This is a genomic window from Sphingobacterium sp. UBA7038, from assembly GCF_002494055.1.
In the GTDB taxonomy this organism is placed as follows: Bacteria; Bacteroidota; Bacteroidia; order Sphingobacteriales; family Sphingobacteriaceae; genus Sphingobacterium; species Sphingobacterium multivorum.
In genome coordinates this window covers 173,015-222,074 of the sequence record NZ_DLAV01000019.1, presented here as the reverse complement: position 1 = coordinate 222,074, position 49,060 = coordinate 173,015, and the positions used below count along the sequence as shown (strand labels likewise).

Below are 49,060 nucleotides of genomic sequence, written 5' to 3'. Positions count from 1 at the left end.
ACATTATTTTGCAACGGTCTTCTAACTATTAAAAATGAAAACACGATGATTTTAGAAGTTGCTATTTTAAATGTGAAACCGGGCTTAGAAGAAAAGTTTGTTAATGATTTTCAATTAGCTAGCCAGTATATCTCGTCGATCGAAGGATATATAACACACTCTTTAAAAAAATGTATAGAAGTAGACCGCCAGTACATTTTATTAGTGGAGTGGGTTTCTGTCGAAGCGCATGAAGTAGGATTTCGTCAGTCGTCACAATACCAGAAATGGAAAGCTTTGCTACACAACTACTACGATCCTTTTCCTCAGGTTTTACATTATGAAGATTTAAAGATAGAATAATGATAGACTACAATAACAGATTTTTTAGAGCTGTAAAAAATAGTGACAACGGGGAAACATCATCCGAAACCATATTTCACTACAAGCAGAAAGACTCTATTCTAACGGCAGATTATAAAGGAGGTAAGATTATTTCTGGTCATTTGATCGGTATTATCAAAGAAGACGGAGTAATTGATATGCGTTACCACCAAATAAACCTAGATGGGAAGATAATGACCGGAGAATGTGTTTCCCGACCAGAAATTCTTCCAAATGGAAATGTAAGACTACATGAGGAATGGCGGTGGACTTCTGGAGATCTTTCCTCAGGAAAGTCCATTATAGAAGAATTTAAACCATACTATGAAAGTAATGATTTTACATAAGGCACTAATTCCCCTCATGCATATATCTTTGTCAGATCAGAACGGCAAAAATATTGAATAAATCTGAAAAGGAAGCTGCATAAAGGCAGCTTCCTTTTCAGATTACGGTTGTAGATCCTTTTTATATATAAAAGTAATTTTACTTGTCTGGATGACATCTTCCTTGAAATTTAATAGGGAAACGCAATATTCCATTCTTTCTCCTTCTTTAAATGTCAAGATACGATCGATGTCCTTAGGTAAGAGTACTTGCTTGATTTGGATAACCCCTTGATTGGCATAAACTAGGTCCCGGATTTTTTGATCATCTGTTTTAATCTTCCAGGAAAGTGGACTATTCACTGTCTTATTGCGGTTATCAAACTTTCCTTCACAGGTAAATAATGCAAATGTAGTGCTAAATTCATCCGTGTATGTCAACTTTATTGGCTTTTTCTCATATATGATGTATAAGCCTGTCGGATTCACAAAAAAAGTATCCGGATAGATTTTATAAATATCGTCTGCCTTTGGACAAGCGTATTCTATAAAGGGTTCCGGTTCTGGCTGGGGTTTTGGGTAAAATGGTTCATCACGGCTACAAGATGCAACTATTAAAAACAACACACTAAAAAGAGGAATAGTTAGTTTTCTGCTCATTATTGAGATTACTAGTAGAGTTTATAAAATTCATATAAAGGGACGAAAAAAAATATTCGTCTTGCTACAGTTTAAACTGTAAAATTTCAGTTATATCTTTTCTTTCCATACTTGCCCATGTTCTATTCTCATTGTTGAACGACAGTGTGTTTTCCACCACTAGGAACAGAGAATTTATCAATGGGGATTTTTAAATAGATTCTGTTGCGAAAAATCTATCTCATAAGCTTAAGTAATCGAGTGTATTAAATGCTTGAACATGGTCAAATGGCAGTTGGTCGAATAAATTTGGAATTATTATACAAGTTGGCCTAATTTGAATGTTGATTTTTGAATGGGACAAAGGTCGGAACAGATAGCCATTAATACCATAACCAAATAGTCCGAAGCCATGAAAGAACACGAAATTGATATCTATCTGGATGGTGTCAAAACGAGGGTCGACCTTCGAAGGATGGATTATACCTCGCTTCGGAACCTTTCCATGAAACTGCAGCGGATCCTGGGGGACAATAGTTTTATCCATGAGATGATCCTTGAAAGCGATCTTTACTATTTCCGACAGGAGATCAGTGCCAAGACCGTGGGGGTTCTCCAGAAGCATGGGATAATGACAGTTGCTGAACTGACAGCCTGTTCGTATGAGAAGCTTGCAGAAATGGATGGACTGGGAAGCAAATCCCTTTCCGAAATTGTAGGCTTCATCAAGGAGCTGGGAAAATAGAAAGCTTTTAATTCCGAGTTTTGACAACTTCCTTGAAACGCGTAATTTGATATTGTTTTTCAAACAATCCCCATAAACTAATCCTTAAGCGGCCGCCCCCAAAAGGGCGGCCGTTTTACTATGGCGATTCCTCAGTGGACAGTTCATCGGAGATAAAGATAATAGTATGGGGCAAAACTTTTATAGGCCTGAATTTTCTTCCCCTTTATCTCTTCTCCATTTTTTCTCGGTATAGGAGTTGAAATTTGATTTTTCCCATTTGGTCAGGTGGTACCCCCTGCAATATGTACAGTAATATGCCCGCCGTTGTATGGGGCGTCCCTGTCGGTGCTTGATGCGGCGGCCTGTTTCGTCCCTTTTGAAAAGGTAGTTCCACTTCAGGTCGAGCATGACAAGCCGGGCCTCAATCCAGGAAGCAAATATCACCTTTCCGGTTTCCCTGCATTTCTTATTGGTCCCCATAGAGATTGTTTTTTGTCTATCAATAGTATGGAGGTTCAGGTTATGAGCCCATATACTTGCCTCTATAATATTTGCCTATTTACAAGTATTTGAATGACACGTCATCGTACTAATTGGTACTTACAACTTTCTAAAGCTAGCCAATTTGCTGCTGAAAACGAAGCGGGTAGTTATTAGGTCAGCAGAAAGGCTGTATGAAAAAGTCAGATATCGAGGAAATCGTACAACTTATATTGGTCAAATGTCTGTTTATCGAAAAAATTTGCAAATGTGAAATGTAACATCCTACATTTAATGTATTTCACGCTCCTAAATCAGCCCAAATAAAACAGGAAACAATTATTTTTTTGCGTTTATGACGGACCATTTTGATATCATATTTCCCAGTATCCCCCTTTCTGTACATGATCTGGATACGTATCCGGCAGACTGGACCGACAATGTTTTAAAGTCAGCAACATTGTCCTTAAGGTATTCTTTTCCAAAGGCAGAAGTCCTCCGTGGGAAACTGCTTCTAAAAAAATACCATATTGAACTGATCCAGCTCCGTACGGAAGAACCTTTCAGCCTCCGGTTTAAGGTCGACAGGGACAGACTGTTCCTTTTATTTACGATACAGGGAAATCTCAGATTTTTGACCGGTGAAGGTACCGAAGTTATCACGGCCACCGAGAACAGCTTTTACCCTTCACATAGCAGGCCAGAGGTGTATGGAGCGGATATCATGAAAGGATCTGTGGTAAAAGCACTGGTGATTTCCTTTGATCCCCAGTGGGCAAAAAAAATTGTCCGGCCCTACAGGATATTATGGGAAGCGTTAAGTGAAATTGCACGTTCCGACAGGCAGTTCAGTATTCTACCGCGACTGAGGATCGAGAGAATGCTGGGAAAAGAACTCGGTGAAATACTGGACTTCAATGATCCGAACATCGAGATCGTTAAACTCAAAATGCGCAAAAAGATTGCAATGGTCTTAAAATGCTACCATGAAATGCTGGTCAGCTCGGGACTGGACAGGATCTATCTGGCAGGATTATATATATTGAAAAATTTTACAGATCCAGAAATTGATATCCAGTCACAGCTACGTGATCTACCGATGAGCGAGAAAACTTTTCGCAGAAAGTTCAGGGTCATATTTGGAACAACACCCTATGACTATTGTGTCAGGCTCCGAATGGAAAAAGCCCGGAAGCTCATCAATGAACAGGGGCTGGCCAAAAAAGAAGTATGTTCCATGGTCGGTTATACGGATCTGGGCAGCTTTTCACGTAGCTATCGCAGCTATTACAAAAATGAAGGACACCGCTAAACTCATCTAAATCATTATTAATGTATCTCTTTTGTTACCAAAAAAGGGAATAAACGGACATTTTTGATAAAAATCGGCCAAAAGTTGTCGGTTTTTTCCTTTTCTGGCCATTTCCGAAGCCTGAACTTTGTATTAAAGGTTTTTACCAGCTATTTTCTAGGAGAACATATCTCAGGAGATGCAAAAATAAAAGTATAAAAGATATACTATGAACAGGACTACAATAATAGCGAGAAGTAAGACAACAGATCTCTCAATGAGGATCGCAGAGCTGTTCCGTATGATACCGATATGGCAGGGGATTCGCACCACTGCGATATTTGGAGTGGTTCCGCCCAAAGTTCATGTTCGGAGAATATGGTACGCCAATAAATTTGCGCTGTTCACGGTTTATACGGCCCATTGATTTCAAGGAGACCGGTAGGCCAATAAAGAGGATCCCTCAACCGCATAACTGTGAGGCAAAACTGGAGTGCACAAAAAATAACAGTATTATAAACTAAAGTTCGCACTCATCTTCAAGTGCATAAATTGCCTTATGGGTACATTAAAAAATAACGGGCTACGTGCCTGTCTAGCGTTAATGATTTTATTATTTGGTGTTTTCATGGTAGTAAAAGCAATGGGACACAAAAGTGAAGCTTCCCAAGCAAAAGCAGTTGTAAATACCGAATTTCGTTATAAAGGGAGCGATACCAGCATCGGCAGTATTACCAATGCTGGAAATTGGGAGATCAGTGACGGAACAGAAAGCTGTGAGCTTGGTGAACTACCTTGTGTGGTGGCACCCAATATGTCATCGATCACAAATGAATCTCAGCTTGTTTCTTATCTGAACAGTCTAACACCGGCAAATGCAATATCATTTGTTGAAGACAATGCAACAAAGCACAGAGATTAATCTATATGTGTTTTATTATTGTACTAACGGGGATTCTGAGGCATTCCCGTTAGTGCTATTATATCTTCTGGAATAGGCAGTGCAAACCTTTGATCACCCGGATGAAGTGTATAGGTCTGTCCATTTAGCTTCCTTTGCAACGTTATGCCTGCTCCTTCTTTATTGAGCCGTTTGATGTCCATCCACCTAAGCCCTCTCATAAGAAGTTCCTTCCTTCTTTCTAAAAGAATTATTTCCAGAGCCTTTTTCTGTGAATCTGTTTCGACAGGGATAAACGTTTTCCTGTTGTTCCAACGATTGAGCATAAGATGATTTAAATCTGATAGTGCAAGTTCGACCTTTCCCGATCGTGCATAACATTCTGAACGGATAAGTAAGATTTCGGCTGTCGTAATTCCGTCAAATAGAGATGCGCTGCCTTCATAGCTGCCTTTAAATCCATAAGTCCCATTGTTGTTGCTTTTGAAAAAAGCAACTTTTCTTAAGTCATCGGAATGATACAGACCGTATAGGATTGAATCTACTTTTGCCCTGGTATTGCTCATATATGAAGGGGTAAGCATTCTGGTGGAAAGAATTACCTCACTATTGAATTGCTTTATGGGATAAGTCGCCGCAGTATTTAATGTATTATAATCCAAAAGTACATCATATAACAGAGGCAGGAATCTGCATAAAGAAAAGCTTCATTATATTTTCTCATGGAAAGATAGGTTCTCGCCAATAAAGCATAGGCCGCAGCTTTGCTGGTTCGGAGTACATGAACCTGTGTATTGCTCAAAAGGGGAATAGCATCTTTAAGGTCCGTAATGATCCGGCTGTATGTTTCCCTTAGTGTGGACCTGGTTGAAGGAAGATTAAAATCGGAATTGAGCCTCAAAGGAATCCCCAGATCGGTATCTGCCGATTCTTCATCATAAGCAAGTGACCAGATGCCTGCGACCTTCAAAAAGCTTCTTGCTCTCAATGCTAAAGCCTGACCTTTTAAATTGTCCAACAGCTTCTTTTCATTGGTACCCACAGTTATTTTGTCCATATTCTCCAGTACGGTATTGGCCCTGAAAACATTGTCATAACAATAAGACCATTCTCCTGTTCCCGCCTCAAACAGATTATTTTCTTCCCATATATACATCCTTCTATAAACTTCCCGTGCCAGTCCTGACCAGTCTGCATCAGAGAGATAATAATTGTCAGAGCTGACCTCCGAAGCACTTGGTTCGTATTGGTTTACCCTGAGATATGAATCGAGGATACCCTGTAAGTCCTGGATTGTTGACGGCACGACCAGTTTTTGATCAGGTTTGGCGTCCAGGAATTTTTTACAGCCTGTGAGTGACCAACATATTATTATAAAAACTATAATTCTCAAAATATTGTTATTTTTCATTTTCATACTGCTTTTTTGTTAGTGTCAAAGGCCTATGTTCATTCCAAGGGAAAAAGTCGGTGAAGGGGGAACAGCCGTATTTGGATAATCAGGATCTGCCCCTTTGCCGTTTGCTCTCCATATAATACCCAGGTTGCTGGCTGTGCAGAATATTTTAAGATTTGAGAGCCTTAAACGTTTACGATATGCTTCCGGTAGATCATAGGACAAGTTTATATATTGAAGTCGGATATTGTCACCTTTGAGTGTCAGCACTTCGGAATAGCTATAAAAAGCATCCCTATTATTATCTACCGGATAGATCCACGATGGAATATTTGTTTTGGCCTCATCACCGGGGTTCTGCCATCGTGTCCCGTAATCCGCGTGACCGGTCCCATTGGAAAGAAGATTTGAATAATTGATTGATTCATTACGGAAATAGTGCCCAAAAGCATAGGACACACGTAGTGTAAGTGACAGATCTTTCCATCGGAATGTGTTTCCGATAGAGCCGTAGAGTGTCGGTATAAGTGACCCTTTATAGACAAGATCGGACAATTGTGTACTGTCACCTGTTATTGATAAATAATCTTCACTCCGATGTCCATTTATGTAACCGACCGGATTTCCGCTTGAAGGGCTGAGCCCAAGCCACTTATAGGCAAAAAGGGAATACAGCGGTTTTCCTTCCACTGCAAACATTCCCCCTCCCACAAAGTTGCTTCCTATATAACTTCCGGTGTAATTTTTTAAAACTTCATCCTTGTAGAGAGATAGATTTAGATTGGTTGCCCATTGAAGCCGGCCCTTTAAGTTCTCACTGTTCAATTCAATGTCCACGCCATTACCTCTTATTTCAGCTATGTTCTTGGTTATGGTAGCAGTTCGTAGTCCAACGGTCAGGTCCAGCGGAACAGATCCATAAAGGTCTGTTGCCTTCTTCCTAAAATATTCGATACTGCCAGAAACCCTATTCCCCCTTAGCCTGAAATCCATGCCGAAATTCGTCATTCTCACCTTTTCCCACCTCAATTCCGGATTATAGAACCGCTCAACATCAGTAATTGGGCTTTGTGTGTATGGAGATGTTGAACCATATTTTATGGTCGTGAGTGCCGTTTTGGACGGGTCAACATTGCCGCTGTAACCATAAGTGGCCCGGAGCTTAAGATAGGGCATAAAATCAACTTTATAAAACTGTTCTTCCGATAGATTCCATCCTAATCCGGCAGACCACAGCGGATTCCATTTGTCATTTGTTGCTACGCCAAAGGAATTTGATGCGTCCCTTCTCACGCTGCCTGATAATATATATCTAGATCTGTAATTATAGGAAAGATTACCAAAGAGTGATACATAACGAATTTTCGTTCCTTCCAGATTGGCTGTATTCGGTATGAATGAACTGAATCCTGTGGTGTACTGCGGGTAGGCGTTAGCATAATCAACAGGAACGCTTGTTAGAATTTCCCTGTTGAGGCCATAGGTTCGATAAGTATCGATATCGTTTTTGATTTCCCTTATTTCGGCTCCTGCAAGAAAGGATATCTCATGGTCATTAACCTTGCGGTTATAATTGAGCTGCCCCCGTAAATTGTAGGATGTCATCATATTGTTCGTTCTGTCCAGAATATCACCTTTGGGAACCTTATAAATAACTGTACCATTAGCAGGGTCAATCTGTGTGAAATTATTTATCAGATCCCTTGAATAATAACTATCCTCCGTATTCAGAATTTCTGTTTTGAGGTTCTGTCTCTCGTACTGATATTTGACACCCAGAGTAAGCCCCTGTAATATAGAATAGCGTAATCCAAAATTGGCCAGTAGATCCTGAACACTGGTCGATGTTGTACTCTGACGATAATCATCCAATGGATAGTAATTCCAGTGCAATAGCTTACCGTCACCAGCAGTCTCGACATAAATCTGGCGGCGTTTGTATATAGGCAGGGGATTCCCCTCTTCATCAGCGAGCCTACTGTATGGAGGAATAGCAATTGTTCCTGTGGAAATCGAATTGTAGGCCGGTCTCCCGGAAATATTATGGCTCTGTGTGTAGTGAAATCCAGCAGTTAGCTCAGTTTTCCGGTTAAGTTTATACGAATTTTCGGTTCTTAAGTTCAGCCTATCATATTTTTCATCCAATCGGCCAACATTCTTATCGTAACCACCGGAGATCAGCCAGGTTAAATTTTCGGTTCCCCCTCTGGCACCAAGCGAATATTGCTGGTTGATGCCTGTCCGGTAAACATATTTCATATAATCATCCCGAACATCAAAATTCTTGAGCGCATTGATCTGTCTGCTGCCTTCCTCAGTGGATAATGTTCCGTTTTCCATCTTAAATAGTATTTCATATACCGGAGTGAAGGACGGACGGCTAACATTGGAAGTATCGGAAAACCGATATTTATTTTCAAAAAGAACCATTTCCATGTCAATATAATCACTGCTGGAGATTGTACTTATCTTATGAAGGTCGGGTTTCTCAAGTATAGAAATATTTGAATTGAACTCCAGTTTAACCGGCTGGTTATGCCGTCCTTTCTTGGTCGTGATAACAATGACACCGTTCCCCGCTCTGGTCCCCCATATCGATGCTGCGGCAGCATCCTTCAAGAATGTTATGTTCTCTACCTCATTGGGATTTATATTGTTGATATCTCCCTCGTAAGGAAAGTCGTCAACAACAATTAATGGATTCCTCGGTCCAGTTAGGGTACTGAATCCACGTATTGTAATATAGTTGTTCGCATTGGTTCTTTTTGAGGTTACTCCGTATGAATTAGCGATAGCCGGTAATCTGTCCATTATATTGGTGCCGACCTGTTCATTGAGGCGCTTATTGTCTATCTGTGAAAATGAGCCCGTTGCTCTTTCTTTCGGGATCTTTTCATAGCCGGTGCTGACCACAACCTCTTCAAGCATTGAGCTGCTTTCCTGCATATAGACTATATTCTGACTACCCGATAATTGGGAAAGGCTTAACGTATTGGTTTCATAACCCACTGACGATATGACCACTGATTGATCTTTACTGCTAGCGGGTATCTCAAAGCCCCCTTTGTCATTGGTTGCTACCTTGATCTGGGTGCCTTTGAGATGAACGGTCGCGTTTCCTATTGGTATGCTATCTTTTTTGGATACTACTGTCCCTTTTATTGTTTTTTGAGCAAAAGCTGATGTACTAAAAAAGATCAGCGCAGCAGTTAATATTATGTTTTCTTTCATATAGGTTCTGTTTTAATAATTGGATCGGAATCGAGATTTCGGAGCCGCTTACTGCTTTTGGGATATTACAAACACAGGGATATCCGCTAACACATCGATTAAGTCCAGCCCCTGTTTATTCAATTGTTTTCTGATGTCTTCAAGGTTCTCAAACTTTGAGGTTATCGTGACATTGACCTTTTTGGGGGAGTTAATTCCGTTTATTACCGGAAATGGTATCTGTGACGAATCATCTAAGTAAGAAACAAGATTTTCTACAGGTATATCTTCAAAGTTTTTTTGTTGACCGTTCATCATTCCTGCATCTTTCCCATAACTGCTGGACTTCTTTCTAAATACCAGTTGTATGCAGCGTCTTTTTCTTGTGGTAAGTATTCCGCTAAACTGTGTGTGGTTATTTAGGTCATTGAGCATATGGTTAAATATGTCGTTCGATTTTTCATTCTTCACCAACACTTCATAGCTGTATAGATTTTTCTTATACCATTCCTGTTTTGATGATATAGTATTATGAACCGGATAGAAAAACTTTGTACTGTCCCCTGATTCAAATAGGAACCGCTTATCATTTAGATCTGGGTACAGTTTGCGGAATACAGCTTTGAAAAGTTTTGCCAAAGCCATGTTTGTATAAGTTACGCCAACCACATCGCCATATTCACGCTGGTCTACACTTGAAGGAAAGCCATCCAGTCGCCCTTCGAATAATACTGAATGATGGGACAAACGGTCTAGAGGGAGGTTGGATGTAGTTAATAAAGGAGACTTTGTATCCCTATCGATTTTGACCGTGACCTCAGCCGTTCTATCGTCAAGGATTCTCCTGATATTATCTGTGGTAATCTGATCAGAAGACGTTATTGCCTGAATGGTTCCTTGTTTATTGATAATTGAATAATGAGGAATGGCTAGATGTGTAAATAGCCTGTTGAATGTTTCATCGTTTACAACAGAAATAAGTGAAAATGGATTTCTTTTAAAGAATTGATCTACTTTTGGCAGTTTCTCTTTGGTAATTAGAAGCACCTGTACCTCATCGCCCAATTCCTCTTGTAATTTGGATATTTTTGGCATGTTGGCGATACAACTTCCACACCATGTCGCCCAAAAATCAAGTATGATCAGTTTTCCCCGATAATCATTCAAGGTCGTTGTACCCTTTCTATCTGGGTGATTTACAATCTGCAGAGGAAGATGCCACAGTTCCTCAGGGATGTTGTCGCCGATCTGCAGCGACTTTATGTGGGTTAGCCCGGCATCAGCCCCAAGTGTATCTTGGGACTGCGCACGGGCATTACTAAACATCATGAAACAAAATACTGGTAATAAAAATACCTGCCGGACATATGCCAGTTTATGTCTTAATATGGCAGGCGTTATAGATAGACATAGGGATATATAGTATATTATATAGACGCACAGGCGCTCCATGTAGCTGTAAAATAGCTTCATTTGTAAATAGGTTTATAACGTTCATAATTTGTTTATAAAAAACCTAGACACAGGGGCGCCTCCGTAGTGTAGGAAAGTGGAAGCCGTTAAACGGCTAATTGCTTACTCAGGGGCGGAAATTATGTTTTTGAAGAATTGCTTTTTCATTAACCGCTGGCTTATTTATAATTATAATTTGCCAAACGGGGTTCCTCCTGTTAAACGACTAAGGGAGTGAACATCCCACTTGACCGTTCACGGGGCACCGACTAAAGGCCCGAACACGAATCAAGATAGGACGCCACCCCCTTAGCCATAAAAAATATGGTGAGGGACAGCGCTTTCCTATCCTTCTCTCGTGTTCTATGAAGTTAGTCGGTTTCGTGAACGAGATTATTTGTAGGAAAACTCTGTCTAAATCTAGACATTAAGTTTTCAAATTTACTAAATTCCTATAATACAACCCACAAAATTAAACTGTATTAAAAATCATTAATCAAAATTACTCATAAGTATCGGTTAATTATATTCGAAAATATTATATAACAATTCATTTTATTTATATATATTTGATATGGTTATAAACTTTTGAAAATCATGTCGGGACACATAAAGTTGAAAATTATAAGAGATGAAAATAATTGGAGTCAGGATTTTGTTGCTGAAAAGCTTGGCATGAGCCAAGCCGCTTATAGCAAACTCGAATCTGGTCAGACAAAACTGACATTTGACCGTGCTATTCAACTTTCTAAAGTTTATGATATAGAGCCCGAATATTTCTTTTCAGACGATTCAAAATTTATTCATTATGGCAAAGACAATAGCTTCGGTCCAATAAATAAAAACACGAATTATTATAGAGATGACACTTTCAAAGATATTTTCGAAAAGTTATTGGCGGAAAAGGATCTTCGAATAGAGGAGTATAGCCAAACCATCAAAGATCTAAAACAGGAATTAGAAGTTGCGAATAAAAGGGTTGAAGATTTTTTCTCGAAACTCAAAGATAAGTTATAAATTTACTGATTAGTAAACTATAATTAGTATATGACAAAGACAGAATTGATTGAACTTGAAGAATTACAGGGGAGAGTGATTGAGGAAATTCTAAAAGAAACAGGAATAGAAAAAAAAGTCTACTTAGGTTATCGTGAAGGCAAATCAGATGTAACCGAGGATGATGCAAAAAAGCTATCCGATTTTTTTAAAGTACCTAAATCCTTTTTCTTAAAACAGCCTACTTTAATCCATCACGGAAAAGACAACAGTTTTGGTCCGATATATCATAATTCTAATTTCTATTTTGCAAAACCAGAAACGGAAGAAGATATTAAAAGACTTTTAAATAAATAGCATAGCGAAGCCACCTAAAAGGTGGCTTTTATCGAAATATGTATCTTCTCTGGTAGGGCAACAAATGTTTTTTGCATGGTATGTCTATCCAATTTTTTAATCCTAAAAACTTATCGAATTTAAGCTAAATGTCATGAGGTTTAGACAGAGTTGTGCCAGAATATTGAGTTTTACAACTTCATATTGTTGTGTGGCACTCTTAAAAGCAATTCATATAATGTTATTTTTTGTTATCTTGTCTGGAGCTGGCGTTAGCTAAAGAAGGTACGCCGGATAATCAATCTAGGTAAGGTTGGTACAATGGAACTAATCAGATGATGTATGCCAATTATATTTTTGTTGATCTGGGGGAAAAAGCCGTGCAGCCTCCCTATGCTCTCGGGCCTTGGGAGATGGCCGCATTTGAGCGGTATCAGGTCGCCGATTCCAAACAGGTATCCGACAGCTGTATTATTGAGACATTCTCCGCCTACGACTCATCCTGTCATTTCCGCTTTTCCAGATACACCGTAAAAAAGAATGTCAGCCTCCTTTCAATTCCCAATAGGCCTGTATTGACACTGAATATCCAACTTGAAGGAAACATTGACTTCCAATTCGGCGAACATTTTACTGGAGAGAGTCTGTCGGGTGAATGTAAGCTCTTCTGGCAGGGCAAGCAAACCCTTGTACAGAACCTCATCCCCGGCGAATATGTCAGTCTGGACATCTTCTTTGAAGATACTATGGTGCCCGGCCTGAAAATCGATGGTAAAAAATTCCATTTCTGGGAAGCCGACCTACCGGACACTCCGCTATCCACAACTTACTATATCGCAGAACTTGCTGAGGAAACTTCGGCCCACATAAGGGACATGGTCGAGCGGATCCAAACCCGGTCCTTTTCTGGTATGGATTTTTTTTCATTCTGTGTCAATCTGCTGACCTATTATTTCAAAGGCAAGAGAAAACGGAGCAGGAACTCGCTCGAAAAGATCCTTTATTATTTTCCTTTTAAAAACCTTGAAAAAAACTGGGACCAATATAACAAGGACAGATATTATAAAGAGACACTCGAACGGATGAGAAACATGGACCGGGCAAGGCTTGAGGAGAGGTTTCTCTACCTGCGGGAAAAGGTTATTTCCAGACTCGATCATATTGACTGGATAGACTCGATTGCTCGCAGTGTGCTGGATCCTTATCTTTTACTCCCGGAACCTGAACCTAGGGATGCATTGCTCAATTTTTATTATGGTACGGCAAAACTGTTGGCAGACAGACTCGAGACTGAGCATTTTTCTTCGAAAGATCGGGATTGGGTACGTATATGCATCTTCACAATGTTTTCAGCCGCTTGTGACGTGGCCACGCCAACTGAATCTCAGATCGGATTTATTCGGTCTTTAGGATCTTCTGAACACGGAGGGGGTATTTCTGACATGGCCTATCAGGAACTGATTAAAAAGTTTGCAAAAGATCCTGAATTTCTAAAATATTCGAAACCGAACATCCTTGCCCATGTAACTTCCTCCAAGGCGGATCGGATATCTGAGGCGAAAGTCTGTCCCGTCAGGCCGCCGGATACGGTCAGGATCTATGCCCGTCTACGTAAGGGGCTGGAAAAATATTCCATATTGTTCAGACGAGAGTGGCACAAGATCGAACAGCAGATGAACCAGGCCTATATGGAGGATGACACGAATGAACTCCTTTTATTGGAAATACGTTACCTTACCAAGCTCCCCGGATATCTGCAAAAGGTCGATACCGACACACTCTGCTGGTATCAGATCGTGCTGAAGACGGAGCTCAACGAACTACGAAATGCCAGCCCACGTCTTACGCAGCGCCCGGGTTTTCCGGTGATCGATCTGCACGTAATGCTCGAACAATGGAAAGTGTCAACTTTTTTTGGATTTCGTCCAAGGGCCACGACAATGTATCAGGTACTGGACAATTTACAGCGAGTATGTACCCAGGTCCTTCTGTCAGGAAACCGTGATATTCTGTATTCTTTCTGCGGAATGGTGAGCAGGTCCTATTGGAAATGAGAAAAACTGGATCTCTTCTGTTTTGAATACTTTTTTAACATAATATATCCGAGTGGAAAAGTCAATTAATGACGGTATAAATCTACCTTTTTCTCCAAAATCTAATTTAAATTAGATTTAAGAAATGCTATTAAGTCTTCATAATGTTTTGGCTTTTTTGTGACACCGACATCATCATTATAAACTCCGTCGTTATTCACGCTAACAGAACGAATTTTTTGTTTAAGGTTGGCCTGAATATATATCCGTGTACCTTTATCTTGGTTTTCTCGTATCAGGAGATTGTATTCGAGAATATCAACTTTTAGACTTGAAAAAACTTTGCGGTCGTCCTTAACGATTTTACATTGTATAAGCCCCGAGCCTTTATCCGCTGAAACGACAAAATAATCGCTCGAAAGAAAAAGCTGCAATACGTTCTCAAAAGTCATTTTCGGATCGGTTGAAGGCAGGTCGATAAAGTGCCTTTTGTTGGTTTGGGCATTACAGATTCCCAGTCCAATCAATAAAATAAATACTAATGATTTTAATTTTTTCATGCTTTAAGTTATTAATAAGTTGGTAGCACCAACTTAATCAGTGAAATGGAGCAAATAAACCTAATATACGATTTATTTGGTCTATATGACATTTTTATATGTTGAGGCGTCTATCTTTTTTATTACATTCTCTCTATCTGTCTTGACCATGAGTAGCTTTATAAAAATAACACCCCTATTCACCCATTTTCGATTGTTTTTTTGAGAACAGTTTATTACTATTCTAATAAATAGGTATTTACTCCCCCCTCCCTTGTTGCCGGATGGTCGGGACACACCATTCCATCCTCACCGCTTAGGCCACCAAAAGGTAGGATGGCACAATTGGGTCAAGGGCGCAATCTAGGAGATTATGCGTAGGGGCGTTTAGTATACCCTTGACCTTTGTGTCATCGTGGGTGAATTTGCGAAGGCGGTAACGATGGACATCCATATCAGTAGCTATATATATCAATAGATATATAGCCTACCTTTTACCGAAAAAATTAGGTGTGATAGCTTGGGGAAAGCCGATACAATGATCCGGCAGATAATTTTTATCTCATGCTGGATTATTGTTCTATACCACTTTCATAATTAATTGAATAGCTTTTTACCTTCGCAGGCCTCGTTTTTTCTTCTTTCGTTTTCTTCTCCTTTCTTCCTCATCAGTGACCGTTCCCTGACCGCCTAACTCCTGAACAGGATCAAGAAGGATATCCAGGAGTCCAAGTCCATTTGTGGCAAATGAGGAAAATATATCACCAAGTACGGTAGACCTGTCCTGAGCAGGGCTAGAAAGTAGCCTATCTGTCCAGCCTTCTTTCATTTTTGGGATGGCCCCTCTTTCCAGAAGCCTGTCAAAGGAGTGAAGCCTTGCCTTCTGTTCAGCATCACCATTCTTCATGATATTCGCATACTGCAAAGTTTCTTTCAGTTTTCGGTCAAAACCGAACATCCTGTCAAAGACAGTTTCGCCGCACTGCTTAAAGGCCATCTGGTCAAACTGCCCGAGCTTTTTGGAATGTTCCACATTCCTGCCCCGGGACCTGTTCTGTGGGCTTAGTTTGATACGGTTGGTGATGTCCTTTCGGCTTACAACGACCTGAATGTGCATCTGTGGGCCTTCTTTTCGTTGCCCCACTTTTCTCGTGCCATTCTTGACTTCCTTGTCCTTGTAGCTATAGTAACGGTAGTTTTCCAGTTTGGCGAACCATAACAAGTCTTTATTATTTTCTATTCCGGGACGTTTAAAATTACGCGCATATTCATCCATGATCCGTGCAGCATATTCCTTTAATTTTTTCTTTGCGCCGTCCTCACCATAAGTAGCGAGCAGGAAATCGATCTCTTTTTTGCTGGGACTAATATTGAGCAGGAAGAATTTACTGTCCTCCCTGCCCAGTTTGGCAATATTGCCATCAATCCCGATACGTACTTCATGGGGTTTAATGTCATTCCGCCCGCCATTGAACCAGTGTTCCTGTTTTTTATTATCGGGTAGGCGGTTTTCTTTTTCCAGATAGGCGACAAGATCACCACAACTTCCTTTGTTATTCCCTGTTTCAGAATCCGTGATATTGATATACATAGCACCTAAAGTTTATCCAGTGACTCCCTGACCTGTTTGGCGAGTTCCTCTTTTTTTGCGGCGGATGCGGGCCATCCCAGTGTTTCCCGCTGGACGATGTAATGTTCAAGGATCCTTCTGAAACCATCCTTTAATTCCTGCCTCTGAGTAATTCCCAAAAATATTTTTTTAAGAACTTTATCCAGACTCCCGAGATATTCCGTATTTGCCTTTAGAAATTCTGATGCCTGCTGCTGTTCGTCGGAAATCAGGTCAATTATACTGGATTGCTGTTTGGTGACAGCACCAAGCTCGTCCAGCATGGAATACAGGGGAACCAATAGGTCGGTCTCCTGTTTTCGGATAAAGGAAAGTATACGGCTTACCCCACTGGAGAGTTCTTTTTTCAGTACCTCATCATTCAGGTCAGCAGGGTCTTTTTTGCTCCTGTAAAAATAATCGACCATCTCCATCACCAATTGCCGCTTGGTCCTGCCCAGTTTACGCGAAAGCAGTGAAAGTCGGCCATCCACTTCCTCCGGGAAGCGGACTGACCGTGTATTTTCATCTGATCTAGCCATTACTACGGGAATTATTGTCGATGATAAACCGAAACTTGCTGGCCTTTGTCGGATGCCAGGAGGGAATGTAATCCACATATCCATAAAGTACCAGATCGGAAAGGCATTTGTGATAGGTCGCAATGGACTTTATACGAGAAAAATGCATCAGCTTCTTACGGCTGGAATGAAAGAAATCCCCGGGACGCTCTTTCTGGTGATAATAGAACATTGCCAGGAGCAGTCCGATATGTGATGGAAGCAGCCTGCTATCTTTTGCGGTTTGCTCTAAATATGAGTTAAAGTAATGGTCCTGCATGCTGTTATCCATTGCCATTTCCTCCTTCCATCATTTTATCGACATCGCTGCTGCGATAGTACATACTGCCCCCGATCTTTTTAAAGGGGAGTGTTCCTGTGATCCGTAGGTTCTGCAAGGTTCCGGGAGATATGTCCAGTTTCTTTCTGACCTCCCTACTGCGGAGCCATTCCTTATCTCCGCTGTTCCCTAAGTTTTCTCTTCTTAAGACTTGTTTGATCTCTTCGAACAGTTCTTTCTTGAACTGCTGTAAGTCTTCTTTTGTCAGGATGTCAAATACCATAGCATATCAAATTTTGTGAACAATATAGGCCCGGCTTCTGTGCCTTGCCACGGTTACAAAATTGGATGCTGGGAGAACAGTCTGGATGACCATCGGACTCCGTTGGTCATGTTCAACATTCGAACAGGATCGCTATTATCCCTGTTTTACGGGTACTATCTGGAACAGTTTTTTGTCGTTGGGGATTTTGACGCCTTTCATGGAATCTTTTGGATCTTTCTGTACGAAATAATTCCGGACGGTATTGACCGGTATATCTTTGCCATTGTAGACGAAATATTTCGAGACCATTTTGTAATAAGGGCTTTCGTGGTCGCTGACCAGTAGCTTCCTTCCATTCGGAAGGGATAGGTTTCTCATCTGTTGGAGCAGGTCGATAAAAGTGGGAAGATGCTCGTCCTGGACCATTGGTTTGACAGACACCTCGTATTTTTCAAGATCGGCCAGTTTCTTCTGCAGGACTTCCAATTCTGACTGCAATCCCGAGATCTGTTCATCCTTTTCCTTAATCAGCATATCATTTGGCCGCATGTTCCATTTATCCAGTGGTGCAAGAAAATTAAGGAATTCATTCAGCTTTTTGATATTTGAAACATAGAGTGGATGTTTGGAGGAATAGGGGCTCTGGCCTTTAAAATAATCGATCCTATCGGAAACGATATGCCACACATGGGAAAAGAACTCTTTTTCTGAACGGTCTCCGCCGGAAAGATAATATTCCAGATGGTACTGATAGTAGTCGCCCAATACCTCCCGTTTTAAGCCATAGATCTTTAAAAGAAAATGATTGTCTTCATATCCACTAGGAACTCCTTTTATAGTTCCGATTGAGAAAGGATGTGGCTTGAAATCTAATATTTTTCTTGCCTTAAAGTAATGTGCTGACATATCATAAATATAATAAAAAAGCTATTTATCCCTTTATAGTCTAGAAGTATCTGACTATAGCAGGTTTTCATCCTGAAGTTTTTTAGTCCTGATTGTTCTGTAACTTTTCATACGTTGAATGCCTGATGAACATTAGGTACGACGCAATCAGTGTGATAAATAATACAAAGAAATGAAGTTCATAAAGAATAAAGATCAGCGCTAGGAAGTAATATGTGCTGATAGATTTTATAACGGATAATGGACTGTTTCCAACAAGAAAAATTAAGCTCCTGACAGAGAGAAGAAAGATAATGGCTGAACAAATAGCAATAGCCGATAAATGAAAATTAAATGCCGAAATTATAAAAATGATTTCGGGTAGAATAAGCAGGACAAAATAAGGCATGGAGGAGATGAAACGACGGATTTTACTGACCGGAAAATTGAGCAAAAATATAAGTTTCGTCCCTTCAAAGATAAAGTCTTTGTATAGCAAAACAGCATTGAAACAGGCTAATGTCAGGGTAAGATAAATGACAAATCTTGTATTATTTTCTGTTTCTTTAATATCAAAGAGATTGGTCAGTGTATATATAGTCAGTAAGCTGATCAGTTTTGTAACAATCAAAGACGTACGGTTATTGATGATATGGTTGTATATATTGAATAGATTCAGTTGCCTCCTATTAAATTTCTTGGAATAAGATAGTAATATATTTCGGCCCTCATTTATAGAAATCAATCGAAATTGATCCGTGTAAATTGCAGTTGCTATTACTAGAATCAGGAGATACAGCACTGTTAATCCCCCTCTGTAGTTTTTAGCTATATAATAACCGATACCCAGACTATAGCAGGCGTATAAAAGCAGAGGGATATATCCAATTAAGGTAACGACAGCCCAATGTCTGAGTCGAGATCGTACATTAATCCCATTGAGTGTATATTGCAGGAATGTATTTTTTCCCTCCCTCAGCTGCATCCTTATATATTTTGAAAACAATATCGCGTAGAATAGGGAAAATAACCAAAATAAGGCGATAAAAAAGGGATCTGTTGCTACTTTGAGTGAGATGAACATGGTCCAGAAATCGCTCGATTCCGTTAACCATTCTCCAGCAGTCTGTATAAATATACAATAGCTGAAAAACATGCAGAATCCTAACATAAATGCTTTCGCATATTTTTTGTAAAAACCTTTCGCAAAAATCTTGATGAGGGTTAATTGCATTGATATTAATTTGTTAGGATACCTTTTTGTAGTTCAATTTCTTCCGATGGAAACGGGAGGCTGTCCAGATGTGAGGTCATAATTATCGTACAATGTTTTTCTTTGAATCTACAGATCCATTCGCTTAAAAATGCGGAAGCCTCAAGGTCTAGTGTAATGAATGGTTCGTCTAATAAGATTAATCTGGGATTGCCTACAAAAGCCAGGAGTAAGGACAGCTTTTTGAGCATCCCACTGGAATATTGAGATATAGGCTGGCTGCTGATATAATCTTGCATTCCAAAACATTCGATCATGGAATCTATATGGTTGCTGTTTTCTCCCTTACATTTGAAAAAAAGATCGAGCAGATGTGTTCCGAACAAAAAATCCGGGTAAACGGGTTCCGTAGCAGAATAATTGACAAATCTAAGGTACTTTTCTGGGGCCTTTCTTAAAGAAAAACCCTCATATGAAATCTCACCATTGAATGATAGGATGCCCGCCAAGCATTTGAGCAATGTACTTTTTCCCGAACCATTATGTCCTTTGATCCAGTATATTCCCTCTCCGAATTCTAGGTCCCCTATCTGTAAGGCTAGGTGACTGCCATAAAATTTCTTTAAATTATTTATTTTAAGCATCTGTCTTTTCAAGCTTTTCGCAATACGGTTTACATTCAAATATAATTATTGTCATCCTATCTCTCAAAAACTACAGTTTTTACTGCAAAAAAACGATAAATATGTTACATTCAGATTATTAGGAAAGCTTTAAATAGTCCAAAAGAATGAACATTATATAAAAAGTAGTTGAGAAACTGAAATGAAGATTACGTTAGGTCAGGTGAACAAAGATCTATTTGGATACGGGGTTAGCTGATAAGTTATTTATATAAATATATAGCCTATTCGATATACAATCTATTATTTTCATGTTGGAATGGATTAAAAAGTATACTGTCCAGTATACTGAAAAGAGGCTTAATGCTATCATTAAGCGAATAGAGTATCCCCGGAGGATACTCTAAACCTCATTTGCAGAGCATAGGGCAAGAAAAGTAGGGCTCTGCCCAACTTCTGCTTGCTACATAATGACTAGAAGCCCGTGTTCACCCAATAGTTCAAATAATGCATTCCTTCCAACCTATATCGTTCTAATAACCTGAGTTCGATTAATAATTTGGTATAATAAGTTGTAATATAGGGGGAATAGTTTTATATTTAAGTATCTTAAAACCAAATATTTAACTATTTGTTCCCGCTATGATTGACATCAATAAAGTTAACGATATTTTCTGTCTTGTCGACGAGTTCTGTAAAGATTTTGACAAATCCACTTCCCGCTTCCTTCTTGGCAGGGCTGCCAAGCGTCCGCCGGTCATGTCCAAAAGCGAAGTCATCTCCATTTGCCTGTTGTTTCACCTGAGCGGTTTCCGGTGCTTCAAGCACTTCTATATCTTCTACTTACAGAAGCACATGAAGTCCGAATTCCCCAGGACCGTCTCATACAACAGATTTGTTGAACTCAGCCAGAGCGTACTGATGCCTATGACTATCTTCCTGAAAACATGCTGTCTGGGAAGATGCTCTGGAATATCCTTTGTTGACTCCACACCTATACGGGTATGTAACAATAAGCGCATCAAACGCAATAGGGTATTTAAGGGGATTGCCGAAGTCGGCAAGTCCACTATGGGGTGGTTCTATGGCTTTAAGCTTCACATTGTGATCAATGATCAGGGCGAGATTTTGAATTTCGCCATTACCCAGGCAAATGTCGATGACAGGGAACCGCTTAAAAACGAAGGCTTTCTCAAAGCAGTGTTCGGAAAGCTGTTTGCAGACAAGGGATACATCTCCCAAAAGCTTACCGATATCCTGTTCGTCAACGACATCCATCTTGTCACAAGCATCCGAAACAACATGAAAAAGAGCTTAATGACCATGACAGACAAGATTCTGCTCAGAAAGAGATCGGTCATAGAAACTGTCAATGATGAACTCAAGAACATATGCCAGATTGAACATTCAAGACATAGATCTTTTGCCAACTTTGTGTCAAACATAGTCGCCGCACTCACCGCATATGCATTCTTCCCTAAAAAACCTGCTATAAAATACCAGACAGTAAAAACTAGCCAACTGACTGCATTTTAACAATCGAACTCAGGTTAATATGAGTTAAATGAAATAGGTTGTATAAAGCTTCGCGATCTGAATTTGGGTAAAATCGGCAAGAATTATCTTCATTTCATTTTGAAAATATCTCTATCAAATTGGGAGCCTCTATTGCTTACTTTTTTTAATAAAAAATATAATAATAGTCTGATTTACAGGTGTATATAGTTTGTTTTTTTGATTTGGAATACTTTTGGCATATCACAAAATAAATATTTAACAAAGCTATGGATGAAACCAAACGATGGGATACTGTTCAGTCAACAGAATTTGTTGTATCTGTAATACCAGAACTATATCTGAAATTAAAACGCCCAGAATTAAAAAACAAAATCACACAAATCCTCCAAGTGATCATTGAATTTACACAGGGAATGGTGTATGCGAAAGAATGGCATCGGCTGCACTGGACAATGCAGGTTATGGGTTATACATATAATCGAGGAAACCTGGAGGTAAAATCCAAAATCAAAAAGATTTTTATTGCAGCATTTAAAGATTTTAAAAATATCTGTAGTCCAAATGAATGGATTCTTATCGAAAAGAAACTTCCCTTCGTTTTGCTTAAGGAACATAAGTCAATGCAGATAAATTGAGCACATTCAACTTAAGATCGAATTTTAATATGAAAAATATTTGTGAACCAATCATTGATAGTTGGTCTGCTGACCGGATTGGAATTATAAATTCGGAGTGCATACAATTGTTAAAAGAATTAATAAAAACCCCTTCCTTTAGTCAAGAAGAAGAAGATACGGCCAAAGTTCTGTCTTCTTTTTTTTCAAGACACGGAATGGAGTTTAACCGCATTGGAAATAACCTATGGTTGTACAACCTCTATTACCAGAAAGATAAACCTACTATATTGCTGAATTCGCATCATGACACTGTCAGGCCCAACCACGGATATGGTCGTGATCCCTTCGAACCAAAAGTAGAAAATGGAAGAATCTTCGGGCTGGGATCTAACGATGCCGGTGGTAGCCTTGTTTCCTTGATAGGTGCATTCCGTTATTTCTACTCAAGAAACGATTTACCGTTTAATTTATGCCTTGCAGCGACCGCCGAGGAAGAAATATCCGGTACTGGAGGACTAGCGATGGTGCTTCCTCAAGTTGAGGATATTTCTGTTGCTATTGTGGGGGAACCCACCATGATGCAGATGGCAATAGCTGAAAAGGGAAACATGACATTGGAATTTATCTGCTATGGCAAAGCTGAACATGCTGCACGTAATGAAGGCAGCAATGCGATAATAATGGCCATTTCAGGAATCCAAAATATCGGATCCTGCCAATTCCAGCTCGATAAGACTTTTGATGATGTAATAAAACTAACGATAACTGAGATCCATGCCGGTATTCAATCCAATGTAATACCTGACGAGTGTAGATTTACTGTCGATGTACGAATTACCCCCAATTATACGCCTGAAGAAATTATGGATATCTTAAGGGAAAAAGTAAGTGGATCGATAAAACTAATCGGAAATCCTATGCGGGCCTCCTCAATCAGTGAAGAACACCCGCTTATACATGCAGGAAAGACTCTCGGCTGGTCAACTTATATTTCTCCTACCTGTTCCGACAGAGGTTGGCTGAAAGTACCTTCTTTAAAGCTAGGCCCGGGGGACTCATCCAGATCCCATACAGCAGATGAATTTATATTCTTAGAAGAAATAGGACAGGGACTGAACGGATACATTGAACTATTGGAAAGACTTTCACAAGGTTGGGGCACCAATTGCATTAAATAAATATATGATATGGAAACTGACAGTATAATTGTGCGTACAGCTACAGTAGCTGATCTCAAATATGCTATTGAAATTTCCGATGAAACTAAATCATCGGCCAGGGCACGCGGAACAGGAATAGGAACACGAACTCCGCAATCAATCTGCAATAAAATACTTGAAGGCAATGCAGTCATCGCAGTAACAGAGAGCGGAGAGTGGGTCGGTTACATTTATCTGGAAGTCTATGCCCAAGGAGAATTTATTTCCCACTGCGGACTTATAGTCTCCCCGTTATGGCGACGGAAAGGTATTGCAACCCTTATTAAAAGGCAGATATTTGAACTTTCAAAAATGAAATATCCGCATGCAAAGATTTTTGGCATCACTACTTCGCTAGCCACAATGAAAATAAATGCAAAACTAGGTTTACTGCCTGTTACTTTTTCAGAAATAACCCAAGACGCAAATTTCTGGAACAAGTGTCAGAGCTGTGTGAATTATGCTGATCTTAAGAAAAAGGAATTTAAAATCTGCTATTGTACTGCAATGCTTTTTGACCCGGCTACAATGCAGAACAGTTTTCTTACTATAACAAATAAATCATATGAATATTGAACATGCAATATCGGAAATTATCCTAATGGTTCCCGAATTGAAAAAAGAGATGAAAAAGGTTGGAACTGAAAAGAATGCATTTGTGGTTATCGGGATCTTTACAAAGCACATAAAGTATTTCGTTGAAAATAAATTCAGTGAAAGATATAGTAAATCGCTTTCTCTGATGAACATCATCCATAAAAAAGGCGATTCCTGTCTTCGGAATGCCGTGGAGCAGATATTCATTTATTCTTTGGATCTATTGCTGTTTTCCTGCGATACGAGCGAAAAAAAATCATTTATTAAAGGGATACCAAAAGACTTATATATGGTCTATATCCATCAGATCTCCCGCTCCGCGCTATAATTAATAGAAGCTGATCCTTATCTTATAGATCCTACCAGCTTAAGATCCTTTTTGTCTATCAAAATGAGAATATATCTCTCATTTTGATAGACTTTTTTTTGTAAAAAAACAAAAGCTGAAAGGGTTGGCGCTAGACACCAGCGCTTTAAGATTAGAATAAATTTTTGGACTCTTTTTTGATAAAGTTAGTTCAAAGTACTATTGAGTTGACTAGCTCAACATTAAAAAAACGCAGATTTTAAACAAATAATTAACAGCGGTTTATTGGCTTATTAATAGGGTTATTACATTATGAACATACTTATCATCGATGATGAAGACAAGTTGAGGAATTTACTGTCAAAGATCATAGGATTTGAAGGATTTGAAGTATTCCAGGCTTCGAACATCAAGAAAGGGTTAAAACAATTGGAACTGGAAGATGTAGATGTCGTTATATGCGATGTGAAGCTTCCTGATGGCAATGGGATAGAAACAGTGAAAATTATTAAGAGCAAATATCCTGCTATTGAGATCATTCTTTTAACAGCTTTCGGTAACATTAAGGACAGTGTAAATGCAATCAAAAATGGCGCATTCGATTATATTACGAAAGGAAATGATAATGACAGGATTATCCCACTATTATACAAGGCTGGCGAAAAGGCTGCCCTAAACAAGAGGGTTCTAAACCTCGAGAGACAACTTGGGAATAAACATTCCTTCGATAAAATCATTGGTACATCCGTAGCGATCAAGCGTGCAATTGAAATGGCAAAAAAAGTTGCCCCAGCGGAAACCACCGTATTATTGACCGGAGAAACAGGTACAGGAAAGGAGGTTTTCGCACAGGCTATACATCAGGCAAGTAAACGTGCCAGCTATAACTTTGTCGCAATCAACTGTGCTGCTTTTAGTAAAGAGTTATTGGAAAATGAACTTTTTGGACATAAAACCGGCGCTTTTACGGGAGCGAACAAAGATCAGAAAGGATTGTTTGAAGAGGCCCATAATGGAACGATTTTTTTGGATGAAATTGGAGAGATGGCAATTGATCTCCAATCCAAAATATTGCGTGTTCTGGAAACCGGTGAATTTATACGCGTTGGAGACACAAAGTCTGTAAAGGTCAATGTCCGAATCATTGCGGCAACAAATCGTCTGCTGGAGAACGAAATTGAAATTGGAAACTTTAGGGACGATCTATTTTACCGTCTATCTGTTTTCTCTATCCAATTACCTCCCTTACGGGAGCGTCCAACGGATATCAAGCTGCTATCGGAATATTATGTTGCTTTATTTGGCATAAAGTCCGATAAAACAAACCTAAGATTAACAGATGAATATCTTAATTTTTTGATGAAAAATCCATGGAAAGGTAATATCCGTGAATTAAAAAATGTCATTGAAAGGAGTGTGATACTTGCGGAAGATAACGAACTGACGGTTGAAACCCTTCCAATTGACTTGAGGTACCGAGAATCTAACATGGCTAATTTTTCTACATTTTCCATGGCGAGTGTAGAAAAAAAACAAATCCAGAAGGTGTTAAACTTTACCAAAGGAAACAAAACCGAAGCGGCCAGACTTTTGGAGATCGGGGTAGCGACACTTTACCGAAAAATAGAACAATATAAAATTTCATAAATCAATGGCATGGCTTTAAATTATATTTATAAAAATGAAATATGTACATGGATAGATGTTGAATCTCCAGATTCTAATGAACTAAAGGTTCTAATGGACCAATATGGCATAGAAAAATTGTTACTGGACGACAGCATGGAGCCAAATCACCTCCCTAAATTTGAGGAACATGGCAACCTGAAATTTTTTCTTACCCGGGAGTATATCGAAACCGAACGGGAAAACCTAAATACCATTAGTGATATCAGTACCAAATTAAGTATTTTTATTGTCGATCATTTTATAATAACAGTCCATCGTACTCCCAATCAGAGCATATATGCATGCAAGAACGAAATTATATGCGGGGATGAAATGATTACGCCACAAAAAATAGCGCTGAACCTTGCCCTAAAAGTCATGAAATCTTATGATGACCAGAACAAAAAGTTAATCGATAAAATGGACGAGCTTGAAAATGAAATATTTTTAAACAATCTAAAATCTTCCTACCTGATCAGACGGCTATATACGTTAAAGCGGAAAGCCGCATTGAGCGCCAGACTTTTGGGAATATCAGGTGTATGGATACGCGCATTTAGCAAGCTTCAGCTCAATGAAGGACAGATAACAGATCTGTATGATAAACATAAGGATGTCATCGCTGACTTTGATCATCTCAATGGCCAAGCATCCAATTTAATTGCTATGTATATGGCTTTTTCCGACCAAAAGGCAAATCAGGTCATGAAACTTCTGGCAATTTATTCGGTTTACTTTCTCCCGATAACATTCCTTGCAGGAATATATGGAATGAATCTCGAACATATGCCAGAACTTGCCCAGCAGAACGGTTATTATATCGTTTTAGCAGCGATGGCAATTATAGTTATAATTACCTTTTTTTATTTCAGAAAAAAAAGATGGTGATCTGCCTTCTAAGATGCGATCTCATTGATTTAAGCATAACCTATTTTTAGATTTTATTATTACTCTGTCTACTTAACACATAATATCCCAATAAACCTCCAATAATTGATGCGGTAAAAATTCCAATTTTGGCCTGTGTTACGTACTCTTCGTTTGAGAAAGCCAATGAGGTAACAAAAAGTGACATAGTAAATCCTATTGAGGCCAATAATCCCAGTCCAAACAGGTTATAGATATTCATGCCTTTTGGAAATGGAGCAACCTTTAGTTTAACAAAAAGATATGTAAAACCGACAACTCCGACAACTTTACCGATCAAAAGCCCCAAAGCCACACCTAGTGCGACATTAGTACTGAATAAATGTTCCATATCTATTGCCAGTGAAACACCTGCATTCGATAACGCAAAAATTGGAATGATTACGAATGTAACCATTGGATGCATAGCATGCTCCAATCTCTGCAATGGTGGAGTAGCGGCAATGGTACTGGACTGTACTTGCTCTAAAATATGTAATTGTTCATTTGTTAATGTGGGCTTGCCATTATCAGGATCTATACGCTTAAACTTCTCCAGAAGACGCTGAATATTGTTACTGAATATTCGCTCGTTGATTTTGACATCGGCAGGTATTGTAAATGCAGCAAGTACTGCGGCAATAGTCGCATGTACGCCGGACAATAAAAATGTTGTCCACACGCCACCTATCCCTAGGACAGCATAAAAAATAATCGACCTGACGCCCAGTTTATTTCCCATATACATGGCCAACAGTACTAATGCACCGATCCCTAAATGAAGCGTTGATATTTCGGAAGTATAAAAAAATGCGATGACCAGAACTGCTCCAAGATCGTCGACAATAGCCAGGGCTGTAAGAAAAACCTTTAAGTTTAGAGGAATACGATCTCCCAATAAATATAAAACGCCCAATGCAAAGGCTATATCCGTAGCCATAGGAATTCCCCAGCCGCTATGGACATCTCCTGAAGAATTAAATAAAAGATAGATCAGTGCCGGAATGGCCATACCCCCCAGTGCCGCGGCAATTGGCAACATGGCTTTACGTGGATTGGACAGTTCTCCGCCGACAATTTCGCGCTTCAGTTCCAATCCCACAACAAAGAAGAATACGGACATCAAACCGTCGTTAATCCAATGGTGCAGGTTATATTCAAAATACGTTTTACCATCCCACTGCAGTCCGAATGTATGCTCCAAAATATGATGATATTCTGTAGCCAATGGAGAATTTGCCAAAATTAAGGCTATGGCTACACTGACTCCAAGTACTATGCCACCGGACTTTTGCTGACGGATAAAACTTTGTATTGGTGATACGATTTTTTCGATAGGTGATTTCTTTTGTTGATACATCATTTTCAGTTAATATTTACATTCATTGTAGATAGCTGTGAGAGAATAAACAATGCTGTGAGAATTACTAAGTTATAAAACTTATGTAATAACCGCCAATAAATTTCCAATTGCTGGTCTGAATAGAATATGGTTCTCAACCCCCAAAAAAATCACATAACTATCGTTTTGATAATCCATCTATCAAAATGATAGGGTTTTTGAATATATTTTTTCGCATAAATATATGTAAATATCTTAAAATCAAAATGTTGTATTATTTTTTATTTTATTGGAATACAATTTGGCATAGTGGGAATAAAGAATTCGATAAAATGAGAAAATCAAATGTTAAATGGAAACAGAGGCAGGAACCGCCCTCATTTCCAAAATGGCTAAAATCTTATCACCTTTTGCTTGCAGCAATGATTGTGATGCTGATTTTCGGAGCAGTAATGAAACATTTAAGTACAGTATAAAAAAATAAAAGAGATGATTACAATAGTATTGACCCTAGCGGGAATAGCCTGCTTTCTTTTATTCATCAAGTCGATAGACTTTTTTGAAAAAATTTAAAAATGAACACAAAAATCATAAACACTATTCGCCAATGGGCGCCCGAAACTGCGGGACTCATTCCTGACTTGGATAATCTTGATGATAAAATCGCTGATTATCTCTTGCTTCATAAACTCGCAGAAGTCTGTGTGCAAAAATTAAAAACCGGTCAGGAAAATGATATAGACAGTGTCAGAGAAATTGCGAAGGTGATCAACCTTCTTTACAAGGGTGGTAACCAATATACAAAAAACGCGATCGAGAATGAGTTTCTGACAGCGTTGTCATTGGAAGAAAGCCCGGGTAGCTTAAAATTGCATATGGAATTGTTACCCCTTGAGTTGAGAAAGGAATATATAAAAACAATTTTAGAAAATTGATAGCCTTTAAAGGCTTGAAGTTTATTTATCTATGAACGAAATAAATGAAATATCTGCTGGTCATTATCTTGCCAGGCACTATGGGGAAATAAGGGAGGAAATAGATACGCTGTCTTCCCGTAAAAATTTTGCCGGAATATTTCAGGCAATCGTAAACCATTTCAATTATTTGGTTTCAGCTGGGCAGCTGGAAAAAATAAGTATGCGACTAAAATACATTGCCTGGCTATACAAAAAAGGTGACGATCATGTCCGTAATATTATTGAGAACCTTTTTGTACGCTCTTTCCGTGGGATGAAACGGAGATGTACGACAGAGCAGTGGATTTATATGTACCAAAATATCCCAAAAAATCTTAAACAGATCTATTTGCTGCAAAACAGCACATATATCAAATAAAAAGTATTTATATGACAGCATTATTTTTAATAGCAATAGGTGTGTTTATCTATATCTGCTATGTACTATTAAAACCAGAGAAATTTTAAATCACTGCTCCTGATAGACTAACTGTAATCAGGAAGCTTAGAAAATATATTTAAACAATAATATTATAATGAACACAGAAATTTTAGGAATTATCGTCATGTTTTTCGTTTCGGTGCTGCTTGCGATACCGTTCGGTAAATACATTGCGAAAGTCTACGGTGGTGAAAGAACACTGCTGGATCCAATATTTAATCCAATAGAGCGGATATTTTATAAGATAGCTGGTATCAATCCGCAGACAGAAATGAACTGGAAAGAGCAGATGGTAGCCATGGTTATGATCAATATGATCTGGTTTTTGTTCGGTATGATTATTTTGATGACACAGGGGAGCCTGCCATTAAATCCCGACAATAATCCGAGTATGTCGGCAGACTTAGCTTTCAACACGGTCATATCCTTCGTTGTCAACTGTAACCTACAGCATTACTCGGGAGAAACCGGGCTGAGTTATCTGGGACAGTATTGGCTGATGTTCCTCCAATTTGTAAGTGCAGGAACCGGTTTGGCCGCGGCAGTAACTGTATTCAGAGCGTTTCGGGATCGCACAGCGAGCACATTGGGTAATTTTTATAACTATTTTGTGAAGTCCTGCACACGTATTCTACTTCCACTCTCGTTTGTGGTCGCCATCATCTTAGCTTTTGATGGCACACCGATGACTTTTGAAGGAAAAGATACGATAACGACATTGCAAGGTGATACGGTGGCTGTTTCAAGAGGTCCGGCAGCGGCATTTGTAGCAATCAAACATATTGGAACAAACGGTGGTGGATTTTTCGGCGTAAATTCGGCCCATCCATTTGAAAATCCGTCTTATCTATCGAATATGGTTGAGATGATCGCTCAATTGATCGTTCCACTGGCAATGATATTCGCCCTTGGAATATTTATCAAGCGGAAAAAATTTGCGTGGATGATTTTTGGGGTGATGACAGTGGGTTTTCTGATGCTGACCATTCCAAATATTATGATGGAAGCTAAAGGCAATCCGGCAATTGCTGCCATGGGGATTGATAATTCATTGGGTGCAATGGAGGGTAAGGAAGTACGTCTGGGTGCAGCATCTTCAGGGTTTTGGAGTATAGTGACAACTGTGATCTCGACAGGCTCTGTCAATGCCATGCACGACAGTACCATGCCACTGTCTGGAATGAATGAATTACTTGCAATGATGATCAATGCATTTTATGGCGGATGTGGAGTCGGTATCCTCAACTTCTTTATTTTCATTATTCTAGCTGTATTCATAAGCGGTCTAATGGTCGGCCGTACGCCAGAATTCCTTGGGAAAAAAGTGGAGGCCAGGGAAATGAAGATTGCTATGATCATTGCGCTGTTACATCCATTTCTGATCCTTGTGGGAACAGCACTGGCTGCGGCACTGCCCGGATACACCGCTGCATCATTGAACAATCCGGGCTTTCATGGCTTTAGCGAAATGCTGTATGAATATACTTCCTCTGCCGCAAACAACGGTAGTGGCTTTGAAGGATTGGGTGACAATACAGTCTGGTGGAATATCAGCACGGGTTTTGTTTTGATCCTTTCCCGCTTCCTTCCGATTATTGGACCAGTTGCTATAGCGGGGCTATTGGCCGAAAAGAAATTTATTCCGGAGGGCGACGGAACATTGAAAACAGATACAGCAACATTTGGGCTTATGGTATTCGCTGTAATCGCTATTGTGGCCGCATTATCATTCTTTCCTGCACTTGCACTTGGTCCAATTGCGGAGTACTTTTCACTTTATTAAACATTGATTAACGAAAATTAGAGATGAACAAAAATACATCATTGTTTCAACGGGATATGGTTCAGGAGGCACTGAAACAGTCTTTTGTGAAACTCAATCCGAAAACGATGTTCCGTAATCCGGTCATGTTTACCGTATGGATCGGAACATTGGTTATGCTCATTGTCAGTTTATGGACATTGTCAGGGGCACAGGGTCAGGGAAGTTTTGGGTATAACTTTGCCGTATTCGTCATATTATTACTTACACTGTTGTTTGCCAACTTTGCCGAAGCTATTGCTGAGGCAAGGGGAAAAGCGCAGGCGGATAGCCTGCGCAAAACAAGAGAAGAAACTCCGGCCAAACTTAAAAATGGACAGACAGTATCTTCTGCACATTTGAAAAAAGGCGATGTTTTTGTCTGTGAGGCTGGTGATGTCATTCCTTCGGATGGCGAAATTATTGAGGGACTTGCCACCATCGATGAAAGTGCGATTACTGGAGAATCTGCTCCGGTCATTCGGGAAGCAGGCGGAGATAAAAGTTCTGTTACCGGAGGCACCAAGGTACTTTCAGACAGAATCGTTGTACAGGTCACCACGCAACCCGGAGAAAGCTTCCTGGATAAAATGATTGCGCTAGTGGAAGGTGCCTCCAGACAAAAAACACCGAATGAAATAGCTCTGACTATATTATTGGCAGGTTTTACATTGGTGTTTATCATTGTCTGTGTGACATTGAAACCCTTTGCCGATCATGCGAATGTAGGTATCACGATTGCTTCCTTTATTTCTTTGTTCGTATGTCTGATACCCACAACGATCGGCGGCCTTTTATCAGCTATCGGCATTGCGGGAATGGACAGGGCTTTGCGGGCAAATGTGATTACAAAAAGTGGGAAGGCTGTGGAAACCGCTGGTGATATCGATGTTTTATTGCTGGACAAAACCGGTACGATCACAATCGGTAACCGCAAGGCTACCCATTTCCACCCAGCATACGGTATAGACGAGCAAAAATTAATAAAAGCAGCTGTATTGAGCTCTATGTCTGATGAAACTCCGGAAGGTAAATCTATCATAGAACTTTCCGGTGTAAATCCTATGAGCTATGAGGTGAAAAGTCCCGAATTCATCAAGTTTACGGCTGAGACAAGAAGTTCAGGTATAGACTATGAAAATACACGTATCCGAAAAGGTGCAACTGATGCGATTAAAAATCTTGTTACAAGAGCTGGCAATAGTTTCCCGCAAGAGGTTGAAGAAAGAGTCAAAGCAATCTCCCAAAATGGGGGAACACCGTTAGTGGTTTCTGAAAATGAGGTGGCTCTTGGTGTTATCGAATTGCAGGATGTGATCAAGCCGGGGATTCATGAACGTTTTGAGCGTTTGCGCAAAATGGGTATAAAAACTGTGATGGTTACAGGGGATAACCCTTTGACAGCAAAATTCATTGCCGATAAGGCCGGTGTTGATGATTTTATCGCTGAAGCGAAACCCGAAGATAAAATGAACTACATCAAAAAAGAGCAATCTGAAGGACGACTGGTGGCTATGATGGGGGATGGAACTAATGATGCACCGGCATTAGCACAGGCTGACGTAGGGGTAGCTATGAATTCGGGTACTCAAGCTGCGAAAGAGGCCGGAAATATGGTGGATCTGGACAACGATCCAACGAAACTTATCGAAGTAGTTGAGATCGGAAAACAGCTATTGATGACACGGGGTACATTAACAACCTTTAGTATCGCTAATGATGTTGCCAAATATTTTGCAATTATTCCGGCCTTGTTTATTACAGCCATCCCGGCACTGCAGGGATTGAATATTATGAAGCTGCACAGTCCAGAGAGTGCAATCCTTTCAGCTGTCATTTTCAATGCAATCATAATTCCGTTGCTTATACCGCTGGCACTTAAGGGAGTTGCCTACAAGCCTATAGGGGCCAGCGCATTGTTGCGCAGAAACCTATTGATCTACGGTTTAGGTGGAATACTCGTTCCTTTTCTCGGAATTAAATTAATTGATATGCTAATTGCTGTATTTTTTTAATAAACTATATGACAATAGGTTAGGTGTTTCACCATTACATTTTCGGTGATGATTTAACCCAAAAAAATAAAAAACATGAAAAAGCACATTTTGCCCGCCATAAAATTGACTATTGTAATGATCATTTTCTTTACAATAATATACCCACTGGCAGTGTGGGGGATAGCACAGATGTCACCCAACTCCGGAAAAGGGGAAATTACAGAATACAATGGGAAAAAATACTATGCAAACATAGGCCAAACCTTTAACGCGGACGAGTACTTCTGGTCTAGACCTTCGGCAGTGGACTATAATGCATCCGGTTCGGGCGGCAGTAATAAGGGATCTTCAAATGAAGAATATCTGAATTTGGTACAAGCACGCATCGATACATTTTTAGTCCACAATCCCGGAATAAGTAAATCAGAAATACCCGTAGATCTGGTTACTGCAAGTGGGAGTGGACTAGATCCGAATATATCAGTTCAATCGGCCAAGATCCAGACAAAACGTATTGCGGTGGTAAGAGGATTTGGAGAACAGAAAATAAATCAACTGATCGAGGAAAATATTGAAGATCCATTATGGGGTATTTTTGGACCACAGAAGGTTAATGTACTTAAACTTAATATCGCACTTGATAAATTAGATCGATAATATTCTGGACTTTGCTCCTATTGATACGATGTTTCAATAGGAGCTTATAAAATCAAAACGCAAAGACATCGCGCAAATAATCAACTCCGTTTTTAAGAATAAAAATCGGAGTAAGTATTCCTTTTGGCGATTAACATACAAACAATTTAAAGATGAATAAATATTTATTGCTCTCAGCATGTTTAATGGGAGCGACAGGAAGTCTATTTGCCCAAGAAAACGTTAAAAATCCGCTGACGATTAGCGGTTATGCAGAAGTTTACTATCAACATGATTTTGGCAATCCAAAAAATAACAGCAGGCCGGGATTTGTATACAGCCACAACCGGAATAACGAAGTAAGCTTAAATTTAGGTCTGATAAAAGCTGCTTATGAAACCGAAAGAACCAGAGCCAATCTTGGCTTTGGAGTAGGTTCCTATATGAACTCCAATTATGCTGCTGAACCTGGGGTCTTAAAAAACATTTATGAAGCAAATGTCGGTATAAAACTGTCGAAAGGACAAAATCTATGGTTGGATGCAGGTATACTTCCTTCCCATATAGGTTTCGAGAGTGCTATCGGTGCTGATTGCTATACCTTGACCAGAAGTATGATGGCTGATAACTCCCCTTATTTTGAAACCGGAGCGAGACTGTCCTATGGTACTTCTAACGGAAAATGGAATATGTCTGTACTGATACTGAACGGATGGCAGCGGGTTCAGCGCGTTGATGGAAACAGTACTCCCGCTTTTGGGCATCAATTGACATTCCGCCCGTCTGAAAAAGTAACCTTGAACAGCAGTTCGTTTATCGGAAATGATTTCCCTGATAGTGAACGTAAGATGCGATATTTTCATAATTTATATGGACAGTTCCAGTTGAGTGATAAATTTGCCTTTGTTGCAGGGTTCGATATCGGCTTTCAACAGAAAGCCAAAGGGAGTGGTAGCTACAACAGATGGTATACGCCTGCAATCATTGCTAAATATACTCCAAGCTCAAAAGTGAGTATTGCTGCACGAGGAGAATATTATCAGGATAAAAACGGTGTAATTATTTCATCTGGCACGGATAATGGCTTTCAAACTTTCGGAGCTTCACTGAATGTGGACTATCAGGTTCTTCCGAATTTTGTATGGCGTACAGAAGTAAAAAATTTAAATAGTAAAGATGCTATATTTAATGATCGTAATGACATATTGAAGAAAAATAATTCATTGGCTGTAACATCATTGGCGATACGTTTTTAATTATCCCTATATATTTTAATCCCTCCCCTTAGCGTATTGTCTAAGGGGAATTTGTAAGTTTATAATATAAATAAATATGGACGAAAGAAAAAGTGCGGAGCATTTTTTGAATCTGATCCAGAAATCCCGGAGAGGAAAATTCAAACTTTATATCGGAATGAGTGCAGGAGTTGGCAAAACATATCGTATGCTCCAGGAAGCTCATGCATTATTGAGAAGTGGTATTGACGTTAAATTAGGATACATAGAGACACATTATCGCCCTGAGACACACACGCTACTTGCCGGATTACCTCTGATATCCAGGCGAAGGTTGTTCTATAAAGGTAAAGAGTTGGAGGAGATGGATTTACAGGCAATTCTAAACCTAAGGCCTGAGGTTGTTATAATAGATGAACTTGCCCATACAAATATCGAGGGGAGCAAAAATGAAAAGAGATGGCAGGATGTATTAGATATATTGGATGCAGGAATAAACGTGATCAGTGCCGTTAACATTCAGCATATCGAGAGCCTTAATGAAGAAGTTCGCGAAATAACAGGAATTGAAGTTCATGAACGTATTCCCGACAGTATTGTCGCCCAGGCTGATGAGGTGGTAAACATTGATCTGACTGCAGACGAACTGATCAATAGACTCAAAGAGGGAAAAATATATGACAGTTCCAAAATAGCTTCAGCTCTCAACAACTTTTTTAAGAACGAGCATATTCTGCAGCTTAGGGAATTAGCGTTAAAAGAGGTTGCATCTCAGGTGCAGAGAAAAGTCGAGACGGAGGTCGTTCTTAATCGAAATGTTAAGAAGGAACGTTTTTTGGCCTGCATAAGCTCTAATGAGCATACAGCAAGAAACATTATCAGGAAGACTGCCCGTTTGGCAAATTATTATAATAGCAAATGGTATGTTATGTATGTGCAGCTCCCTAAAGAGAGTGTCGATAGGATTGCATTGGACAAACAACGTCATCTTATAAACAATTTCAAACTCGCTACTGAACTTGGGGCGGAGATCATAAAGGTAAAGGCTAAAAATGCTACTAAAGCCATTATAAAAGAATGTGAGGACCGTATGATAACAACAGTCTGTATTGGTAAGCCCCATATAAACTTAATCAAGATCATTCTGGCAACGGATACCTTTAACACACTTTTGAATAAATTATCTCAGGAAAACATAGATCTTGTAATACTATCCTAACATGAAAACTAAAGCAAAATTAAGATTTGGAGTTGGTCTGTTATTTATTTTGATCGTTGCACTTGCAGCGATCAGCGGTTGGTATGTAAATCTACTAAAAAAAGATACCAATAATATCCTTGTTGCAAATTACAACACGCTATTGTATTCCCGTAACATGCTGCTATCACTTGAACATATCAGTAGCGACCAAAAGGCCATTGATTCCTTTCAACATGAACTCAATTTACAGACTCGGAATACAACAGAAGCCGGTGAGATCGAGACGACGAATTTAATTGTTAAACATTTTGAGCTCTTAAAAAAACAGCCTCAAAATGTTCAATTAGCCTCACTGATAAGAAAAGATATTGCTCAATTAATGCGTCTTAACATGGATGCAATAAACCGAAAAAGCAACATCGCTGACCATACAGCTGAAAGGGCTATATTAATAATCTCTTTTACAGGTGGATTATGTTTCTTGATTGCAGTTATTCTTCTTGTCAATCTACCATCAAATATCGCTGATCCAATACGTGAACTAACAGAAAGCATAAAAGAGATCGCTGCCCAAAACTATTCAAAGCGCGTAAATTTTGGAGGGCACGGAGAATTCGGAGATCTCGCAAGGTCCTTTAATACCATGGCAGAAAAACTGGAGGAATATTCTGACAGTAAACTCGACAAGATACTTAAAGGTAAAAAAAGGATTGAAACATTGATCGATAATATGCATGATGCTGTAATCGGTATTGATGAAAACAGGAAGATTCTGTTCGCAAACGATGAAGCCCTAAAAATTTCCGGTTTACATAGAATAGATTGCATTGGAAAGCCTATTCAGGATATCGCGGTAACCAATGATCTTATTCGTAATATTATCAAAGATATTTTTCTCTCTGGAACAAAAACCACGAAAACAGAGCAACTGAAGATTTATGCGGATGGAAAAGAGAGTTATTTTGAAAAAGAAGTAATAGACATCAATATTGTTCCAACCGGGGAGACGGAAAGTAAATTTATTGGGCAGGTAATCCTTTTACGCAATATAACTCCTTTCAAAGAACTTGATCTTGCAAAAACAAATTTTATGGGTACAGTATCACATGAATTCAAAACTCCAATCTCATCAATTCAGATGGGAGTTCAACTGCTGGAAAACGAAAAGGTTGGTCAGCTAAATATTGAGCAGAGAGAGTTGATAAATGGTATTAAAGATGATACAGCGAGGCTCCTGAAAATAACTGGAGAACTATTGAACATTACCCAGGTTGAAAGTGGAACAATCCAGATCAAATTAATGCCTTCACCGATTGCTCCTATCATTGAATATGCTGTAAACGCTAATAAATCAGCGGCAGAAAATAAAAATATTTCAATTGAAATTGAAAATGCGGTAAATATCCAAAACGTTCTCACGGATAGTGAAAAGACTGCCTGGGTACTTACTAATCTGATTTCAAATGGTATTCGTTATTCATATGAGAATTCTACTATTTATATAAAAATCGATAAGGAAGCTAACCAAGTTAGATTTTCAGTTACAGACAGTGGTCAAGGAATACAGCCACAATATTTAAAAAAGATTTTTGAAAGATATTTCAGAATTCCAGGGACTAAAAAGGAGGGCACAGGACTGGGGCTTAGTATCAGTAAAGAATTTATTGAGGCTCAGGGAGGAACCATATGGGTTGAAAGTGACTATGGTTCAGGAAGCTCGTTTTATTTTACACTTAACCTCGATAATAAAATAATAAATGAAATTATATGATAAATTGTGATCCGGCGCAGATATTAGAAATAAAACCTTACAAATCTCCGGAACCAATCTAGTTGACAGAACAAGTTATGGATACAATTGGAGCTAACAATAGCGCATTGATTATTGAATTGTGAAGAGATTTAATCTTTGTATATTGATATCGGATAAGTGTGATCATATCATTACTTCTCTCGTAAAAAATGTAAATTTCGTACGATTTCCGATATCTATTCCGTATAACCACTTCTAGGTGCATAAAAAATAATACAAACCCCAATCAATGCAATCAATGCTCCTAGAATATCGTAGCGGTCGGGCTTGAAATCATCAACTTTCCATGCCCACAAGATGGAGAGAACAATAAAAATCCCGCCATAGGTGGCATAGGTGCGGGCAAAGTTGGCTATCTGTAAAGTAGCTACCACTCCATAAAGAGCAAGTAATACCGCGCCTAGAATGCCAAACCAAATAGATTTATCTTCTTTCAGCCACAGCCATACTAAGTAGCCTCCTCCTATCTCGCAAATCCCCGCAAGTAGAAAAATTGATAATGATTTCAAAACTGCCATAAATTATTCATTTAAACTATTGGAAAATAAAAATATAAATTCTTTTGGTCATTCTGTTTCATTACATACCATATTAATGTTTTTCCACCCATTTTTTTAGATTAAAATAGTATTTTAAATCTAATATCCAATATGATAAATCATTCAATACTAGTTAGACAAAGAGTAGAGCTTATATAAATATTATTGGGTACTAGTACTAATATGGATGTTACGCTTTGGAAATTACGTTTAGATAAAGGCGTCAATGGAGGCATTCTCAAAGTCAATATAACTTGGATTTTTGTTACTATTTTCTTATTTTTAAAGTATAAAGCACTTGCAGCTAAAACGTATGTCAAGCCAGTGAGTTATTCGGTGAGTAGGAAAATGGACGGTTTGTAAATTGCTGATAAATAGATTAATGCAAGTAGGGTTCGATTCCCCTACGGGCTACAAAAGATAAAAACCTGCAAATATTTTGCAGGTTTTATAGTTTATAAGAGTACCAAAATATTCAATTATTCTCATAAAAAAAGTGAGTAATTCGGTGAGTAACTTTTTAGAAGATAATTACTGACTGGAATCAATAAGCACTCTGGTAATCAAATCCATATATTGGACATCTTGACTTCATTTTACGGCATATCAGGCATGTTGATCATGCCTTTATAGTGGGCTAGGAATTTTACTTGCAATCTACGGCAAATTGCTCTGCCGTAACCACTGCTAAATACATCAAGAATTTTAGAAAGATCATGAATCTCTGCCTGGCACACCGTTGAATAAAAATCGCCTGATCCAGAAAATCGGCGACAAAAAGACACTCCCTCGCGATGCTCGGGGCAGTCTTTTTGCTTTTCAATCAGTGCAACCCCTTTGACAAAATTCACCGAAACACAAACCCTCTTTCTTCATTTTATCAAACTGATTGCGATCATGTGGCGAGGGATATTCAATATCCCGTTTGTTAATCCTATTAAACTTGATGTGGCCTGTAGATGAATTGATGAGCGAATCGTTTAATATGGATGAGGTATTAAAAGTGAGTGTTGCTTTCCGCAACAGCGGTTTACTAGCAAAATGGTCCTTGAAACTATATTATTGTAAAGACCCCGCAATGATGCGGGGCTTGTAAGATGGAACTCCTATGATCTAGGTTCCCATAATTGAATCTTATTACCCTCCGGATCAACGATATGAACGAATTTCCCGTAATCATACGTGGCGATATCGTCAAGGATGGTGACCCCTTGTGATTTGAGTTCCTCAACAAGGGTTTCCAGGTTGTCAACCCGGTAATTGATCATAAAGTCTTTTTCCGATGGATGGAAATAATCAGAACTTTCCGGAAAGGGATTCCATTGAGTGATGCCTTCCTTCCCTGAATCTTTTTCCAGCCATTCGAAACTGGTGCCGTAAGGTGTGGTATCAAAGCCCAAGTGCGCTTTATACCATTCATTAACCGCTTTGGAGTCCTTGCATTTGAAGAAAATTCCACCGATGCCTGTCACTTTTTTCATAATTCTATTTATTTATGTTTATTCTATCTATAAATGGTTGGAGAGCCTTACATCCTTAATTTCCTTATCGGAATGCAGAACTCCAGTTCAAAATGTTCCCAGTTGCAGAGTTGTTCTTTGTTTTTGAATATCTCCAATGCGTGAAGATGCTCGCACTCTGAGGCAATAATCCTTAGTTTGTTTTCTGAGAATCGCAGCAACCTGGCTGCCTTCTCCATTCTGATCCTATTTGTGAAGTTTTTGACGGTTTCACCTGTTACGGATTTAAATAAACGATGAAAGTGGAATGGCGAGAAGCAGGCAATTGCAGCCAACTCCTCAAGAGATAAGTTGTGATCAAGGTTACTATTGATATGGTCAATTACCTTGTTAATACGTTTTTTATACAGTTCAGTTGAAGATGGCATTCTTTAATAACATGATTTTAAATAGCTGGTCAGGCTCAACACTTTTTTACGCTCAGAATTGGAAATTACCTCCTCATACAAAAATATGATACCGATAACCAATGATGCGACCATAACAGAACACTTTTAAGTTGTCATCTAAATTTACGAAATTTCCTCTACGCTACCATGAAAAAGAAATCCGCTCTATTTTTCGGGATTTCCTGGCTTAATCGCTATTATTCAATTCGATATTGATCTGCTTTTCATTTCCAAAGCTGTCCGACGAATAGTAATTTCTACAAACTATTTGTAAGACTATTGGTTATATCTAGATATAAAAAAATAGTTTTTATGATTGGAATAGTAGGTGGATTGGGCCCTTATGGAGGTCTAGATATTGCAAAGAAAATTATAGATGAAACGGCGGCAAGATCCGATCAGGAACACTTGCCGCTCTTGTTATTCTCATGTCCAAATTTGATCCCTGACCGAACGGCGTATTTATTGGATAAATCCAATGTTAATCCAGGTAAGGCTATTGCTGCAATTTTAAGACAACTTGAAACGGCTGGAGCGACGATAGCCGCGATTCCATCCAATACAGCACATGCAGAGCCTATTTTTTCCGTCGTTCAAGATGAAATGGCGCGTGTGGGAAGTGGGTTGAAACTCTTGCATATCGTTCATGAAACGGTTCGGTTTGTAGTGGAAAACTATCCCGACACAACAGTAGGCATTTTATCTACCGCTGGAGAGCAGATCTGCAGTTTATATCGGGAAGCTTTTATTCGAAAAGGTTTCGTTTTTGTTGAGCCAGAAGGAACACAACAAGAGAAGGTAAATAATGCAATCTATGATGAAGACTATGGAATAAAGGCCCAGCCGGTACCGATCGCGAATAAAGCGAGAGAAGATCTATTGTTGGTTATGGACGACCTGAAAAAGAAAGGCGCACAGGTCATTATTTTGGGTTGTGCAGAGTTGCCTTTTGCTATTCCCGAACGGGATCACAATGGGATGATTCTCATAGACCCGAATAGAATTCTCGCTCGTGCACTTGTTCATTCGTTTGCTCCGGATAAGCTAAAACCATTGTAGTGATCTCTTTTTACAAATTGTCATATTGTCAACGTAAATTACTGTTGGTGTGGGTTTTGCCTCTTTGTAAGTAGAAGCTTATGCAGTAAGGAGGACAAGATGCAACAGATGATATACCGTGAAAATGATCGGGGCCATGTTGATTTCGGCTGGCTGAAAAGTGCGTATTCATTTAGTTTTGGACAGTATCTTGATCCCGAAAGAATGAGTTTTGGTGCATTGCGCGTATTGAATGATGATCAAGTAGAAGGAGGGCAGGGTTTTGACCGACATGATCACAAATCTTATCTTCAGCTGGATAAGCACAATAAGTTTGTGACCATTGTGTCACCAGATAAAGCGGATCACAATGCCGTTCAAATCCATCAGGATGCATATTTTAACTTGGCAGACATCGAGGCGGGTAAAAAGATAGAATATACTGTTCATTCGGAGCAAAATGGGCTTTATGTTTTTGTTTTGGAAGGAAAGATCGCCGTAGCAAATGAAATGCTATCAAGAAGGGATGCCATTGGTTTATACGAAACAGAAAAAATAAGCATTGAGGCTTACTATGATGCATCATTGCTGCTAATTGAAGTGCCGATGTATTAGGTCGATGAAAATGAAGCTTACTATGATATATCGTTATTGCTGATTAAAGCTCCGATGTATTGGATCGATAAAGAGTTATTCTTGAATAGGGAGGTCATTTGATAGATCTCCCTATTTTTCTTAAATTGGATGAAGAAGATATAAACTCATGGATAACCTATTTCAACCTTTCGAAACGCGAGACATTTTGCTTATTATGTTATCAGTCTTAATAGGCCTGCTGATCGGGATTGAACGTGAATATCGCAATAAGTCTGCGGGTTTGAGGACGTTTATATTGGTGAGCTTTGGATCTTGTCTTTTTACGATTCTTTCGTTAAAAATTGGCTTGGCAAATCCAGATCGATTAGCCGCAAATATTATTACGGGTATCGGTTTCCTAGGTGCAGGCGTGATTTTCAAAGAAGACAATAAAGTAAGTGGTATAACGACCGCTACGACAATTTGGGCTACAGCTTCTTTAGGTATGTGTGTTGGTGCCGGATATATATTTTTAGCTTTTATTGGTGTGGGCTTGGTTCTGATGATATTAGCGCTGCTAACTTATCTACAAACCTATATTGACAATTATCACAAGATAAAAGACTATGAACTGCAGACCTTATCTGAGGCAGATTTTGAACATACGGAACAGTTAATCCGAAGTATGGGCTTTAAAGCTGTCGTCATAAGTCAACGGTATAACAAAGAAAGTTTGAATACCGTATGGCGATTGACGGGGAATGTTAACCAGCATAGAGCGCTTGTAGAAACCCTGCGGCGTGATAGGCAGGTGGTGGCCTATCAATATTAAGGAATTACGATATTGTTTGCTTTATTTATTCATCATCATCCGTTTCCTGAGTCGGGGTTATCTGCTGTAATAAACTGTTTACTTCGTCCTCCGTCGCTGTTAACTTGGCTTTGCAGACTTGAATGAGGTCGGAAGCCCTCTTGATTTTTCCCGCGAGCTCATCAATGTTTGTTGTGCCATTTTCTATTTCCCTCACGATAGTTTGTAACTCGTTAAAGGCATCCGTGTAGGTATAATTCTGTCCCATTATGCTATGCTTGATATGCTTTCTTTAAATTTTGTATGGCGATGCCAAATTAAGTATTGTTCTCATCTAGGTCTTCCTTCGGAGATTTATCTGTCACAGTACTGGTAAGCTCTCCATATTCGAGTATCGTCTGTATTACATCGCCTTGAGATACTTGTGTCACCGACTGCAGTAATTTTCCGTTAACCTTAGTAATTGAAAACCCTTGTTTTAATAGTCTAATTGGATCAGATAGCTGAATAATTCGTTCGGTATGAGCCAGTGCCGTTTTGTGCTCATAAAAGCGCAATTTTAACAAGGCGTTAAGATCATGTTGAAATTGCTGGATGGCCGCCCTCGAGGTCTGAATTTCTCTCTTTCCGATCCATTGTATATGCGTTGCCAGTTGAGATAATATATTGTGCTCTTCTTTAAATCGGGTAAGAATGAGTTGCTGTATGCGCTCTGCAGCCCGATCGACTGGAATAGCAAAATTATGAAACTTCTGAATCAGAAAATCGGCCAGCTCACTGGGCGTAATCGCGTTTTTATAGGCTACCATTTCGCTAACTGTATAATTCGTCGAATGCCCAATACCCGTCAATACGGGGATGGGAAATATAGCGATAGCACGAGCTAGCAAGTAGTTATTATAACTGGAAAGACCAACCTCACCGCCTCCACCACGGATGATGGCGACCACATCGTACCTGTCTATTTTTTCAGCAATAATGGCAAGCTGATTTATAATAGAAGGTACTGACTTGTCTCCTTGTAACAATGCAGGGAAGAGGGTGGATTCGATGCGGTAACCCCAAGGGTTTTGATTAATAATCTTGTAAAAATCAGAAAGCCCCTTACTTGTTTCTACTGAAATAATTGCCAATCTTTTGGGAACGACAGGAAAGTCCAATAATTTATTAGACTCATATATGCCCTCTGCTTTCAGCTTTCGAATACTGTCTAACTTCTCCTTTTCAAGTTCACCTAAGGTAAAAGTCGGATCAATATCAACAATGCGCAAGCTTAACCCGTACATGGGGTCATAGGAAATACTTGCCTGAAATAACATCGTGATCCCTTCTCGTAAAGGTTCTTGGGCAACTTTAAGAAAATTGTTGTTGATACGATTGTAATCAGCTTTCCATAGGATCGACCGAATTTCAGCGACAATTTTACCATCCTGTTTTTCTACCAGTTCAGGATAACAGTGGCCAGAATGCGTATAATGATTGAGCTTGTTCATTTCAGCCTTGATCCAGTACAAACTCTTATACCGCTCTGCAAGTGTCTTTTGGATACTGCGGCTGACTTCCAGTAAGGAAAATATCGTTTTATCTTGAATCAATTCTGGCATTAGTCAAACTTACAGAAAAAACCTTCATGATGCAATTGGGGGCAATGCCAATTCAGGTTTCAGGAACGTCGCTGCGTTTAGTCTGAAGAGGATGGCAAATAATAATACATCAATTTGGAAATGCGCAATAGGTATAAGTAACAAAATTGATTTTTTTTCGTACGAACCTATTCCTTCGTTATATAATTCGTATTTTTATTTGATAGAACCTAAAAAACGATAAAAGCAGAATGAAAAAACGATTTTTTGGGGCATTATTTGCAGGTTTGTTCTGTATTAGCCCCCTGTTTGCTCAATATAAGTCTACAATTAAAAACGAAACGATACTGTTTAATAACCTTGATCAGTTGCTGCCTTTAAAAAATCTGGATCAACTTCGTATCGCAGTTGTTGTTCCTAACGCGGCAAAATATAGGATGTTTACGGACCAACTGGCTCGTTATGCAAACACCAAAGTTTTCGATTTTAATAAATTTGATGAGGACATCAAATATTATAATACCATTATTGTGGCGGGAAAGGAAGATGACTTAGATGCAGATTGTCTAGCACAGTTGAAGCAGGCCGTATTAAACAATAAAAAAGTTATCCTTTGTCATTTTTTTGAAAACGAAAAGAACAAAAAGAGTTTATCGGAGCACCCACAGTCTGATTTGATCGAATTACTTGCTCCTTTTTCAGAAATGGGACAGCGTCAGATGGCAATGTCTATTTTTGGTGGGATTCCTATAACCGCCGGTCAGGTCAAAACCACACAGACAAGGCTGCAATATGGCGCTGCATCAAGTTCTAATCTGAACCTGACCAAATTGACGAAGAAAATTGATGCCATTGCACAAGAAGCCATCGATAAGCAAGCAACACCGGGAGCTGTTGTCATGATCGTGAAAGACGGGCAAGTACTCTTGGAGAAATCTTACGGATTTCACACGTATGCGAAAGCTATTTCCACAAAAACAACTGATATTTTTGATCTCGCATCTGTCAGTAAGATTGCCGGTACTACTCCTGTGATTATGCGTCTTACCGAGCGGAATATTATTAATTTGGATAGTACCATGGGACATTACCTATGGCAGGCAAAGTATACCAATAAAAAGGATATCAAGCTTCGTTCCGTCATGTTGCATGAAGCAGGATTTACACCTTTTATTCCCTTCTATAAATATCTGAAAGTTGGAGACGTTGTTTCAGTCCGCGATGATAACCATCAAGTAAAAATGGCCGACAATAGCTATATCCTCAACAATTATTACCGCGATGTCATGTGGCCCGAGATGCTAAAATCACCTGTAAAACCCACTGGAAATTATGTGTATAGTGATATCAGTATGTACGTGATGAAGGAAGTTGCAGAACATCAGACCGCTGAACCGCTGCAAGATTATGTGCAGGAGAACTTTTACAGGCCATTGGGGATGACGCGTGCGGGTTACCTTCCCCGAGAGCGTTTTGCAAATGATGAAATCGTTCCTACCGAGCAGGATACCTCCTTTCGGAAAACATTACTAGAAGGCTATGTCCACGATCAGGGTGCGGCAATGGCTGGCGGTATTGCCGGGCATGCCGGATTATTTGCTACAGCAAATGATTTGGCAATCTATGGTCAACTGTTATTGAATAGAGGAGAGTACGGGGGGGAGCGCTACTTTAAAACCGAAACAATAGATTTATTTACCTCCAGGCAATCGACAAGCAGTCGTCGAGGCTTAGGTTTTGACCGTTGGGATCCAAACCCAAAAAATGAATATCCATCTAAGTTAGCAAATAGCTCTGTATTTGGACATACTGGCTATACAGGGACATGTATCTGGATTGATCCACAAAATCAACTGATCTATATCTTTTTGTCTAATCGCGTACATCCTCAGGTGAGTACTAGGCTGTTGGATCTAAATATCAGAAGCAGGATTCAGGACGCTATTTATGAAACGATCAATGAAAGTCAAAAATGATAAAAAGCCTCTTATTACTTGGACTAGCAATGACGACACTCAACAATGTTGGATATAGTCAAGACTATAAACAGATACACCAAGATTTGGTGGTCGTCGACGGACACAATGATGTGATTTACGAATCCATTTTCCCAGGGAAAAATATTGGTCAGCGAATAAGTACGGGAGCTACTGATTTACCGCGACTGCGGGAGGGAGGTGTCGATGTGCAGGTATTTGCTGTGTGGTCCGATGATGCGAAGTGGAAATCCGGGGCATTTAAGCACGCCAATGACCAGATCGATGCATTAGAAAAGATGATTGCAGCAAATGCCGATAAAATAAGTTTGGCAAAATCTTCAGGTGACATCGATGCGATCTTAAAAACAGGTAAAATAGTTGCGTTGATCGGTGTGGAAGGTGGAAATATGATTGAAGGAAGTGTTGACCATCTGGTCCGGCTTCATGAGCGCGGCGCCAAATACCTCACTTTGACCTGGAACTACAATTTGCCTTGGGCAAGCTGTGCCGCGATGGAATCGGGAGATATGCGTTCCAAAGATAAGGGATTGATAGCGCAAGGGCGAGCAATTATTCGCAAAATGAACGAATTGGGGATGATGATTGATCTGTCTCATGGAGGAGAGCAGACTTTCTATGACGTGCTGTCGATAACGACCAAACCGATCTTGGTTTCGCATAGCAACGCCTATGGATTATGTCCACATTTCCGTAATCTGAAAGATGAACAATTAGAGGCGCTGAAAAAAAATGGCGGCGTTGTTGGTGTGAATTTTTATTCAGGTTTTTTGGATCCTGCCTATGAAACAAGGCTTAAGGGTTTGTATGCAAGTAAATTTGGCGATACCGGAGATACAAAATTGAGTACCTGGGCCATGTATGAAAAGTTGCCAAAGGAACTTCAACGGCAAGCCGATGCTCCACTGTCGAAATTATTGGATCATATTGACTATTTGGTCAAAAAAGTGGGTATAGACCATGTTGCTGTAGGCTCGGATTTCGATGGCATAGAATCCTCACCCCAAGGTCTAGAAGATGTTTCTAAATTTCCGTTACTGACCAAAGCGCTGTTGGAAAGAGGATATACAAAGACGGATGTTGCGAAGATTATGGGACAAAATTTCTTGCGGATCTTAAAAGAAAATGAAGGATAAACACGTCGGCTTTTTTAAGGCTTTTCAGTGGGGTTCAAGTATACATGCAGTATTGTTGAGGTATTGTTAAAGCAGTGATGTAGTATATACCGTAATAATACAGCGTATGAATTTAACCCTTATCGAAGCATTATTAGCGAAGGGCTAACCAGTCCTTGCGTAATGTCTTGGGGAACATATAATACGTGCGACGCATGATATTGCGCTTTTAACAGCTATAAATTTGTAATTTCGTAGTATGGCAAAATCAAAATCTGCATACTTCTGTCAAAACTGTGGCTACGAGTCTCCCAAATGGATGGGGCAATGCCCTTCTTGTAAACAATGGAATAGTTTTGTTGAGGAAGTCGTCGAAAAGGCGAGTTCAAAAGTGCCTGAATGGCGTAGTTCTACTACAGGAGGAAGCACAAAGAGAGCGAATAAAGCTGCGATCATCCACGAAATTGTCTATCAGGATGAATTACGGATATTGACTCCTGATCAGGAGTTTAACCGGGTTCTTGGCGGCGGTATTGTTCCAGGGTCATTGGTCCTTATTGGAGGTGAACCGGGTATTGGGAAGTCGACGTTGATGTTACAGCTCGCTTTGTCAATCCCACAAGTCAAGACCCTTTATATTTCTGGGGAAGAAAGCGAACAGCAAATTAAGATGCGGGCAGAACGATTGTCACAATCATCCAAAGCAAATTGTTATATTCTTACCGAGACATCTACTCAAAATATTTTCAAGCAGATCGAGACGGTACAGCCCAATGTCATAGTCATAGATTCTATACAGACTTTACATTCCTCACAAATTGAATCGGCGCCAGGATCGGTTTCTCAGGTACGCGAATGTACCGCAGAATTGCTGCGGTTTGCAAAAGAAACCAGTACACCAGTTTTTATTGTAGGACATATTACCAAGGACGGATCTATTGCAGGTCCCAAGGTTTTAGAACATATGGTGGATACGGTGCTTCAATTCGAGGGTGATCGTCATCATGTATACCGAATTTTACGGGCCGTAAAGAATCGTTTTGGATCTGCTTCAGAACTGGGTATTTATGAAATGCAGGGGTCGGGGCTTAGGGAAGTGTCAAATCCTTCGGAGATTATGATTTCCCAGCGCG

52 protein-coding genes (1 of these 52 only partly in view) are annotated in these 49,060 nt (G+C 39.5%); 32 read left to right on the top strand and 20 right to left on the bottom strand.

Annotated features, from left to right (window positions below; translation table 11 throughout):
• A partial coding sequence (locus B3H30_RS13560) for an antibiotic biosynthesis monooxygenase family protein (RefSeq protein WP_286834462.1) occupies positions 1-342 on the top strand: 342 nt, incomplete at its 5' end.
• Entirely contained in the window at positions 342-710 is a 369-nt protein-coding gene (locus B3H30_RS13555) for a n-acetylglutamate synthase (protein ID WP_286834460.1), read from the top strand. The genes B3H30_RS13560 and B3H30_RS13555, both read left to right, overlap by 1 nt.
• A gap of 102 nt (positions 711-812) precedes the next feature.
• Here B3H30_RS13555 and B3H30_RS13550 read toward each other — a convergent pair whose 3' ends face one another.
• Positions 813-1,349 carry a hypothetical protein gene (locus B3H30_RS13550; RefSeq protein WP_286834457.1) on the bottom strand — a complete coding sequence of 179 codons (537 nt, stop codon included), beginning with the start codon at positions 1,347-1,349 and terminating at the stop codon, positions 813-815.
• A 391-nt stretch (positions 1,350-1,740) separates the two neighbouring features.
• Here B3H30_RS13550 and B3H30_RS13545 point away from each other — a divergent pair, with 391 nt between their 5' ends.
• A complete protein-coding gene (locus tag B3H30_RS13545) occupies positions 1,741-2,073 on the top strand; it encodes a DNA-directed RNA polymerase subunit alpha C-terminal domain-containing protein (protein WP_286834455.1) in 333 nt (110 codons plus the stop codon).
• 180 nt (positions 2,074-2,253) lie between these two features.
• On the opposite strand, the gene B3H30_RS13540 is transcribed toward B3H30_RS13545, so the two are convergent.
• On the bottom strand, positions 2,254-2,535 hold the full coding sequence (locus B3H30_RS13540) for a hypothetical protein (RefSeq protein ID WP_286834452.1): 282 nt from the start codon (positions 2,533-2,535) through the stop codon (positions 2,254-2,256).
• Positions 2,536-2,890: 355 nt separating this feature from the next.
• On the opposite strand from B3H30_RS13540, the gene B3H30_RS13535 reads away from it, so the two are divergent.
• The 3 genes from B3H30_RS13535 to B3H30_RS13525 all read left to right on the top strand — a co-directional run bounded on the left by B3H30_RS13535 (position 2,891) and on the right by B3H30_RS13525 (position 4,748).
• Positions 2,891-3,847, top strand: coding sequence for a helix-turn-helix transcriptional regulator (locus tag B3H30_RS13535; RefSeq protein WP_286834451.1), 957 nt, complete (start codon positions 2,891-2,893; stop codon positions 3,845-3,847).
• Positions 3,848-4,055: 208 nt separating this feature from the next.
• Positions 4,056-4,253, top strand: a complete 198-nt coding sequence (locus B3H30_RS13530; RefSeq protein WP_286834449.1) for a hypothetical protein — start codon at positions 4,056-4,058, stop codon at positions 4,251-4,253.
• 132 nt (positions 4,254-4,385) lie between these two features.
• Positions 4,386-4,748 carry a hypothetical protein gene (locus B3H30_RS13525; protein WP_286834447.1) on the top strand — a complete coding sequence of 121 codons (363 nt, stop codon included), beginning with the start codon at positions 4,386-4,388 and terminating at the stop codon, positions 4,746-4,748.
• 23 nt (positions 4,749-4,771) lie between these two features.
• Here the strand turns inward: B3H30_RS13525 and B3H30_RS13520 are convergent, their stop codons facing one another.
• From B3H30_RS13520 to B3H30_RS13505, 4 genes are all read right to left on the bottom strand, one after another.
• Positions 4,772-5,293 (bottom strand): RagB/SusD family nutrient uptake outer membrane protein, encoded by a 522-nt coding sequence (locus B3H30_RS13520; protein WP_286834445.1) that lies wholly within the window; start codon positions 5,291-5,293, stop codon positions 4,772-4,774.
• Between the two features lie 77 nt (positions 5,294-5,370).
• The gene (locus B3H30_RS13515) at positions 5,371-6,138 is read right to left on the bottom strand and encodes a RagB/SusD family nutrient uptake outer membrane protein (RefSeq protein ID WP_286834444.1); all 768 of its coding nucleotides are present in this window, start codon (positions 6,136-6,138) and stop codon (positions 5,371-5,373) included.
• Between the two features lie 24 nt (positions 6,139-6,162).
• The gene (locus tag B3H30_RS13510; protein ID WP_286834442.1) at positions 6,163-9,354 is read right to left on the bottom strand and encodes a SusC/RagA family TonB-linked outer membrane protein; all 3,192 of its coding nucleotides are present in this window, start codon (positions 9,352-9,354) and stop codon (positions 6,163-6,165) included.
• Positions 9,355-9,402: 48 nt separating this feature from the next.
• Positions 9,403-10,662: a TlpA family protein disulfide reductase gene (locus B3H30_RS13505; protein ID WP_286834440.1), complete on the bottom strand. Its 1,260-nt coding sequence runs from the start codon at positions 10,660-10,662 to the stop codon at positions 9,403-9,405.
• A gap of 720 nt (positions 10,663-11,382) precedes the next feature.
• Here B3H30_RS13505 and B3H30_RS13500 point away from each other — a divergent pair.
• The 3 genes from B3H30_RS13500 (at position 11,383) to B3H30_RS13490 (ending at position 14,171) form a co-directional block, all read left to right on the top strand.
• Positions 11,383-11,802 (top strand): helix-turn-helix domain-containing protein, encoded by a 420-nt coding sequence (locus B3H30_RS13500; RefSeq protein ID WP_286834438.1) that lies wholly within the window; start codon positions 11,383-11,385, stop codon positions 11,800-11,802.
• A 30-nt stretch (positions 11,803-11,832) separates the two neighbouring features.
• The gene (locus tag B3H30_RS13495) at positions 11,833-12,138 is read left to right on the top strand and encodes a hypothetical protein (protein WP_286834436.1); all 306 of its coding nucleotides are present in this window, start codon (positions 11,833-11,835) and stop codon (positions 12,136-12,138) included.
• 314 nt (positions 12,139-12,452) lie between these two features.
• Positions 12,453-14,171 (top strand): hypothetical protein, encoded by a 1,719-nt coding sequence (locus tag B3H30_RS13490; RefSeq protein WP_286834433.1) that lies wholly within the window; start codon positions 12,453-12,455, stop codon positions 14,169-14,171.
• A 101-nt stretch (positions 14,172-14,272) separates the two neighbouring features.
• Here B3H30_RS13490 and B3H30_RS13485 read toward each other — a convergent pair whose 3' ends face one another.
• From B3H30_RS13485 to B3H30_RS13450, 8 genes are all read right to left on the bottom strand, one after another.
• Positions 14,273-14,710 (bottom strand): hypothetical protein, encoded by a 438-nt coding sequence (locus tag B3H30_RS13485; protein WP_286834430.1) that lies wholly within the window; start codon positions 14,708-14,710, stop codon positions 14,273-14,275.
• 592 nt (positions 14,711-15,302) lie between these two features.
• Entirely contained in the window at positions 15,303-16,280 is a 978-nt protein-coding gene (locus B3H30_RS13480) for a DUF5712 family protein (protein ID WP_286834427.1), read from the bottom strand.
• Between the two features lie 5 nt (positions 16,281-16,285).
• Positions 16,286-16,840: a BfmA/BtgA family mobilization protein gene (locus tag B3H30_RS13475; protein ID WP_286834425.1), complete on the bottom strand. Its 555-nt coding sequence runs from the start codon at positions 16,838-16,840 to the stop codon at positions 16,286-16,288.
• Positions 16,833-17,156, bottom strand: a complete 324-nt coding sequence (locus B3H30_RS13470) for a hypothetical protein (protein ID WP_286834423.1) — start codon at positions 17,154-17,156, stop codon at positions 16,833-16,835. The genes B3H30_RS13475 and B3H30_RS13470 overlap by 8 nt, the downstream gene beginning before the upstream one ends.
• The gene (locus B3H30_RS13465; RefSeq protein ID WP_286834421.1) at positions 17,143-17,421 is read right to left on the bottom strand and encodes a helix-turn-helix domain-containing protein; all 279 of its coding nucleotides are present in this window, start codon (positions 17,419-17,421) and stop codon (positions 17,143-17,145) included. Before B3H30_RS13465 ends, B3H30_RS13470 begins: the two co-directional genes overlap by 14 nt.
• Positions 17,422-17,556: 135 nt before the next feature.
• Positions 17,557-18,309: a TMF family protein gene (locus B3H30_RS13460; RefSeq protein ID WP_286834418.1), complete on the bottom strand. Its 753-nt coding sequence runs from the start codon at positions 18,307-18,309 to the stop codon at positions 17,557-17,559.
• Between the two features lie 82 nt (positions 18,310-18,391).
• On the bottom strand, positions 18,392-19,522 hold the full coding sequence (locus tag B3H30_RS13455) for a hypothetical protein (RefSeq protein WP_286834416.1): 1,131 nt from the start codon (positions 19,520-19,522) through the stop codon (positions 18,392-18,394).
• A 5-nt stretch (positions 19,523-19,527) separates the two neighbouring features.
• Positions 19,528-20,145: an ABC transporter ATP-binding protein gene (locus B3H30_RS13450; RefSeq protein WP_286834414.1), complete on the bottom strand. Its 618-nt coding sequence runs from the start codon at positions 20,143-20,145 to the stop codon at positions 19,528-19,530.
• 621 nt (positions 20,146-20,766) lie between these two features.
• Between B3H30_RS13450 and B3H30_RS13445 the strand changes: the two genes are divergently transcribed.
• The 7 genes from B3H30_RS13445 to B3H30_RS13415 all read left to right on the top strand — a co-directional run bounded on the left by B3H30_RS13445 (position 20,767) and on the right by B3H30_RS13415 (position 26,918).
• Entirely contained in the window at positions 20,767-21,660 is an 894-nt protein-coding gene (locus B3H30_RS13445) for an IS982 family transposase (RefSeq protein ID WP_286834413.1), read from the top strand.
• 248 nt (positions 21,661-21,908) lie between these two features.
• Positions 21,909-22,277, top strand: coding sequence for a DUF7674 family protein (locus tag B3H30_RS13440; RefSeq protein WP_286834410.1), 369 nt, complete (start codon positions 21,909-21,911; stop codon positions 22,275-22,277).
• Between the two features lie 29 nt (positions 22,278-22,306).
• Positions 22,307-23,437, top strand: a complete 1,131-nt coding sequence (locus B3H30_RS13435; RefSeq protein ID WP_286834407.1) for a M20/M25/M40 family metallo-hydrolase — start codon at positions 22,307-22,309, stop codon at positions 23,435-23,437.
• 9 nt (positions 23,438-23,446) lie between these two features.
• Complete coding sequence (locus B3H30_RS13430; protein WP_286834405.1) at positions 23,447-24,034, top strand: GNAT family N-acetyltransferase; 588 nt, start codon at positions 23,447-23,449, stop codon at positions 24,032-24,034.
• Entirely contained in the window at positions 24,024-24,383 is a 360-nt protein-coding gene (locus B3H30_RS13425) for a DUF7674 family protein (protein ID WP_286834402.1), read from the top strand. Before B3H30_RS13430 ends, B3H30_RS13425 begins: the two co-directional genes overlap by 11 nt.
• 291 nt (positions 24,384-24,674) lie before the next feature.
• Complete coding sequence (locus B3H30_RS13420) at positions 24,675-26,009, top strand: sigma-54-dependent transcriptional regulator (protein ID WP_286834401.1); 1,335 nt, start codon at positions 24,675-24,677, stop codon at positions 26,007-26,009.
• 9 nt (positions 26,010-26,018) lie between these two features.
• On the top strand, positions 26,019-26,918 hold the full coding sequence (locus tag B3H30_RS13415) for a CorA family divalent cation transporter (RefSeq protein WP_286834398.1): 900 nt from the start codon (positions 26,019-26,021) through the stop codon (positions 26,916-26,918).
• A 46-nt stretch (positions 26,919-26,964) separates the two neighbouring features.
• Here the strand turns inward: B3H30_RS13415 and nhaA are convergent, their stop codons facing one another.
• Positions 26,965-28,299: a Na+/H+ antiporter NhaA gene (nhaA, locus tag B3H30_RS13410; protein WP_286834396.1), complete on the bottom strand. Its 1,335-nt coding sequence runs from the start codon at positions 28,297-28,299 to the stop codon at positions 26,965-26,967.
• Between the two features lie 554 nt (positions 28,300-28,853).
• On the opposite strand from nhaA, the gene B3H30_RS13405 reads away from it, so the two are divergent.
• The 9 genes from B3H30_RS13405 to B3H30_RS13370 all read left to right on the top strand — a co-directional run bounded on the left by B3H30_RS13405 (position 28,854) and on the right by B3H30_RS13370 (position 38,317).
• Complete coding sequence (locus tag B3H30_RS13405) at positions 28,854-29,213, top strand: DUF7674 family protein (protein WP_286834393.1); 360 nt, start codon at positions 28,854-28,856, stop codon at positions 29,211-29,213.
• 31 nt (positions 29,214-29,244) lie between these two features.
• Positions 29,245-29,613 (top strand): DUF7674 family protein, encoded by a 369-nt coding sequence (locus B3H30_RS13400; protein WP_286834391.1) that lies wholly within the window; start codon positions 29,245-29,247, stop codon positions 29,611-29,613.
• Positions 29,614-29,624: 11 nt separating this feature from the next.
• Positions 29,625-29,702, top strand: coding sequence for a K(+)-transporting ATPase subunit F (kdpF, locus tag B3H30_RS24880; RefSeq protein ID WP_369012353.1), 78 nt, complete (start codon positions 29,625-29,627; stop codon positions 29,700-29,702).
• Positions 29,703-29,770: 68 nt separating this feature from the next.
• Positions 29,771-31,459, top strand: a complete 1,689-nt coding sequence (gene kdpA / locus B3H30_RS13395) for a potassium-transporting ATPase subunit KdpA (protein WP_286834388.1) — start codon at positions 29,771-29,773, stop codon at positions 31,457-31,459.
• A gap of 23 nt (positions 31,460-31,482) precedes the next feature.
• The gene (gene kdpB / locus B3H30_RS13390) at positions 31,483-33,492 is read left to right on the top strand and encodes a potassium-transporting ATPase subunit KdpB (protein ID WP_286834386.1); all 2,010 of its coding nucleotides are present in this window, start codon (positions 31,483-31,485) and stop codon (positions 33,490-33,492) included.
• Positions 33,493-33,567: 75 nt separating this feature from the next.
• A complete protein-coding gene (locus tag B3H30_RS13385; protein ID WP_286834383.1) occupies positions 33,568-34,131 on the top strand; it encodes a K(+)-transporting ATPase subunit C in 564 nt (187 codons plus the stop codon).
• 152 nt (positions 34,132-34,283) lie between these two features.
• Positions 34,284-35,366 (top strand): porin, encoded by a 1,083-nt coding sequence (locus B3H30_RS13380; RefSeq protein WP_286834381.1) that lies wholly within the window; start codon positions 34,284-34,286, stop codon positions 35,364-35,366.
• Between the two features lie 76 nt (positions 35,367-35,442).
• Positions 35,443-36,564 carry a sensor protein KdpD gene (locus B3H30_RS13375; RefSeq protein WP_286834378.1) on the top strand — a complete coding sequence of 374 codons (1,122 nt, stop codon included), beginning with the start codon at positions 35,443-35,445 and terminating at the stop codon, positions 36,562-36,564.
• A gap of 1 nt (position 36,565) precedes the next feature.
• Positions 36,566-38,317, top strand: a complete 1,752-nt coding sequence (locus B3H30_RS13370; RefSeq protein WP_286834376.1) for a sensor histidine kinase — start codon at positions 36,566-36,568, stop codon at positions 38,315-38,317.
• Between the two features lie 218 nt (positions 38,318-38,535).
• Here B3H30_RS13370 and B3H30_RS13365 read toward each other — a convergent pair whose 3' ends face one another.
• Complete coding sequence (locus B3H30_RS13365; RefSeq protein WP_286834373.1) at positions 38,536-38,877, bottom strand: YnfA family protein; 342 nt, start codon at positions 38,875-38,877, stop codon at positions 38,536-38,538.
• A 967-nt stretch (positions 38,878-39,844) separates the two neighbouring features.
• Here B3H30_RS13365 and B3H30_RS13360 point away from each other — a divergent pair.
• Positions 39,845-39,994, top strand: a complete 150-nt coding sequence (locus B3H30_RS13360) for a hypothetical protein (protein ID WP_286834371.1) — start codon at positions 39,845-39,847, stop codon at positions 39,992-39,994.
• A 10-nt stretch (positions 39,995-40,004) separates the two neighbouring features.
• On the opposite strand, the gene B3H30_RS13355 is transcribed toward B3H30_RS13360, so the two are convergent.
• Both B3H30_RS13355 and B3H30_RS24875 read right to left on the bottom strand, forming a co-directional pair.
• Positions 40,005-40,379 (bottom strand): VOC family protein, encoded by a 375-nt coding sequence (locus tag B3H30_RS13355; RefSeq protein WP_145328231.1) that lies wholly within the window; start codon positions 40,377-40,379, stop codon positions 40,005-40,007.
• A 47-nt stretch (positions 40,380-40,426) separates the two neighbouring features.
• A complete protein-coding gene (locus B3H30_RS24875; protein ID WP_312357516.1) occupies positions 40,427-40,786 on the bottom strand; it encodes an AraC family transcriptional regulator in 360 nt (119 codons plus the stop codon).
• A 333-nt stretch (positions 40,787-41,119) separates the two neighbouring features.
• Between B3H30_RS24875 and B3H30_RS13350 the strand changes: the two genes are divergently transcribed.
• The 3 genes from B3H30_RS13350 (at position 41,120) to B3H30_RS13340 (ending at position 43,253) form a co-directional block, all read left to right on the top strand.
• Complete coding sequence (locus B3H30_RS13350; protein WP_145328229.1) at positions 41,120-41,866, top strand: aspartate/glutamate racemase family protein; 747 nt, start codon at positions 41,120-41,122, stop codon at positions 41,864-41,866.
• Positions 41,867-41,965: 99 nt separating this feature from the next.
• On the top strand, positions 41,966-42,460 hold the full coding sequence (locus B3H30_RS13345) for a hypothetical protein (protein ID WP_286834367.1): 495 nt from the start codon (positions 41,966-41,968) through the stop codon (positions 42,458-42,460).
• Between the two features lie 148 nt (positions 42,461-42,608).
• The gene (locus B3H30_RS13340) at positions 42,609-43,253 is read left to right on the top strand and encodes an MgtC/SapB family protein (protein ID WP_070562397.1); all 645 of its coding nucleotides are present in this window, start codon (positions 42,609-42,611) and stop codon (positions 43,251-43,253) included.
• Between the two features lie 25 nt (positions 43,254-43,278).
• On the opposite strand, the gene xseB is transcribed toward B3H30_RS13340, so the two are convergent.
• Positions 43,279-43,500, bottom strand: a complete 222-nt coding sequence (gene xseB, locus B3H30_RS13335; RefSeq protein ID WP_070562394.1) for an exodeoxyribonuclease VII small subunit — start codon at positions 43,498-43,500, stop codon at positions 43,279-43,281.
• 49 nt (positions 43,501-43,549) lie between these two features.
• Complete coding sequence (gene xseA, locus B3H30_RS13330) at positions 43,550-44,836, bottom strand: exodeoxyribonuclease VII large subunit (protein WP_070562391.1); 1,287 nt, start codon at positions 44,834-44,836, stop codon at positions 43,550-43,552.
• Between the two features lie 230 nt (positions 44,837-45,066).
• On the opposite strand from xseA, the gene B3H30_RS13325 reads away from it, so the two are divergent.
• From B3H30_RS13325 to radA, 3 genes are all read left to right on the top strand, one after another.
• A complete protein-coding gene (locus B3H30_RS13325) occupies positions 45,067-46,791 on the top strand; it encodes a serine hydrolase domain-containing protein (RefSeq protein ID WP_286834365.1) in 1,725 nt (574 codons plus the stop codon).
• Positions 46,788-47,948, top strand: coding sequence for a dipeptidase (locus tag B3H30_RS13320; protein ID WP_286727522.1), 1,161 nt, complete (start codon positions 46,788-46,790; stop codon positions 47,946-47,948). Before B3H30_RS13325 ends, B3H30_RS13320 begins: the two co-directional genes overlap by 4 nt.
• A 238-nt stretch (positions 47,949-48,186) precedes the next feature.
• Positions 48,187-49,060, top strand: partial view of a DNA repair protein RadA gene (gene radA, locus B3H30_RS13315; protein ID WP_201669844.1) — the 5' portion only. 512 nt of this gene lie beyond the right edge of the window; the window shows 874 of its 1,386 coding nt (coding positions 1-874); its start codon is at positions 48,187-48,189; its stop codon lies beyond the right edge, outside the window.

Excerpts from the sequence above, each read along its gene's own strand:
- B3H30_RS13495 (WP_286834436.1), top strand. The coding sequence starts at position 11,833 with ATGACAAAGACAGAATTGATTGAACTTGAAGAATTACAGGGGAGAGTG.
- B3H30_RS13470 (WP_286834423.1), bottom strand. The coding sequence starts at position 17,156 with ATGGCAATGGATAACAGCATGCAGGACCATTACTTTAACTCATATTTA.
- B3H30_RS13530 (WP_286834449.1), top strand. The coding sequence starts at position 4,056 with ATGAACAGGACTACAATAATAGCGAGAAGTAAGACAACAGATCTCTCA.
- B3H30_RS13355 (WP_145328231.1), bottom strand. The coding sequence starts at position 40,379 with ATGAAAAAAGTGACAGGCATCGGTGGAATTTTCTTCAAATGCAAGGAC.
- B3H30_RS13325 (WP_286834365.1), top strand. The coding sequence starts at position 45,067 with ATGAAAAAACGATTTTTTGGGGCATTATTTGCAGGTTTGTTCTGTATT.
- B3H30_RS13455 (WP_286834416.1), bottom strand. The coding sequence starts at position 19,522 with ATGCAATTAACCCTCATCAAGATTTTTGCGAAAGGTTTTTACAAAAAA.
- B3H30_RS13450 (WP_286834414.1), bottom strand. The coding sequence starts at position 20,145 with ATGCTTAAAATAAATAATTTAAAGAAATTTTATGGCAGTCACCTAGCC.
- kdpA (WP_286834388.1), top strand. The coding sequence starts at position 29,771 with ATGAACACAGAAATTTTAGGAATTATCGTCATGTTTTTCGTTTCGGTG.
- B3H30_RS13385 (WP_286834383.1), top strand. The coding sequence starts at position 33,568 with ATGAAAAAGCACATTTTGCCCGCCATAAAATTGACTATTGTAATGATC.
- B3H30_RS13515 (WP_286834444.1), bottom strand. The coding sequence starts at position 6,138 with ATGAAAAATAACAATATTTTGAGAATTATAGTTTTTATAATAATATGT.
- B3H30_RS13440 (WP_286834410.1), top strand. The coding sequence starts at position 21,909 with ATGGATGAAACCAAACGATGGGATACTGTTCAGTCAACAGAATTTGTT.
- B3H30_RS13320 (WP_286727522.1), top strand. The coding sequence starts at position 46,788 with ATGATAAAAAGCCTCTTATTACTTGGACTAGCAATGACGACACTCAAC.
- B3H30_RS13520 (WP_286834445.1), bottom strand. The coding sequence starts at position 5,293 with ATGAGCAATACCAGGGCAAAAGTAGATTCAATCCTATACGGTCTGTAT.
- B3H30_RS13350 (WP_145328229.1), top strand. The coding sequence starts at position 41,120 with ATGATTGGAATAGTAGGTGGATTGGGCCCTTATGGAGGTCTAGATATT.
- B3H30_RS13375 (WP_286834378.1), top strand. The coding sequence starts at position 35,443 with ATGGACGAAAGAAAAAGTGCGGAGCATTTTTTGAATCTGATCCAGAAA.
- B3H30_RS13425 (WP_286834402.1), top strand. The coding sequence starts at position 24,024 with ATGAATATTGAACATGCAATATCGGAAATTATCCTAATGGTTCCCGAA.
- nhaA (WP_286834396.1), bottom strand. The coding sequence starts at position 28,299 with ATGATGTATCAACAAAAGAAATCACCTATCGAAAAAATCGTATCACCA.
- B3H30_RS24875 (WP_312357516.1), bottom strand. The coding sequence starts at position 40,786 with ATGCCATCTTCAACTGAACTGTATAAAAAACGTATTAACAAGGTAATT.
- B3H30_RS13525 (WP_286834447.1), top strand. The coding sequence starts at position 4,386 with ATGGGTACATTAAAAAATAACGGGCTACGTGCCTGTCTAGCGTTAATG.
- B3H30_RS13445 (WP_286834413.1), top strand. The coding sequence starts at position 20,767 with ATGATTGACATCAATAAAGTTAACGATATTTTCTGTCTTGTCGACGAG.
- B3H30_RS13540 (WP_286834452.1), bottom strand. The coding sequence starts at position 2,535 with ATGGGGACCAATAAGAAATGCAGGGAAACCGGAAAGGTGATATTTGCT.
- B3H30_RS13420 (WP_286834401.1), top strand. The coding sequence starts at position 24,675 with ATGAACATACTTATCATCGATGATGAAGACAAGTTGAGGAATTTACTG.
- B3H30_RS13490 (WP_286834433.1), top strand. The coding sequence starts at position 12,453 with ATGATGTATGCCAATTATATTTTTGTTGATCTGGGGGAAAAAGCCGTG.
- kdpF (WP_369012353.1), top strand. The coding sequence starts at position 29,625 with ATGACAGCATTATTTTTAATAGCAATAGGTGTGTTTATCTATATCTGC.
- B3H30_RS13460 (WP_286834418.1), bottom strand. The coding sequence starts at position 18,309 with ATGTCAGCACATTACTTTAAGGCAAGAAAAATATTAGATTTCAAGCCA.
- B3H30_RS13510 (WP_286834442.1), bottom strand. The coding sequence starts at position 9,354 with ATGAAAGAAAACATAATATTAACTGCTGCGCTGATCTTTTTTAGTACA.
- B3H30_RS13535 (WP_286834451.1), top strand. The coding sequence starts at position 2,891 with ATGACGGACCATTTTGATATCATATTTCCCAGTATCCCCCTTTCTGTA.
- B3H30_RS13370 (WP_286834376.1), top strand. The coding sequence starts at position 36,566 with ATGAAAACTAAAGCAAAATTAAGATTTGGAGTTGGTCTGTTATTTATT.
- B3H30_RS13465 (WP_286834421.1), bottom strand. The coding sequence starts at position 17,421 with ATGGTATTTGACATCCTGACAAAAGAAGACTTACAGCAGTTCAAGAAA.
- B3H30_RS13480 (WP_286834427.1), bottom strand. The coding sequence starts at position 16,280 with ATGTATATCAATATCACGGATTCTGAAACAGGGAATAACAAAGGAAGT.
- B3H30_RS13435 (WP_286834407.1), top strand. The coding sequence starts at position 22,307 with ATGAAAAATATTTGTGAACCAATCATTGATAGTTGGTCTGCTGACCGG.
- B3H30_RS13415 (WP_286834398.1), top strand. The coding sequence starts at position 26,019 with ATGGCTTTAAATTATATTTATAAAAATGAAATATGTACATGGATAGAT.
- B3H30_RS13505 (WP_286834440.1), bottom strand. The coding sequence starts at position 10,662 with ATGATGTTTAGTAATGCCCGTGCGCAGTCCCAAGATACACTTGGGGCT.
- B3H30_RS13500 (WP_286834438.1), top strand. The coding sequence starts at position 11,383 with ATGTCGGGACACATAAAGTTGAAAATTATAAGAGATGAAAATAATTGG.
- xseA (WP_070562391.1), bottom strand. The coding sequence starts at position 44,836 with ATGCCAGAATTGATTCAAGATAAAACGATATTTTCCTTACTGGAAGTC.
- B3H30_RS13430 (WP_286834405.1), top strand. The coding sequence starts at position 23,447 with ATGGAAACTGACAGTATAATTGTGCGTACAGCTACAGTAGCTGATCTC.
- B3H30_RS13485 (WP_286834430.1), bottom strand. The coding sequence starts at position 14,710 with ATGAAAAAATTAAAATCATTAGTATTTATTTTATTGATTGGACTGGGA.
- B3H30_RS13475 (WP_286834425.1), bottom strand. The coding sequence starts at position 16,840 with ATGGCTAGATCAGATGAAAATACACGGTCAGTCCGCTTCCCGGAGGAA.
- kdpB (WP_286834386.1), top strand. The coding sequence starts at position 31,483 with ATGAACAAAAATACATCATTGTTTCAACGGGATATGGTTCAGGAGGCA.
- B3H30_RS13345 (WP_286834367.1), top strand. The coding sequence starts at position 41,966 with ATGCAACAGATGATATACCGTGAAAATGATCGGGGCCATGTTGATTTC.
- B3H30_RS13545 (WP_286834455.1), top strand. The coding sequence starts at position 1,741 with ATGAAAGAACACGAAATTGATATCTATCTGGATGGTGTCAAAACGAGG.
- B3H30_RS13555 (WP_286834460.1), top strand. The coding sequence starts at position 342 with ATGATAGACTACAATAACAGATTTTTTAGAGCTGTAAAAAATAGTGAC.
- B3H30_RS13550 (WP_286834457.1), bottom strand. The coding sequence starts at position 1,349 with ATGAGCAGAAAACTAACTATTCCTCTTTTTAGTGTGTTGTTTTTAATA.
- B3H30_RS13380 (WP_286834381.1), top strand. The coding sequence starts at position 34,284 with ATGAATAAATATTTATTGCTCTCAGCATGTTTAATGGGAGCGACAGGA.
- B3H30_RS13405 (WP_286834393.1), top strand. The coding sequence starts at position 28,854 with ATGAACACAAAAATCATAAACACTATTCGCCAATGGGCGCCCGAAACT.
- B3H30_RS13340 (WP_070562397.1), top strand. The coding sequence starts at position 42,609 with ATGGATAACCTATTTCAACCTTTCGAAACGCGAGACATTTTGCTTATT.
- B3H30_RS13400 (WP_286834391.1), top strand. The coding sequence starts at position 29,245 with ATGAACGAAATAAATGAAATATCTGCTGGTCATTATCTTGCCAGGCAC.
- xseB (WP_070562394.1), bottom strand. The coding sequence starts at position 43,500 with ATGGGACAGAATTATACCTACACGGATGCCTTTAACGAGTTACAAACT.
- B3H30_RS13360 (WP_286834371.1), top strand. The coding sequence starts at position 39,845 with ATGTGGCCTGTAGATGAATTGATGAGCGAATCGTTTAATATGGATGAG.
- B3H30_RS13365 (WP_286834373.1), bottom strand. The coding sequence starts at position 38,877 with ATGGCAGTTTTGAAATCATTATCAATTTTTCTACTTGCGGGGATTTGC.